The following is a 56,831-nucleotide window of genomic DNA, read 5'->3' on the forward strand; positions in this document are numbered from 1 at the left end:
CCTCGACGGCGGGCGCGGCCACCGCCGCGGCGGCGGCGACCTTGGGGGCGACGGCGACGCGCGCGGCCTCCAGCGCCGGGCCGGTGGCCTCGCGGGCGGCCTCGACGCGGGGTGCCAGCTGTTCCGCCGCCGCCCGGCCCGCCTCGGCCATCGCCGTCCCGATGTGGCTGAAGCCCTCTGTGAGCTCCTCGCCGATGATCTGGCCGTGCGTCTTCTTGCGGAACACGGGATGCACCTCCGGTTGATCGTGTCGGCGGCCATCCTGCCCGCTCGTCGCGGCGGGCACACCCCGAGTGGGAGCGGCGGGCGCAGGACCTGGATAGCGTTCCCCGGTGCAGCTACGCATCTTCACCGAACCCCAGCAGGGCGCCACCTACGACGACCTGCTCGCCGTCGCGCGGCGGACCGAGGAGACCGGGTTCGACGCCTTCTTCCGCTCCGACCACTACCTGGCCATGGGCGGGGACGGCCTGCCCGGCCCGACCGACGCGTGGGTCACCCTCGCCGGGCTGGCCCGGGAGACCAGCCGCATCCGCCTCGGCACGCTCATGACCGCGGCCACCTTCCGGCTGCCCGGACCGCTGGCCATCTCGGTCGCGCAGGTCGACCAGATGAGCGGTGGCCGCGTGGAGCTCGGCATCGGCGCCGGCTGGTTCGAGGCCGAGCACCGCGCCTACGGCATCCCGTTCCCCGAGCTGGGTGAGCGCTTCGACCGCTACGAGGAGCAGCTGGCGGTCATCACCGGCCTGTGGGGCACGCCGGCGGGGGAGACGTTCGCCTTCGACGGGCGGCACTACCAGGTCAGCGACTCGCCGGCGCTGCCCAAGCCGGTGCAGGACGGCGGCGTCCCGATCCTCGTCGGCGGCCGCGGCAAGCGCCGGACGCCGCGGCTGGCGGCCCGGTACGCGGGGGAGTTCAACGTGCCCTTCGCGCCGGTGGAGGACAACGCCCGGCTGTTCGCCGGCGTGCGCGCGGCCTGCGAGGAGGCCGGTCGCGACCCGTCGTCGGTGGTCTACAGCTCCGCCCTGGTGCTCTGCGTGGGGAAGGACGAGGCCGAGCTGGCCCGCCGGGCGGCCGCCATCGGGCGCGACGTCGACGAGCTGCGGGAGCACGGTGCCGCCGGGACGCCGGCCGAGGTGGTCGACGTCCTCGGGCAGTACGCCGAGGCCGGCGCCTCGAGGGTCTATCTGCAGGTGCTCGACCTGGCCGACCTCGACCACCTGGACCTCGTCGCCGCCGAGGTGGCGCCGCAGGCCGGGTGACCGGACCGGGTGCGCCGGGACCTCGACCTCACGTCGAGGTCGAGGTCCCCGGTCGGCCCGAGAATCCCGTCGAGCACCGGAGTAGGCTGAGCCGCGTGACCGGGCGGTTCCTCCTCCACCGGCCGCGCTGACGCCCTCTCCACGGCCAGCGCGGCGACCCCTCCTGTGCGAGGGGTTTTTTGATGTCCGCCCCCGGTACCCGCGACCCAGGAGCCTGCAGTGAGCCAGACGGCCAGCCAGCCGAGCACCGATCCCGCCGTCGACGGGGTCCCTCCGCACCGGTACACCCCGGCGCTGGCGCAGCAGATCGAGCTCGCCTGGCAGGACCGCTGGGAGGGTGAGGGGACGTTCCACACGCCCAACCCCGTGGGCCGGCTGAGCGACGGTTTCGAGCGGGTCGCCGACCGGCCGAAGTTCTTCGTGATGGACATGTTCCCGTACCCCTCGGGCGCCGGCCTGCACGTCGGGCACCCGCTGGGCTACCTGGGCACGGACGTCACCAGCCGGTTCCGCCGCATGGACGGCGACAACGTGCTGCACCCGATGGGTTATGACGCCTTCGGCCTGCCCGCCGAGCAGTACGCCGTCCAGACCGGCCAGCACCCGCGGGTCACCACCGAGGCGAACATCGCCGCGATCCGGGCGCAGCTGCGCCGGCTGGGCGTGGACCACGACGAGCGCCGCACCTTCGCGACCATCGACCCGGGCTACTACAAGTGGACCCAGTGGATCTTCCTGCAGATCTTCGGTTCCTGGTTCGACGAGTCGGCCGGCCGGGCGCGCCGCATCGAGGAGCTGGTCGCCGAGCTGGACGCCGGCACCCGCTCGCCCGCGCCCGGCACCAACCCCTCCGGCCGCCCGTGGGCCGAGCTGGACGACGTCGAGAAGCGCAAGGTCGTCGACGCGCACCGGCTGGCCTACCTGCACGAGGCGCCGGTCAACTGGTGCCCGGGTCTGGGCACGGTGCTGTCCAACGAGGAGGTCACCGCCGACGGGCGCTCCGAGCGAGGCAACTTCCCGGTGTTCCGGCGGCCGCTGACCCAGTGGATGATGCGGATCACCGCCTACGCCGAGCGGCTGCTGACCGACCTGGACCGGCTGGACTGGCCGGACTCGCTGAAGCAGATGCAACGCAACTGGATCGGCCGCTCGACCGGTGCGCGGGTCGGCTTCAGCTGCGGCGACCAGACCATCGAGGTCTTCACCACCCGTCCGGACACGCTGTTCGGCGCCACTTACATGGTGGTGGCGCCGGAGCACCCGCTGGTCGACGCGCTGACCGCCTCCGCCTGGCCCGAGGACACCGACCCCCGCTGGACCGGCGGGGCCGCGACGCCCGCCGAGGCCGTCTCCGCCTACCGGCGGGAGGCCTCCCGCCGGTCGGAGCTGGAGCGCCAGACCGAGGGGCGGGACAAGACCGGTGTCTGGCTGGGCGTCACGGCGGTCAACCCGGTCAACGGCCGGGAGCTGCCGGTGTTCGTCGCCGACTACGTCCTGATGGGCTACGGGACCGGCGCGATCATGGCGGTGCCCGGTGAGGACATCCGGGACTTCGAGTTCGCGGAGAAGTTCGGGCTGCCCGTGATCCGGACCGTGCAGCCGCCGGCGGACTTCCAGGGCGGCGCGTACACCGGGGCGGGCCCGATGATCAACTCGTCGAACGACGAGGTCTCGCTGGACGGTCTGGACAAGGCCGAGGCGATCGCGCGCATCACCGACTGGCTGGTCCGGCACGGGCACGGCGAGGCGACGACCACGTACAAGCTGCGGGACTGGCTGTTCAGCCGGCAGCGCTACTGGGGCGAGCCGTTCCCGATCGTCTACGACGAGAACGACCTGCCGATCGCCGTTCCGCAGTCGATGCTGCCGGTGCTGCTGCCCGAGGTGGACGACTACTCGCCGAAGACGTTCGCCGACGACGACGCCGACTCCGCCCCCGAGCCGCCGCTGTCCCGCGCGACCGACTGGACCACCGTCGAGCTCGACCTGGGCGACGGGCCGCGGAAGTACCGGCGCGAGACCAACACGATGCCCAACTGGGCGGGCTCGTGCTGGTACTACCTGCGGTACCTGGACCCGGGCGACGACGAGCACATGGTCGACCCCGAGCTGGAACGGTACTGGCTGGGCCCGCGCGGGGACGGCGACGTCGGCGGGGTGGACCTGTACGTCGGCGGCGTCGAGCACGCGGTGCTGCACCTGCTGTACGCGCGGTTCTGGCACAAGGTGCTGCACGACCTGGGGTACGTCTCCAGCGAGGAGCCGTTCCGGCGCCTGGTGAACCAGGGCTACATCTCGGCCTACGCCTACACCGACGAGCGCGGCTTCTACGTGCCCGCCGCCGAGGTGGTGGAGGAGGAGGGCCGGTTCTTCCACGAGGGCCGGCCGGTCAACCGCGAGTACGGGAAGATCGGCAAGAGCCTGAAGAACATGGTCACGCCGGACGAGATGATCGGCGCCTTCGGGGCCGACACCTTCCGCGTGTACGAGATGTCGACCGGCCCGCTGGAGCAGTCCCGGCCGTGGGAGACCAAGGCCGTCGTCGGGTCGCAGCGGCTGCTGCAGCGGATCTGGCGCGTGGTGGTGGACGAGGAGACCGGCGCCGTGCGGGCCGCGGAGGACGTCGAGCCCTCCGAGGAGACGCTGCGGGCGCTGCACCGGACGATCGACGGCGTCCGGGACGGCATGGCAACGCTGCGGTTCAACATCGCGATCGCCCGGATCACCGAGCTGACCAACCACCTGACGCAGGCCTACGGCGCGGACTCCCCGGTCCCGCGGTCGGTGGCCGAGCCGCTGGTGCTGCTGGTCGCCCCGCTGGCCCCGCACATCGCCGAGGAGCTGTGGTCGCGGCTGGGCCACGACGCGTCGCTGGCCTGGGCGCCGTTCCCGGTGGCGGACGCGCGCTGGCTGGTCGAGGACACCGTGCAGGTGGCCGTCCAGGTCAACGGCAAGGTGCGTGCCCAGGTCACAGTGCCGGCGGACGCCGACGCCGCCGCGCTGGAGGCCGCCGCCCGCGCCGACGAGAGGATCGCCGGGCACCTGGCGGGGAAGACGGTGCGGCGGGTCGTGGCCGTCCCCGGCCGGCTGGTCAACTTCGTCCTCGGGTGAGCCCGGGGGGCTGGGGGCGCGGAACTCCCCGCGCTCTCAGCCTCCGAGCACGCCGACCGGGGTGAGGACGGCCCGCATCGCCGCCTCGACCGGGTCGACCACCGCCGTGACGGGGACGTCGCGGCCCAGTTCGGTCGTCAGCGACGTGGCACCGGCGTCGACGATGCCGCACGGGATCATGTTGGCGAACGCGGCCATGTCGGGGTCGCAGTTCAGCGCGAACCCGTGCATGGCGACACCCCTGGCCACCCGCACGCCGATCGCGGCGACCTTGCGGTCCGGGCCGCGCTCGTCGGCGCGCACCCACACACCGCTGCGCCCCTCGACCCGTTCGGTGGCCAGTCCGATCCCGGCGCAGACGTCGATGAGGGCGCTCTCCAGCCGCCGCACGTGGGCCACGACGTCGACCGGGTCGGGCAGACGCACGATCGGGTAGCCCACCAGCTGGCCCGGCCCGTGCCAGGTGATCTTGCCGCCGCGGTCCACGTCGATGACCGGGGTGCCGTCGAACGGGCGCTCGTGCGGCAGGGTGCGCTTGCCGGCGGTGTAGACCGGGGGGTGCTCGAGCAGCAGCAGGGTGTCGGGCGCATCGCCCTCCACCACGCGGGCGTGCAGGTCGCGCTGGCGCGCCCACGCCTCCTCGTAGTTGACCAGACCCAGGCGGAGAACCTCGAGCGCGCTCACGGTCTCCACCCTATGCCCGTGGTTCGGGCAGGCGTCGGGGCTCCAGGCGGGTCTCGACCACCGCGCCGTCCGGCCCCCGCTCGACGCGGTAGGCCGCCTTGTCGGGACGGTCGGCGACCGCCTCGACGAGCTCGGTGCCGCGGTACACCAGCCCGACCCCGTCGTCGGTGGCGTGCCCGGCCGGCAACGTCCCCTCGGCCACCAGCCGGTGGTAGAGCGGGCGGCGTTGCTCCTCCGAGTCGTGGTGCACGCCGTTCGACGTGGGGATCAGCCCCAGGCCGTCGGTGACCGGCCGGAGATCGGGCCCGTACGAGTCGGTGGTGCCGCCGACGTGCCAGCACAGCGATCCCGCGGACACCCCGCCGAGGACCACGCCGGCCTCCCACACCTCCCGGAAGACCGCGTCGAGGCCGTGCACCCGCCACACCGCCAGCAGGTTGGCCACACTCCCCCCGCCGACCCAGACGACGTCCTGGTCCAGGAGGTGCGCCCGCAGGTCCGGCACGGTGGGCATGGGGAACAGGCTGAGGTGGCTGACCTCGACCGGGCTGCCGGCGAACGCGCCGTAGACGCCGGCCAGCCGGACCGGGTCGTCGCCGGTGGCGGTGCCGAGATAGCACAGCCTCGGCCGGTCGGGCCGCCCGGCGAGCTCGACCGCCAGGTCGAAGACCGGTCCGGGCGCCCAGTCGTAGGGCCCACGACCACGGGTGCGGAAGCCCATGCTGGTCGCCAGGATGGTCGGTGCGGACGCGGGCACGGGCAGGCAGCTCCTCGCTCGTGGGATCGCCAGGTGTGCCGCACCACGGGCTCGGGAAGAGTCGGCAGCGGCACGGGACGAACCTAGGCCCGCAGGCACCGGGCCACCCGCGCGGTCCGGGGACTGTGGACGGCGGCTCGGCCTGTGGACAACGGCGACGGTGTGCACGGCCGAGCGCCTACGGTGCCCAGCCATGCCGATCCGCGACCCCTCCGACCGTCGTGAGCCCGCAGACGCTCCCGTCGTGCCCGGCTACCGCCTGGAGGAACTGCTGGGCCGCGGCGGATCGGGCGAGGTCTGGCGGGGCGTGCCGCGGTCGGGCGGGCCGCCGGTGGCGGTCAAGGTCCTGGTGGCCGGCGACCCCGAACGGCAGGCACGGGAGGCGGCCCTGCTGGGCGAGCTGGATCACCCGCACCTCGTCCGGCTGGTCGACGTGGTGCACCAACCCCGCCGGGGCGCGCAGCCGCGGGTCGCCCTGGTCCTCGACCTGCTCCCCGGCGGCAGCCTGGCCGCCCTGCTGGCGCGTCGCGGCCGGTTGCGCCCCGGTGAGGTGGTGACCGCCGTCGCGCCGGTGGCCGCCGCGCTCGCCCACGCCCACGAGCACGGGGTGGTGCACGGACACCTGTCGCCCGGCAACATCGTCTTCACGGCCGAGGGCCGGCCGGTGTTGACCGACCTGGGTGTGGCCCGGGTGCTGGGGGAGGCCGCGGCCGGTGAGGTCACACCGGCCTACGTCGACCCGACGGTCGCACGTGGTGGCGCGCCGGGACCGGCGTCGGACGTGTTCGGCGTGGCCGCCGCGGCGTTCCACGCCCTCACCGGTGTCGCCCCCTGGAACGCCGCCACGGCGGCCGACACGCTCCGCGTGGCCGCGAACGGGGTGATCCCCGACCTCGCCGAACTGGCGCCCGACGCACCCGCGGAGCTGCGCGATGTCATCGGCCGGGGGCTGTCAGCGGATCCGCACCTGCGGGGCTCGGCCGCGGCGTTCGCCCTCGACCTGAGGCACGCCTGCCGGCCGGAGCCGGTGTGGCTCCCGGTGGCCGGGGTGCTGGAGGAGGACCTCGCCGGCACCGGCGGCCCGCGTACCGAGCTGACCCACCAGGTGCCCGGTCGACACCGCACGGCCGAGCCGCCGGAGCCCCCGCGCCGGCGCATCCGCCTGCCGACCGGCACGGCGGAGACGGCGGCCCGACGGATCGGCGTCGTCGTCGCAGTGGGGGTCGTCCTCGCCGGGGTGGTGTGGCTCGGCGGACGGTGGGCGCAACCCGACGCCCCACCGGCCCGGGCAGCCGAGCTCGCCGACCGCGCGGCCAGTTCGCCGCGGACGACGGCGCCGCTCCCGGACACCCCACCCGCCGAGGAGTCGCCGCAGGGGGAGGCGGCGCAGGACGACTCGGCGGAGGCCTGGAGGGACCGCCTCACCACGCTGTACGGACGCCGGGCGGCGGCGTTCCGGACGGGATCGGTGGACCTGCTGGACGAGGTGCACCTGCCCGGCACGCCGATGGCGACCGCCGACCGGGAGACCGTGTCGAGCCTGCTCGCCGCCGGCGAGAGCCTGCGCGGCTTCACCCCGGCGGTGCTGCGGGTGACCGTGGTCGACGGCGGCGTCGCGCAGGGGCGGGTGACCCTCCAGGTGGTCGACACCTGGCCGGCCTACGACGTCATGGCCGTGGGGGCACCGGACGGGCCGGCCCGGCGCTCGGTGGACGCACGGGGTGAGGCCGAGGTGCGGATGACGCTGGTGGCCGTCGACGGGGACTGGCGGATCGACTCGGCCGAGCGGATCGGGTGAGTCAGGTGCGACCCAACGCCGCGCGGAACGCCTCGTCGAGGTCCTCGTGCGTCCAGGCGTACCCCGCTCCCGACAGCTTCCGGGGGAGGGCACGTTGACCGGCCAGGACACCGGTGCGGCCGAACTCCCCGAGAGCGAGCGAGAGGGCCACGCGGGGGACGGCGAGCACGGTCGGCCGGCGAACCACGCGGCCCAGGCGGCGGGTGAACTCGGCGTTGGTCACGGGGCCGGGCGCGGTGAGGTTCACCGGTCCGGAAACGTCGGCCGTCAGCAGGAAGCGGATCGCGGCCACCTCGTCGTCCAGGCTGATCCACGGCCAGTACTGCCGCCCCGATCCCATGCGGCCACCCAGCCCGGCACGGAAGACCAGGCCCAGGATCTGCATGAGCGGCGCCCCGCGGCCGACGACGAGCCCCGTCCGCAGTTGCACCACGCGGACACCGGCCTCGGCGGCGGGAGCCGTGGCCGCCTCCCACTCAGTGCAGAGCCGGGCCAGGAAGTCGGTGCCCGGCGGGTCGTCCTCGTCGACGGCGCGGTCGCCCGTGTCGCCGTAGTAGCCGATGCCGGAGGCCGAGAGCAGCACCCGCGGGCGCGACGGGTCGGCGACGGCGGCGTCGGCGAGCGCCTGGCTGACGGTGGTCGTCGCGTCCAGGCGGCTCGACCGCAGGCTGTCCTTGTACCCGGAGGTCCAGGGCCGGGGGCGGATCGGGGTCCCCGCGAGGTTGACCACCGCGTCGACGTCGGCCAGCAGGGCCGGGTCGATCCGCCGGTGCTGAGGGTCCCACCGGTGCTCCTCGGCCGTCCGCGGAGTGCGGCGGACCAGCCGGATGACCTCGTGACCGTCCGCGCGCAGCGCCGGCACCAGGCGGGAGCCGATCAGTCCGGACGAGCCGGTGACCGCGACCTTCATCTGTCTCCTCGGCAGAGCCCCCGGACGGCGGAACGCGATCGGGGCCCCGGCCGTCGCCGGGGCCCCGATCGGAGCGGATCAGGCGAGTCCGACCTCGCCGTGGAACTGGCCGGCCTCCAGCCGCTCCTTCACGGTCGTGAGGAAGCGGGCGGCGTCGGCGCCGTCGACGATCCGGTGGTCGTAGGTGAGGGCCAGGTACACCATCGACCGGACGGCGATGACCTCACCGAGGTCGGCGTCCTGGACGACCACCGGGCGCTTGACCACCGTTCCGGTGCCGAGGATCGCCACCTGCGGCTGGTTGATGATCGGGGTGTCGAACAGCGCCCCGCGGCTGCCGGTGTTCGTCAGCGTGAACGTGCCGCCACCGAGCTCGTCCGGCGTCACCTTGTTGGTCCGGGTCCGCTCCGCCAGGTCGGCGATCTTGCGGGACAGCCCACCGAGGCTGAGGTCGCCGGCGTCCCTGATGACGGGCACCAGCAGGCCGCGCTCGGTGTCCACCGCGATCCCGAGGTTCTCGGCGTCGTGGTAGGTCACCGTCCCGGCCTCGAGGTCGATGGAGGAGTTCACGGCCGGGTGGGCCTTGAGCGCCTCGACCGCCGCCTTCGCGAAGAACGGCAGGAACGAGAGCTTGACGCCCTCGCGGGCCTCGAAGTCCCGCTTGGCCCGGTCCCGCAGGCGCGCGATCGCGGTGACGTCGGCCTCCACGACCGTGGTCAGCTGGGCGCTGACCGCCAGCGACTCCACCATCCGGCGGGCGATGACGCTGCGCAGCCGCGAGAGCTTCTCGGTGCGGCCGCGCAGCGAGGTGTCGGGCATGGCCGCCGGGGAGGGCTTCGTCGTGGCGCGCCCGGCCCCGGCCCCGGTGGCGGCGGGAGCCGGCGTCGAGGCGGCCTGCGCGGCCGCGAGCACGTCCTGCTTGCGGATCCGGCCGCCGACGCCCGTGCCCTTGACCGAGGACAGCTCGACGCCGTTGTCGGCGGCGAGCCGGCGCACCAGCGGAGTGACGTACTGGCCGCCGCCGTCACCGGAAGGCTGCTCGGCCGGAGCACCGGCCGGCGCCTGGGGGGCGGCGGGCGCCTGCGGGGCGGCCGAGGCGGCCGGCGCGGGCGCCGACGTCGGGGACTCGGCCGGCAGGGCGCCACTGGAGCCGTAGTCGGCGCCCGGCGTCTCGCTGGCGGGCTTGGCCGTCTGCGGCTGCTCCGCGCTGGGTGCCGGGGCGGCCGCCGCGGGAGCGGACGCGGTGGGGGCGCTGTCCCCGCCGGCGGCGCCGCTACCGATGACGGCCAGCTGCGCGCCGACCTCCACGGTCTCGTCCTCGCCGACGGTGATCTCCAGCAGGGTCCCGCTGACGGGGGCCGGGATCTCCGTGTCCACCTTGTCGGTGGAGACCTCGAGCAGCGGCTCGTCGGCCGACACGTCGTCTCCGACGGACTTCAGCCACCGCGTGACGGTGCCCTCGGTGACGCTCTCGCCGAGCGCCGGCATGGTCACCGGGGTGCCCTCGCCGCCGCCCTGGCCGCCACCCGCACCGGCGTCCCCGGAGGGGGCGGGCGCCTCGGCGGCCGGCTGGGGCGCCGGCTCCGGCTCGGGCTCGGGCTCGGCCGCGGGCTGCTCCTGGGCCGGCGCGGCGCTGGCCGGCGCCTCGCCGCTCGGAGCGCTGCCGTCGCCGTCCCCGCCGATGACCGCGAGTTCGGCGCCGACCTCGACCGTCTCGTCCTCGGACACGAGGATCCTGGTGAGCACACCGGCGGCCGGCGAGGGGATCTCGGTGTCGACCTTGTCGGTCGAGACCTCGAGGAGGGGCTCGTCGACCTCGACCTGCTCACCCTCCTGCTTGAGCCATCGAGTGACCGTGCCCTCGGTGACGCTCTCGCCCAGGGCGGGCATGGTGACGGACGTCGGCATCGGGGGAGGGCTCCTTCTGGCGCGGGGTGGGTGGGAGGTCGTGCTGGATCAGCCGTGCACGTGCAGGGGCTTGCCGGCCAGCGCCAGGTGCGCCTCGCCGAGGGCCTCGCTCTGGGTCGGGTGCGGGTGGATGAGGCCGGCGACGTCCTCGGCCTCGGCCTCCCAGTTGTAGATGAGCTGGGCCTCGGCGATGAGCTCGCCGACCCGGCTGCCGACCATGTGCACCCCGACGATCGGACCGTCCACGGCCTGCACCAGTTTGACGGCGCCCTGGGTCTTGAGGATCTGGCTCCGCCCGTTGCCGCCGAGGTCGTAGACGAGGGTCTTGACCTCGCCGAACTTCTCCTTGGCCTGGGCCTCGGTGAGGCCGACCGAGGCGACCTCGGGCTCGGAGTAGGTGATCCGTGGGACGCCGGCGTAGTCGATCGGAGCGGGGCTCAGCCCGGCCAGCCGCTCGGCGACGAGGATGCCCTCGGCGAAGCCGACGTGGGCCAGCTGCAGGGTGGGGATGAGGTCACCGACAGCGGAGATCGTCGGCACGTTGGTCCGGCAGTACTCGTCGACGAGGACGTAGCCGCGGTCCATGGCGACGCCGGCCTCCTCGTAGCCCAGCCCCTGGCTGACCGGGCCGCGGCCGACCGCGACGAGCACGAGCTCGGCCTCGAACTCCTTGCCGTTCTCCAGCGAGACCGTGACGCCGTCGTCGGTCGTCTGGACGCCGGCCACGCGGCTGCCCAGGGAGAAGCCGATCTTGCGGCGGCGGAACGCCCGCTCCAGCAGCTTGGAGGAGGCCTCGTCCTCCAGCGGGACGAGGTGGGGGAGCGCCTCGACGATCGTGACGTCCACGCCGAAGGACGTCCAGGCGCTCGCGAACTCGCAGCCGATGACCCCGCCGCCCAGGATGATCGCCGACGTCGGTACGCGGTCCAGGTTGAGCCCGTGGTCGCTGGTGATGACCTTGGTGCCGTCGATCTCGATGCCCGGCAGGGTCCGCGCGTAGGAACCAGTGGCCAGCAGGACGTGCTTGCCCTCGTAGCGCTGCCCGTTCACCTCGACGGCGGTGGCGGAGACCAGCCGGCCCTCGCCCTCGACGTAGTTGATCTTGCGGCTCTTGATCAGGCCCTGCAGGCCCTTGTAGAGCCGCGACACCACGCCGTCCTTGTAGGCGTTGACGCCGTCCATGTCGATGCCGGCCAGCGACGTCTTGACACCGAACTGCTCGCCCTCGCGGGCGCTGTCGGCGACCTCACCGCTGTGCAGCAGGGCCTTGGTCGGGATGCAGCCCCGGTGCAGGCAGGTGCCACCGACCTTGTCGCGCTCGACGAGGACGACGGACATGCCGAGTTCGGCCGCACGCAGCGCCGCGGCGTAGCCACCCGAGCCACCACCGAGGATGACGAGATCGGCGGGGGAGGGGGGTGCGCTCACGAGCTCTCCTCGAATGCAGTGGCCCGTCCCGTTCGCGCGGGAGGGGGAACGTCCGCGTCCATCCTGCCACTCCGGGAACGCGGCGGCCGGGGGTGCCGTTTCCAGCGCGGGTGTCGCGGCGCCACCGCCGCCGACCGGGACGGGAGCGGACATGGCGCTGTGGGGTCGATTCCGACGTCGTCGGTCGGCGGGCGACCGCCCCGGCACCCTCGACCGCGGCGCCGGCCGCGCCGATCTGAGCCACCTGGAGCAGTTCGTCGCCACCCGCCGAGGCGTGGAGGGCTACGTGGAGCCGCGGACCGCGGTGACCGAGACGACGATCGTGCTCGTGGCCGCCGACGGGGAGTGGACCCGCCGGCGGATCGACGGCCCGGACACGGCCCGCCGGCTGTCCCGGGACCTCGGTGTCCCGGTGTACGACGCTCAGATCACCGGCTATCCGCAGCGGATGCGGGACTGGGCGAAGGACCACCGTCCCCCCACCGCCGGCTAGGTGGAGGAACCCGTCCTCCTCACCCTTGGCGGGCTCGGGGCGACCTCGGGACGGGGCCTGACGGCGGCCGCCCCGGCGCCTCACCGGTCGGCGATGAGCGTCTCGATCGTGGCGAGGAGGGTCCGGACGGGCACACCGGTGCCGCCCTTGGGCGTGTAGCCCCACGGCGAGCCGGTGTTGTAGCTGGGCCCGGCGATGTCGATGTGCGCCCACGGCAGGCCGTCGGGCACGAACTCGGCGAGGAAGTGCGCCCCGACGAGCATCCCGCCCATCCGGTCGGCGTTGGCGTTGACGAAGTCGGCCACCGGCGAGTCGAGGCCCTTGCGGAGCTCGGCGGGCATCGGCATCGGCCACATCGACTCGCCGCTGCGCCGGGAGGCGGCGACCACCGTGTCGCGCAGCTCGTCGCTGCCCATCACGCCGGACGTGCGCGAGCCCAGGGCCACCAGCTGCGCGCCGGTCAGGGTCGCGGTCTCGAGCAGGTAGTCGGGAGCGTCCTCCGCGGCACGGGCGATCGCGTCGGCCAGGACGACCCGGCCCTCGGCGTCGGTGTTGGTGATCTCCGCCCTCTTGCCGTTGCGGAAGGTCACGACGTCGGCCGGCCGGTAGGCCGTGCCGCTGGGCAGGTTCTCGGCGATCGGCACCGTGGCGGTGACCTCGACCGGCAGGCCGAGGTCGGCGACCAGGCACACGGTGGCGATCACGGCCGCCGCGCCCGCCATGTCGCTCTTCATGTCCTCCATCTTCAGCGCAGGCTTGATGGACAGGCCGCCGCTGTCGAAGGTGATGCCCTTGCCGACCAGCGCGATCTTCTTGCGCGCCTTCTTGCCGCTGTAGGTCAGCCGCAGCAGCCGCGGCTTGCGCACCGACCCCCCGCCGACGGCCAGGATGCCGCCGTATCGGCCGGCCGCCAGGTCCTCCTCGTCGAGCACCTCGACGGTGAGCCCGGCCTTCTTGCCGGCGGCCGCGCCGCGGTCGGCGAGCTCGGCGGGGAAGAGGTCGTTGGGCGGCGTGTTGACCAGGTCCCGCACCAGGGACACCGCATCGGCCACCGCCCGGGCCCGGGCCAGCGGGGCGCGCGCGTCGCCGTGGTCGGGGACGACGACGGTGAACTCCCGCGGCGGGGCGGGCCGGTCGGCCCGGAGGTCGGACTTGTAGGCCGTGAACTCGTAGGCGCCCAGGAGGCTGCCCTCGCCCACGGCGTGCAGCCGCGGCGCGTCGGGGGGCCCGCCGACCGCGGCCAGCAGGGTGACCACCGAACCCCGGCCGGTCAGCGCGCGGCTGGCCGCCCCGGCGGCCTGGCGGACGGCCTCGTCGGTGTAGCCACCGGCCGCCTGGGGAGCGCCCAGGCCGACGGCCGCGACGACCGGGAAGGGCCCCTGGCCGAGGCTGGCCACGCGGGTGACCTCGTCCTCGCCGCCCCGGGCGCCCAGGTCGACCAGCGCCGGGAGGAGGCGGCCGCCGAGCAGCCGGTCGACGGCCTCCGCGCCGGGCGTGGACAGCAGGCCGTCCGGGCCCTTGCCGATGCCGACGACGACGGCGTCGGCGGAGAGCTTCTCGAGCGGGCGGTCGGTGGCGGTGATCGTCGGCGGCACCGCTCGATCGTAGACAAAGGCCTCCGCTGCCCCCCGCGCCTCGCAAGCTCGCCGCGGGACCCCCGCAGCAGGGCCGCGTTAGCGTGCTCCCGTGGCCCCCTCGACCTCCCCCCTGCACGAGCGGCACGTCGCGGCCGGCGCCAAGCTGGCCGACTTCGGGGGCTGGTCGATGCCGATCGAGTACGCCGGCGGCGGGGTGCTGGCCGAGCACACCGCCGTCCGCACCGGGGTGGGTCTCTTCGACGTCTCCCACCTGGGCACGGTCACGGTTCGGGGTCCGGGCGCCGCCGCGTTCGTCGACTCCTGCCTGACCAACGACCTCGGGCGGATCGGCCCGGGTCAGGCGCAGTACACGATGTGCTGCCTGCCCGACGGGGACCCGCGGGCGGGTGGGGTGGTCGACGACCTCATCGTCTACCTGCACCGCCCCGACGACGTCCTGCTGGTGCCCAACGCGGCCAACGCCGCCGACGTCGTCGCCCGGCTGACCGAGGCGGCGCCCGCCGGGGTGAGCGTGACCGACCGGCACACCGACGTTGCCGTCCTCGCCGTCCAGGGGCCGAAGTCCGCGCAGGTGCTGTCCTTCCTGGGACTGCCCGGCGAGCTCCCGTACATGTCGTTCGTGACCGGCACCGGGGGCGGGCACACGGAGGTCACCGTCTGCCGGACCGGGTACACCGGGGAGCACGGCTACGAACTGCTCGTGCCCGCCGAGCAGGCCGGCGAGCTGTGGGACGTGCTGGTCGACGTCGGGCAGGACGAGGGACTGCGGCTGTGCGGGCTCGGAGCCCGCGACACGCTGCGGACCGAGATGGGCTACCCCCTGCACGGGCACGAGCTGTCCGCCGACATCACGCCCGTGCAGGCCCGCGCCGGCTGGGCGGTGGGCTGGGGCAAGCCGGCGTTCTGGGGCCGGGAGGCGCTGCTGGCGGAGAAGGAGCGCGGGCCCGCGCGGCTGCTGTGGGGCCTCCGGGCCACCGGCCGGGGGATCCCGCGGCCGGGGATGGCAGTGCTCGACGGCTCCGGCACCCGCGTCGGCGAGGTCACCAGCGGCACGTTCTCGCCGTCGTTGCGCACCGGGATCGCGCTGGCGCTGCTCGACACCGCGGCCGGCGCGGCCGAGGGCGCCGAGCTCGCCGTCGACGTGCGCGGGCGGCCGCAGACCGCGGAGGTCGTGCGGCCGCCCTTCGTGCCCTCGCACGTGCGCTGAGCCCTACCGGTTCTTGCGGGTGGGGTCCTTGTCCTCCTTGGTCGGCTCCGGCTTGTCGGGCAGGGAGTCGGCCACCACCGCGTTCCGCTCGCCCATCGGCACGGGCTCGCCGGAGGTGGTGTCCCGCGCGGTCTGGTGCTCGGCCTCGGCGTTGATCTCCGCGCCCAGCAGCACCAGGTAGCAGGTCAGGTACAGCCACAGCATCAGCACGATGACGCCGGCGATGGCGCCGTAGGTCTTGTTGTAGGACCCGAAGTTGTCCACGTAGAACGCGAACCCGATGCTGACCAGCGCCCACACGACGGTGACGACGATCGAGCCGATGCTGACCCACCGCAGTTGCGGGGAGTCGCGGTCGGGCGCCACGCGGTAGACGACCGCGAGCCCGCCGGCGAACACCCCGAGCAGCAGCACCCACCGCACGACCTGCGCCAGGATCGTGCCGACCACCCCGAGCGGGAGTTCCTCCAGCACCGCGGGGACGATGGCGACCAGGGTGATCGTGATCAGCACGAAGACGATCGCGCCCAGCGTCAGCGCCAGCGAGGTGGCCCGCATCTTGATGAAGTTGCGGGTCTCCACCTCGTCGTAGGCGATGTTGACCGCGGTGATCAGGTTGCCGACCCCGCCGGAGGCGCTCCACAGCGCGGCGAGGATCGACACCACCAGCCCGACCGTCAGCGCGCCGCCGCTGTTGCTGGTGATCGAGGTCAGCTGCTCGCTGAGGATCTCCTGCGCGCTCTCGGGCAGCTGCGCCGACACCGACTCGATCTGCTCGCTCACCTGCTCCGGTGAGGCCACCAGGCCGTAGATCGAGATCGTCGCGATCAGCGCGGGGAAGACCGCGAGGAAGCCGAAGAACGCGACGCCGCCGGCGATGATCGGCATGTTGTCGGCCTTGTTCTCGGCCCACGCCCGCTTGACCACCTGTTTCCACCCGCGCAGCGGGATGCGGGTCGGTGTCTCCGCGCCGATCCCCGGCAGCTCGCGCTCCGACGGCGCCCCGGGCGGTGGCCGCTCCGCCCCCGGCGGTGAGCCGTGCTCGTCGGCGCCCTCGGCGGCGGCCTTGGCGGCGGCCCGCCGGGCGGCCTTCTCCTCGACCCGTTCCCGGATGCGGTCGACGGCGCTCTCGTGGTGTCGGGTCCCGGACACGTCAGTCGCCCGGCCAGCTGCCGGTCAGCTTGGTGAACGTCTGCGCGCCGAGCCGGTCGATCGCGGCCTTGGTGGCGGCGAAGATCGCGCCCTGCAGCGCGGCGGCCAGCACGATCTCGCGCATCCGGTACTCGCTCTGCAGCGCGTCGGGCGCGTCGTCCTCGTGCGAGACCCGCTTCCACACCTGCTTGAAGATGGTCCCGGAGACGGCACCGGCGAGGATGCCGGCCAGCAGGCCGATCGGGCGGTAGGCGAGCTTGGCTCCCTTGTTGCTCACTTCGTCCTCCTCGCGGTCCTGCGGGCCTTCTTCGCGCTCTTCGCGGCGGACTTCCGGGTCTTGGCGGCGGTCTTGCGGGCGGCTTTCTGGGCCGCGGCGCGGCGGGCCGCGAGGGCCTTGGCGGCCTTCTTCGTCGCCCGCTTGGCCACGCGGCGGTGCTTGGTCCGCCGGCGCCACACGAGGAGCCCGATGAGGGCCGCCAGGCCGGCGCCGGCGCCGATGGCGGTCGGGGGGCTCTCCCGGTACGTCTCGACCGCGGTGTCCCGGGCGCGGAACGCGCTCTCCCGGGCCCGCGCAGGGACGTCCAGCCGGTGCGACAGCTCGTCGACGGTGCGGCTGAGCTGCGCGCGGGTGGCCTCGATCTCGGCCTTGATGGCGTCGGGGTCGCTCGGCGCGCCGTTGCCGGCCGCGCTGGAGCTGCTGGGGGTGCTCACCGGCGCGCACTCTCCTTCACGGTCGCGATGTCTTCCTTGGTGCTGGCGATGGCCTGCGTGGGCAGCGGTGGGGTGGCCTTGTCGACGTCCTTCTTGCCGATCAGGGCGAGGACACCCGCGACGGCGAACAGCACGACGGCGACGATGAGCGCGGCCAGCCAGCCCGGCAGGGCGAGGGCGAGGGCCAGGACGGCGGCGGCGATGAGCACGGCCGTCCCGAAGAAGGCGAACAGGCCGGCGCCGCCGAAGAGGCCGGCCCCCACGCCCAGCCGCTTGGCCTTCTGGGTGACCTCGGCCTGGGCCAGTCGCGCCTCGTCACGGACCAGGCGGGAGATCTGCTCGGTGAGCTGGCCGATCAGCTGACCGGTCGAGGAGTCCTCGGGGGACTGGGGTGGGGCGGTCGCACGGGTGGCGCCCGCGGTGGGCTGGCTCATCGGTCCTCCGGTCCTGAACTGGACTGTCGAGGACCTGACATGCCCGCTGGGCCGGGTGCGGTAACCAGGCGCAGGTCACACCTGCGGGAACGGGACGAGAGCGGCCACTAGCCTCGGCCGCATGAGCTGGTACTGGCGTCTGGAGGACCCCTCGGGGGCGGAGGTCGACCCGGCGTCGGTCGGGGTCGACGTCCCGCCGTCGGACAACCAGGGCGACGCGGAGTCGTGGCTGGGGGAGCACTGGCGGCTCCTGCTGGAGCGCGGGGTGGCCACCGTGACGCTGTTCGACGGCGACACCGAGGTCTACGGCCCGATGGGCCTGGCCGCCACCTGAGCCCGTACCAGGCCCCCTACCCCCCCGCGAGCGGTGGGGGCAGGGGGTCCTTCGTCAGCCGCGGGCGGTGCGGGACGGATCGCGCTCGACCACGTCGCCGAGCACCTCGTCGATCCGTGCCAGCACGGCCGGCTCGAGCGTCACGCCGGCCGCCCGGACGTTGTCGTGCACCTGCTCGGGCCGGGTGGCACCGATGATCGCCGCGGCGACGTTGGTGTTCTGCAGCACCCAGGCGAGCGCCAGCTGGGCCATCGACAGGCCGACGTCCTCGGCGACCGGCCGCAGCTGCTGCACCCGGGTGAGGACGTCGTCGCGCAGGAACCGCCGGATCGTGCCGCCGGCCTCCTCGTCGGCCGCGCGGCTGTCCGGCGGCGGCTGCTGCCCGGGCAGGTACTTGCCGGTGAGCACGCCCTGCGCCAGCGGTGACCAGACGATCTGGGACACGCCCTCCTTCTCGGAGGTGGGCACGACCTCGTCCTCGATGACCCGCCACAGCATCGAGTACTGCGGCTGGTTGCTGATCAGCTGGATGCCGAGATCGCGGGCGAGGGCGGCGCCGGCGGCGATCTCGTCGGCGCGCCACTCGGAGACGCCGATGTAGAGGGCCTTGCCCGCCCGCACCAGGTCGGCGAAGGCGGTCATCGTCTCCTCCAGCGGCACCGTGGGGTCGTACCGGTGGGCCTGGTAGAGGTCGACGTAGTCGGTCTGCAGCCGGCGGAGCGACGCGTGGCAGCTCTCGATGACGTGCTTGCGGCCCAGGCCGCGGTCGTTGTGGCCGGGGCCGGTCGGCCAGTACACCTTGGTGAAGACCTCCAGCCCCTCGCGGCGCTGGCCGGCCAGCGCGCGGCCGAGCACCGACTCCGCGCGGGTGCCGGCGTACACGTCGGCGGTGTCGAAGGTCGTGATGCCCGCGTCGAGGGCGGCCCGCACGCAGGCGTGCGCGGCGTCCTCCTCGACCTGGCCGCCGTGGGTCAGCCAGTTGCCGTAGGCGATCGCGGAGATGGAGAGGCCGGAACGGCCGAGTCTTCTGGATTCCACGGTGCCGACGCTAGCCGCGGCGGCTCAGACGTCCGCACCCACCGGGACCTCGGCCTTCGGGAACCGCCACCGGCGGACCATCGTGGAGCGGCTGATGCCGTACCAGATCAGGCCCCGCATCCGGTGGTCGTCGTTCGGGAAGCGCTCGAGCACCTTCCGCTTGATCCGCCGGCCCAGCACGACCGAGTCGGCGATGATCACCAGGAAGAACAGGAACCACAGGAAGACGGTGTAGCTCTGCACCGCGGGGTTGGGGATGAAGTACCCGATCAGCACCAGCCCGGCGACGACGAGGAACAAGCTGCCGGCGTTGCGGCGGGCGTCGACGACGTCGCGCACCAGCTTGCGCACCGGGCCGCGGTCGCGGGCGGGCAGGTAGCTGTCGTCGCCCCGGGCCGCACCGGCGCGGGCGGCGCCGCGGCCGGCGGCCTGCTGCTCCCGCATCCGCCGGTAGGCCTCCTTGCGGGTGGTCGGCGGCGGCGGGGGAGGGCCGGGCCGGCGGCCCTGCGCCTCGTGGCGCTTGGGCGTCGGGCGACCCTTGCCGCTCGACTTCACCAACTGGACGGCGTCGTCGGCGGGGGCGGACGCGGCCTCGGCGCGGTCCCGGCGCCCGGGCAGGCGGAGCTTCACACGCCCGAGTCTACGTGTGACCTCGGCCGTTCCCCGTCCATGCGGGGCCGTCGGCCGTACAGTGGAAGAGGACCCGCTCCGGCGGTGTTGGCCTGGAGCAGGACGTGCCGCCCCAGGCACACTCGAACGTGGGAGGACACAAGACATGACGGTGCAGGACACCCAAGCGACCGGCGTCGTCCTGAGCGAGCCCGCTGCCGCCAAGGTGAAGGCGCTGCTCGACCAGGAGGGCCGCGACGACCTCCGTCTGCGCATCGCCGTCCAGCCCGGCGGCTGCTCCGGCCTCCGCTACCAGCTCTTCTTCGACGAGCGGTTCCTCGACGGCGACCAGACCTACGAGTACGGCGGCGTCGAGGTCATCGTCGACCGCATGAGCGGCCCGTACCTCGGCGGGGCGACGATCGACTTCGTCGACACGATCGAGAAGCAGGGCTTCACGATCGACAACCCGAACGCCGGCGGCTCGTGCGCCTGCGGCGACTCGTTCCACTGAGAGAGGACCCCCTGCTCCCCACCACTCGCTGAGCTCGCGGCGGGGCCCTGCAGGGGGCCAACGCGACGGCGCCCCGGCCCCTCCTCGGAGGGACCGGGGCGCCGTCGTGTTCAGAGCCTGACCGGGTAGACCGTCTCGGGGATCTCCGGGCGGATCCGCTCCTCGACGAAGATCCCGTGCCAGACCATGAAGACCAGCACCTCCCACACCTGACGGGCGATGCGCTTGCTGGGCACCTCGGCCTCGCGCAGCCGGTCGAGCAGGGTGGACACGTGGCGGCGGTCGAGCCACTCGTCGGTCTCGCTGTCGGACACGATGTCGCGCGCCCACTGGTGCAGCGGCCCGGCGAGGAAGTCCGCCGTCGGCACGGGGAAGCCGAGCTTGCGCCGGTGCAGGATCGACGGCGGGACGATCTGCTCCATCGCCCGCCGCAGCGCGTACTTGGTGGCGTCGCTGCCGCGGGGGACCCGCTGGTCGAGCGGGATGGTGCTGGCGAGCGCGAAGACCTCGGGGTCGAGGAAGGGCACCCGCAGCTCCAGCGAGTTGGCCATGGTCATCTTGTCGGCCTTGACCAGGATGTCACCCCGCAGCCAGGTGAACAGGTCGACGTACTGCATCGCCGTCACGTCGTCGTAGCCCGCCTCGCGGGTCTGCCGGTAGAGGGCCTCGGTGACCGTCACGTGCGACAGGTCGGTGTCGTGGCCGCGCATCAGCTGGGCCAGCTCCGCACCGGAGAAGTTCCGGGCGTTGCCGTAGTAGCGCTCCTCGAGGGGGATGGACGCCCGGCGGAGGAGGTCCTTGCCGCGCATCCCCTCGGGCAGCCGCTCGGACAGCGCCGCCATCGCCCGCTTCGCGACCCCCGGGAACCGCTGCGCCCAGGCCAGGCTCAGCGGCTCGCGGTAGATCGTGTACCCGCCGAAGAGCTCGTCGGCGCCCTCGCCGGACAGGACCACCTTGACGTGCTTGCGGGCCTCGCGGGCCACGAAGTACAGCGGCACGAGGGCGGGGTCGGCGACCGGGTCGTCGAGGTACCAGACCACCTCGGGGATCGCCGCTGCGAACTGCTCCGCCGTGATCACCACCGGCACGTGCTCGACGCCGAGGGTCTTCGCCGACTCCGCGGCGATGTCCACCTCGGACGTCGACTCCCGTTCGAAGCCGACCGTGAAGGTCATCAGGTCGGGGTTGTAGCGGTGCGCCAGGGCCGCGATGGCGGTCGAGTCGATGCCGCTGGACAGGAAGGAGCCGACCGTGACGTCGGCGCGCATGTGCTTGGCCACCGACTCGTCGAGGGCGGCGGCGATCCGGTCGTAGAGCTCCTGCTCCCGGCCCTGCTGCACCGGCTGGGGCCGGAACGTCGGGTGGAAGTAGCGGCTGGTGTGCAGCTCGCCGTCCACCACGGTGAAGCTGGTGCCGCTCTCGATCCGGCGGATCCCCCGGTGCAGCGTCGCCGGCTCCGGCACGTACTGCAGGGTCAGGTAGTGCTGCAGCGAGGCGGGGTCGACGCCGCCGGCGGCCTTGCTGCCGCCGAGCATCTCCAGGACCGCCTTCTTCTCGGAGCTGAAGACCAGCCCGCCGTCGGCCAGCCGCGCGGTGAACAGCGGCTTGATGCCGAAGGGGTCGCGGGCGCCGAACGCCGTCCTGGTGTGGGTGTCCCAGATGACGAACGCGAACATGCCCCGCAGCCGCCGGACGACGTCCTGACCCCACATGTGGTAGCCGGCGACGATCGTCTCGGTGTCGCCGTGGGTGGTCAGCGGGGCGCCCGCGGCGGCCAGCTCCTCGCGCAGCTCGAGGTAGTTGTAGATCTCGCCGTTGAACAGGATCCGGTAGCGGTCGCGCGCGTAGGGCAGCGGCTGCGGGCTGCCCTCGAGGTCGATGATCGACAGCCGGTTGAAGCCGAGCACCACGCGGGAGTCCGACCACACGGCGGTGTCGTCGGGGCCGCGGTGGTGCAGGCAGTGCAGGGCGTCCTGCACGTCCGAGACGTGGGAGGCGCCGACCCGGTCGGCGTCGGTGGACAGGTAGGCCAGCAAGCCGCACATGAGGCGCAGGTCTCCGGGGGGTCGGCTCGTGTCCCGGCTCGGGGCCGGGACGGGGTCAGACGCGCTCGCCGGCGCGGGTCTTGCGGGTGGCGATGCGCTCGGCGACGAAGGACAGGATCGGGACGGTGCCGGCGAGCAGCACCAGGACGGTGCCCCGCAGCGTCCACCGGGCGCGCAGCGCCAGGTCGCAGGCGGTCAGGAAGAAGATGGCGTAGAGCCAGCCGTGCAGCGTGCCGATGACGGCGACCGGCTCGTCGAGCCCGCCGGCGTACTTCAGCGGCACCGCTACGAGGATGAGCGCGATCAGCAGCACCCCGACGACCCACGCCATGACGCGGTAGCGCAGCAGCGCGGCCGGGACGCCCTGCCCGACACGACGAGCGAGGGCCCGGGGGAGGGTGCTGGCGGGCTCGGTCCGTTCAGCGGCCACGGTCGCTCCGCTGGCCCAGCGCCTTCTCGTTCAGCTCGGCGAGGTAGGCGTTGTACGCGGCCAGCTCGGGGTCACCGGTGGTGTCGATGCGCGGCCGCTGGTAGAGCACCAGCGCGGCGCCCGGCTCGTCCTCGTCCGGGTCGCGGCGCAGCTCCTCGCGGCACATGCGCACGTAGAACCACAGGCCCATGGCCCCGTAGAGGGGCCACTGCAGCGCGTAGCTCCAGTTCACCGCGCCGCCCCCGGCCTCGGCCTTGGTCAGCTGCCAGTAGCCGAGGAAGAACGTGGCGACGAACAGCGCGGCCACCACGAGGTGCATCAGCACCCACTTGGGGGTCAGCAGCCGGGAGAACACGGCCTCGACTGTAACCGGCGCGGCCCGTCGTCCGGGGTCAGCGGTGAGGCGGCTCACGGACGTGGCGAGCGGGGGAGCGGGGCCTCCCGGCGGCGCGCGGGCCGCACCCCGGCGTCCGGACGGCGCGACCCGCCGGGACCGCGTCTCCGGTGGTCGGCCGCCATGCGGGGTCGGCTAGTCTCCCCGCAGACTGTGGTCGGCGCGACGCCGTCTGCCGGACCTCGGCTGACGGCCCGCCGGGAGGACCGTCCGGGACGTCCGGACGGAGGACGAGGAGGCAGCGAGCAGTGGCTCGAGGCAGCAGGCTCGCGCGGGTCGCCGCGCTCGGTCTCCTGGGGGCGGTCGTCCTCACCGGGTGCACGCCGAACAACGAGTTCTGGCGCTGGGGCTGGCCGGACGGCATCACCGACGAGTCCGTCGAGATGCGCAACCTGTGGATCTGGTCGGTCATCGCGGCGCTGATCGTCGGCATCGGCGTGTGGGGCCTGATCCTGTGGTCGGTCGTCCGCCACCGGAAGCGCGGCGACGAGCTCCCCAAGCAGACGGCGTACAACCTGCCGCTGGAGATCGTCTACACGATCATCCCGTTCCTCATCATCGCCGGGCTGTTCTTCTTCACCGTCGTGGTGCAGAACCGGGTCCAGGAGCGCAGTGAGGACCCGGACGTCACCATCGCCGTCAACGCCTTCAAGTGGAACTGGCAGTTCGTGTACCCCCAGACCACGGGGCAGGACGGCGAGCCGGTCAACACGGTCGGTACCAGCGAGGAGATCCCGATCCTCGTGCTGCCGACCGACCAGACGATCCGCTTCGAGCTCGCCTCGGCCGACGTCATCCACTCGTTCTGGGTGCCGGAGTTCCTCTTCAAGCTCGACGTCATCCCGGGCAACGAGAACGGCCGGGACAACGTCTTCGAGGTGACCGTCCGCGAGGAGGGTGCCTTCGTCGGCCGCTGCGCCGAGCTGTGCGGCACCTACCACGCGTACATGAACTTCGAGGTCCGCGCGGTGTCCCCGGAGGACTACGAGGACTACCTCGCCGCCCGCGAGTCCGGCCAGAGCACCTTCGACGCGCTCGAGAGCATCGGCCAGCCCGGTGATCCCCAGTCCACGCAGGCCTGGGACCTCGTCGACGACGCCCAGAGGGCCGGTAGCTGAGATGCGCTCCGACCGCGCACCGCACACCACGCAGCAGGAGGGACGGCCGTGAAGGTCGAAGCGCTCATCTTCAACGGGATCGCCGTCTTCTGCGCGATCGCGGCGATCGTGTACGGGTTCTGGGCCCGCGAGCCGATCGGCACGACCGCCCTGGTCCTGTCCGGTGGGCTGACCGCCCTCATCGGCGGGTTCTTCTGGTTCGTGTCCCGGCGCATCGACGCCCGTCCCGAGGACCGCAAGGACGCCGACATCGCCGACGGCGCCGGCGAGCTGGGCTTCTTCAGCCCGAGCAGCTACTGGCCCTTCGCGGTGGCGCTGTCCGCCGCGCTGATGGGTCTGGCGCTTGCGTTCTTCCACTCGTGGCTGATCCTCATCGCCGTGGCGGCCCTGCTGGTCACCATCGGCGGGCTGCTCTTCGAGTACTACGTGGGGCAGAACGCGCACAGCGGCTGAGCCGCCACCCGCTCGACCCCGAGGGCCCCTCTCCGCCGCGCGCGGGGAGGGGCTCTCGTCGTCCACGGTCCGGTCAGGACCGCTACGGTCGTGGTCGTCGCGGTGCCGGGGCTGCGCCCGGCTGCTGGGGGGAGAGGGCGGCGGTGACCGCTCTGCTGGGGCACCGGCTGCGGCCACGCGCACGCGGCTGAGTACGCCGCCCTCATCGAGGGGCCGCCGGGCCGTCGTGGACGTGTCCGGGCGGTCCAGCCCGGCCGACCGGCGGTGAGGCGAGCTGGAGGCGCTGGAGATCGAGGGCCGGACCGCGCAACTGTGGCCGAGCCACGATCTCGGCCTGGAGAACGCGCTGGAACTCGCCCTGGACGTCCACCGGCGCCTCACCGCGGCGGCGGGCCGAGACGGCCGGGGATGAGCCCGTCGGCGCCCGGCCGGCCGACGTGAGCAGACGCGAGGAGGGCCCCGACGGATCGCTCCGTCGGGGCCCTCCTCGTGCGTGCCGGGTGGATCAGTCGCGCGGCTCCTGCGGCCGTCCGCCGTCCGCCGGGCGACCGGAGGCGGTGAGCTCGCGGGCGCTCTCGGCCGCGGCCTGGCCCTCGGCCTCGCGCCGCTGCTCGAGCTCCACCTGTGCCGGCTCCTCGATGGGGCGGAAGAAGCCGCGGATGGCCCGCCGTGCGCCGCCGACCTGGTTCATCCGCTTGGGCACGGGAGCGCCGCCGTAGGCCAGCGAGCCGTGTCCGTGCTCGTCGACCGGACCGAGTGGCTGGTGCACCTCGATGAACTCGCCGTGCGGCAGGCGCCGGATGACGCCGGTCTCGATGCCGTGCTCGAGCACCTCGCGGTCGTGCTGCTGGAAGCCCAGGCAGAGCCGGTAGGTGATCACGTAGACGATCGGCGGCACGATGACGCAGCCGATGCGACCGACCCACGTCATGGCGTTGAGGCTGATGTCGAACTTGTCGGCGATGACGTCGTTGCCGCCGGAGACCATCAGCACCAGGTAGAACGAGAGCGCCATGGCGCCCAGCGCCGTCCGCACCGGCACGTCGCGCGGACGCTGGAGCAGGTGGTGCGACGCCGTGTCCTTGGTCAGCTTCCGCTCGATCATCGGGTACAGCGCCAGGACGGTGAACATCAGGCCGGCCACCACGACCGTCGGCCAGAACAGCGCCGGGATCGTGTAGTCACCCGGCAGGTTGATGTCCCAGGCCGGGAAGAGGCGGGTCGAGCCGTCGAGGAAGCCGATGTACCAGTCCGGCTGGGAGGCCGCGGAGACCTGCGCCGGGTTGTACGGCCCCCACAGCCAGATGGGGTTGATCTGGACCAGCCCACCGAGGGCGGCGCAGACACCGAACACGATGAAGACCAGGCCGGTCGCCTTGCCCGCGAAGGTGGGGAAGAGCCGGCTGCCGACCACGTTGTGCTCGGTCCGGCCCGCGCCGGGGAACTGGGTGTGCTTCTGCTTGACCAGGATCAGCAGGTGCACGGCGATCAGGGCCAGCAGGATCGCCGGGATCAGCAGGACGTGCACGATGTAGAAGCGGCCGATGATGTTCTCGCCGACGTAGTCGCCGTTGAACACCGCGAAGTGGGCCCAGGTGCCGATGACCGGGACCGACAGCAGGATCGCGCTGATGATCCGCAGCCCCGTGCCGGAGAGCAGGTCGTCGGGCAGCGAGTAGCCGGTGACGCCCATCAGCAGCGCCAGCACCAGCATGACCACACCGATGATCCAGTTCGTCTCACGCGGGCGGCGGAACGCGCCGGTGAAGAAGATGCGGCACAGGTGCACCACGATCGAGGCGACGAACAGCAGCGCCGCCCAGTGGTGGATCTGCCGCATGAGCAGACCGCCGCGGACGTCGAACGACAGGTTCAGCGCCGAGTCGTAGGCGGCCGACATCTCCACGCCCCGCAGCGGCGCGTAGCTGCCCTCGTAGACGACCTCGCGCATGGAGGCGTCGAAGAAGAAGGTCAGGTACGTGCCGGACAGCAGCAGGATGATGAACGAGTAGAGCGCGATCTCGCCGAGCAGGAACGACCAGTGGTCGGGGAAGACCTTGTTCAGCGTGCGGCGCAGCGGACCTGCGACGATCAGCCGGTCGTCGATCTCGAAGGCGGCCTTGCCCAGCCGCGTGGTCGGGACACCCGGCGCCGTGGCGGTGCGAGCCATCAGATGCGCTCCCGGTTCCAGTAGGTGGGGCCCACGGCCTCAATGTAGTCACTGCGCGCCACGAAGTAGCCCTCGTCATCGACCGTGATCGGCAGCTGCGGGAGCGGCCGGGTGGCCGGGCCGAAGATCGGCTTGGCGCCCTGCGTGATGTCGAACTGCGACTGGTGGCAGGGGCACAGGATGCGGCTGGTCTCCTGCTCGTACAGCGACACCGGGCAGCCGGCGTGGGTGCAGATCTTGGAGTATGCGACGTAGTCGCCGTAGCCGAAGTCCGACTGGCCCTGGCGGGGCTGGTCGGCGGCCACCTGCTCCGGGCGCAGCCGGAAGAGCATCGTGGCGGCGTCGGACTCGCGGTTTCCGCCCGGGACGGCCGGGAAGACGGTCTCGATGGAGCCGGGCTGCTGGTCGCCGGGCCGGATCGGGGTGCCGTCGTCACGGACCAGCCGGACGCCCTCGCCCCAGCTCGTGGTGCCCAGCGGGTTGCCCTTGTTCGGGTTCTTGATCAGGCCGCCCAGCGGCATGATCAGCATGAGCCCGAGGCCGCCGCCCATGAACAGCAGCGAGCGGGTGATCAGCTTGCGGCGGGCCAGACCGCTGTTGTGCAGGCCCCCCACGAGGGTTGCGCCGGTGGTGACCCGGTCGAAGTGCGAGCCGTCGTGCTTGTCCTGGACCGCGGTCTCGTGCGGCAGCAGCTTCTTGGTGTACAGCACCAGGCCCACGCCGACGAGGATGAACGCGAGGCCCATGAGGGCGCCGGTGATCGGCGTGAACAGCGCGCTCCAGCCGGTCTCGGAGATCTCCCAGTGCCAGTCGGGCAGGAACCAGCCCGAACCGACGTAGACCACCACGAAGGCGAACGCGGCCAGGCCGGACAGCGCGAAGGTGAAGCCGACCTGGCGGACGGCCCGCCGCTCGACGGGCGACCCGGGCTCCGGGCCCGGGTCGACGTGCAGGATCTCGACGCTGTCGTAGCGCGCACCGAGGCGGTCGAGGTCCTCGCGGGGCATCGCCGCCAGCTGTGCGGGGGTGTAGTCGTCGTCCGGACCGCCGTGCAGCGGGCCGGCGACGTCGGCGCCGCCGGTGGAACCGGGGCGGCTGTCGCGCGCAGTCACGCTTCCTCCTCGCTGATCCAGGCGGTCAGCGGTCGCTGGGCCGAAGTGGTGGCGGGGGAGACGGTCACGCCTTGGTCCCCATCCAGAAGATCCCGAAGAGCAGGACGCCGATGCCGACGACCCAGATGACCAGACCCTCGGCGACCGGGCCCATGCGGCCCACGCCGGCACCGCCCGGGTCGGCCTGGTTGTCGATGGTCTGCACGTAGTTGATGATCGCCCGCTTCTCGTCGGGGGTCAGCTGGTTGTCCCCGAAGACCGGCATGTTCTCGGGGCCGGTGAGCATCGCGGTGTAGATCTCGAGGTCGGTGGAGTCCTCGAGGCTCGGCGCCGCCTTGCCCGAGGAGAGCGCGCCGCCCTGGCCGACGAAGTTGTGGCAGGAGGCGCAGTTCAGCCGGAACAGCTCCCCGCCCAGGGCCAGGTCGCCGTCGCGCAGGTCGCCGGAGGGGAGGGTGGGGCCGCCGCCGTTGGCCTGGACGTAGGCCATCAGCTGGTCGATCTCCTCGTCGGAGAACACGGCCGGCTTGTCGGGGGCATCGGCCTCCTGGCGGACCAGCGGCATGCGGCCGGTGTGCACCTGGAAGTAGACGGCCGCCTCACCCACGCCGATCAGCGAGGGGCCGCGGCCCGGCACGCCCTCGAGGTTGTCGCCGTGGCAGGTGATGCAGCTGCGCTCGTACAGCTCGCGGCCGGCGGCCTCGGCGGCGGACTCGCTCGTCGTGCCCTCGTCCGTGGCGTAGGCGGGGGAGAGGAACGAGTAGAGGCCACCGGTCAGCACGAGTGCGGCCATCAGGCCGGCGACGTTGACGACGCGACGACGGTGCTTGGACCGGCGACGGGCCCGGGCCGCGGCAGCGGGGCTGCCCTCGACCGCCCGGCGGGACCAGCGGCGAGGGCCGCGGGAGGACTCGTCGGCGGACTGGGCGTCGGACTGCGGGTTCGTGGTGGACACCGGTTCCCTAGCGGATCAGGTAGATCGTGGCGAACAGCCCGATCCACACGACGTCGACGAAGTGCCAGTAGTAGGAGACCACGATCGCGGCGGTCGCCTGTGCCGGCGTGAAACGGCCCATGGTGGACCGGATGAGCAGGTAGACGAACGCGATGAGCCCACCGATGACGTGGAGGCCGTGGAAGCCCGTCGTCAGGTAGAAGACCGACCCGTAGGTGGACGACGAGATCGACGTCCCCTCCTCCACCAGCTGGACGTACTCGTAGGCCTGGCCGAGCACGAAGGTCAGGCCCATCACGAAGGTGATCGTGAACCAGCGGCGCAGGCCGTACACGTTGCCCTGCTCCGCGGCGAAGACGCCGAGCTGACAGGTGACCGAGGAGGCCACCAGGATGATCGTGAACGTCAGCGCGTACGGCAGGTTCAACTCCGTCGGCTCCGGCGGCCACCCCTCGGTGGCGCGGGCGCGCGCGGTGAAGTACATGGCGAACAGTCCGGCGAAGAACATCAGCTCGCTGGAGAGCCAGATGATCGTGCCGACGCTGACCATGTTCGGTCGGGTCAGGGAGTGCACCCGGGAGGTGTCGAAGGTGCCGCTCGCGACGGGAGCCGTTGTCACGAGGTCATCATGGCATCGGCCCCGTCAAGGTCACGACCGCGGGTGGCTGGTGTGGCGGCACCGTGACCTGCCCGATACGTCCGTCGCCGGGCACTAGGCTCGCCCCGGTGTGCGGGCCCGGGTCCGGCGCACCGGGAACGACGCCCCGCGAGGAGGACACGTGAGCGACGCCGCACCGGCCACCGTCCTGGTCTACAGCTCCAGGCCGGAGGTGCGCGCCGCCGTCCGGACCGCCGTGGGGCGCCGGCCGGCGGCCGACGTCGGGCCGATCACCTGGATCGAGTGCGCGACCGGTGAGGACGTCGTGGACACCGTGGACGGCGGCGGCGTCGACCTCTGCATCCTCGATGGCGAGGCGCAGCCGACCGGCGGCCTGGCGCTGAGCCGGCAGCTGGAGGAGGAGGTGGCCGACCGGCCGGCGGTCTGCGTGCTGATCGCCCGGCAGCCCGACCGCTGGCTGGCGCACTGGTCCCGGGCCGACGCCACCCTGCCCTTCCCGATCGACCCGCTCACCGCCCCCGTCGTGATCGCCGACGTGCTGCGCGACCGGGTGGGGCGGCGGCCGGTCGTCCGTCCGTGAGCACACGCACGCCGACCGGCGGGCCCACCTGGCCGTCGCTGTTCACCCGGCTCCTGGCCCGCGAGGACCTCTCCGGCGAGGACACCGCCTGGGCGATGCGCGAGATCATGACCGGCGAGGCGACGCCCGCCCAGATCGCCGCCTTCGCCGTGGCCCTGCGCGCCAAGGGGGAGTCGCCGGAGGAGGTCGCCGGGCTGGCCGCCGCGATGCTGGACCGCGCGACGCCGGTGGAGCTCCCGCTCGCCTGCGTCGACATCGTCGGCACCGGCGGCGACGGGGCGCACACGGTCAACATCTCCTCGATGGCGTCGGTCGTGGCGGCGGCGACGGGGGTGCCCGTCGCCAAGCACGGGGGGCGCGCCGCGTCGTCGTCGTCCGGGGCCGCCGACGTGCTGGAGGCACTCGGCGTCGTCATCGACCTGCCGGCGGCCGGGGTCGCCCGCTGCGTGCAGGAGGCCGGGATCGGGTTCTTCTTCGCGCCGGTGTTCCACCCGGGCATGCGCTACGCCGGGCCGGCGCGCAAGGAGATGGGGATCGGCACGGTCTTCAACTTCCTCGGCCCGCTGTGCAACCCCGCCCGGCCGGTGGCCGCGGCCATCGGGTGCGCCGACCCGCGGATGGCGCCGGTGATGGCCGAGGTGCTGGCCCAGCGCGGCATGCGGGCCGTCGTCTTCCGGGGCGACGACGGCCTCGACGAGCTCACCACCTCGACGACGTCGACGGTGTGGATCGTGCGCGACGGCACGGTGGAGCCCGACCGGGTCGACCCGTCGGCCCTGGGGATCGAGGCGCCGCCGCCCGACGCGCTGCGCGGCGGTGACCCCGCCTTCAACGCCGACGTCTTCCGGCGCGTGGTGGAGGGTGAGCGCGGCCCGGTGCGCGACGCGGTGCTGCTCAACGCGGCGGCGGCGCTGGCCGCCTTCGACGAGCGGAACGTCCGGCTGCACGACGCGCTGGCCGCGGGGCTGGAGCGGGCTGCCGGGGCAGTCGACGACGGCCGCGCGGCGGCGCAGCTGACGCGCTGGGTGACGGTCAGCCGGTCGCTGCGCGGCTAGGTGTACCCGGCGCGGGCCTGGGACGGGGCTGTCAGTCGGCGGTGTCGAAGCCGATGGAGAACGCGGCCTCGAGGTCGTGCTGGGAGTAGGCGCGGAAGGCGATGTGGGTGTCGGTCTCCAGGACGCCGGGCACCTTGTTGATCCGCCCCGCGACGACGTCGGCGATGTGCTCGAACTCCCGGACCCGCACCACGGCGATGAGGTCGACGTCGCCGGCGACCGAGTAGACCTCGCTCACGCCCTCGAGGTCGGCGACGGCCTGGGCCACCTCGGGGATCGAGTCGGTGGCCGCGTCGATCATGACGATGGCGGTGATCACGCGGGCGATGCTAGCCGGGCGGCCGGTGCACCGGAGTGCCCGCGCGGGCCGGGGCTGATCCGCTCGGGCCGTGCTCGGGTGCCGAGCGAGCGTCCGTCGGCGAACGGGTCGCGGCCGGTGCGGCCGGCGTCCACGCGGTCGAGGAAGGCGCTGTACCCGCCGGTGCCGGGGGCCGGGCAGGCGAGCGTGCCGGACACCTGGACGAGGCGGGTGCCCGGCTTCTCCATCCAGCGCAGCACGAGCTCGGTCTCGTCCACGGACGCGGCCAGCTCGTCGTCGGGGCCCAGCGGCGTCTCCGCCGTCGCCAGCAGGCCCTCCAGCGTGGCGCGGACGGAACTGCCCTGCGGTGCGCAGCCGGCGGCCACCAGCCGGCCCCGGCGGACGACGGACAGCTGCCAGCCGCCGTCGAAGCCGGGCCGGGCCAGGACCAGCTCGGGCACCGCGGCCAGCGAGGCGAGCCGTTGCCGGCGGCGCACCGCCCGGACGAGCACCGCGACGCGGTCGCGCAGGACGGCGGCGTCCTCGTAGCGCTCCTCGGCGGCCAGCCGGTCGACGCGGGACAGCAGCGGGGCGATCAGGGCGTCCGGGTCGGAGGCGACCGCCGCGCGGAGCACGGCGGCGATCCCGGCGTACTCGTCGACCGACTGGGCACCCGTGCAGGGTGCCCCGCAGCGGCCCATGCCGGCCAGCGCACAGGCGGTGCCGAGCACCCGCAGGGAGATGCGGCCGGTGCACTGGCGCAGGGGCAGCGACTCGTGGATCGCGGCCACCGCCGCGTCGGCCGCGCGCCGGTCGGGGAACGGGCCGAGGAAGACCCCGGCGCCCGGGCGCACCCGCCGGACGACCGACAGCCGCGGGAACGGCTCGTCGGTCAGCCGGACCCAGAGCGCGCGCTCGGGGAAGCGGGAGCGGCGGTTGTAGCGGGGCTTCTGCTCGGCGATCAGCCGCAGCTCCCGGACGGCGGCCTCGAGGTCGTGCGCGCAGGAGATGGTGTCGACGCGCTGGGCGAGGGCGACCATCTCGGTGATCCGGCTGCGCTGCTCCCCGGCGGTGAAGTAGCTGCGGACGCGGCTGCGCAGATCGCTCGACGTCCCGACGTAGAGGGGCTCGTCGCGGGGGCCGCGGAACACGTAGACCCCTGGCCCCGAGGGCACGCCGTCGGCCAGGTGCCGCTTGCGCAGACGGTCGGGGTCGACCTGGCGGGTGAGGCCGGTCAGCTCCTCCAGGCTGGTGATGCCGAGCGGGCCCAGCCGCTCGAAGAGCCCGTGCAGCACGTCGACGGTGGCGCGGGCGTCGGCCAGGGCGCGGTGGCAGGGCTCGGTCGCGGTGCGGAAGAAGGGCGCCAGGGTGGCCAGCTTGCAGTTGGGCACCTCGTCGCGGGTGAGCAGCCGGCGGGCGAGGACCGCGGTGTCGACCGAGGCGAAGGCCGGCCACGGGACGGCGCTCTCCGCGCAGGCGGCCTTGAGGAACCCGAGGTCGAAGGGAGCGTTGTGGGCCACCAGGACCGCGCCGCGCGCGAACTCCAGGAACGCGGGCAGGACCGCCCCGATGCGCGGCGCCGCGGCCACCATCGTGGTGGTGATGCCGGTCAGCACGCTGATGTAGGGCGGGATCGCACAGCCGGGGTCGACCAGCGTCTGGAACTCGCCGAGGACGACGCCGCCGCGCACCTTGACCGCGCCGACCTCGGTGATCGCGCTGTCCTTGGGTGAGCCGCCGGTCGTCTCGAGGTCGACGACGACGAACGTGACCTCCGCCAGCGGGGTGCCGAGCTCGTCGATCGTGGCTTGCTCGTAGCGCGGCAGCCCGGCGGCGGCTCGCGCGGCTGTCCCTGCGGCGATCCCGGCCAGCCGGGCGGGGGAGGAGAGCACGGGGCGGACGGTAGGTCGGGGCAGTGACAGTCCCGGGGACGCTCGCCGGGCGGCGACCGATCGGCCGACGGCGGTGCGGGCGGCCGTGCGGGCGGCAGAACCGACGGTGGCCGGGAACTGTCGGTGCCCGTCCCTAGCGTGCTGCCCATACCGACCGGGGGCCATGGAGGGCCTCCACGACCAAGGCGTCGGTCAGCAGAGGAGTGGGTCATGTTCATCGACTGCGACACCTGCACCGCCCGGGGCGACGGCTGCGCCGACTGCGTCGTGACCGTGCTGCTGGGGGCGCCACCGGGCTGGCAGGGCACCGACCCGACGGTGGTCCCGATGACCGCCCGCCGCGGTCCGGCCGCCGAGGACGTCGTCGTCCCGGCGCCGGGTGTGGTGGTGGAGTTCGACGAGGTCGAGCGCCGGGCCGTCCGCGCGCTGGCCGACGGCGGCCTCGTGCCGCCGCTGCGCCACCAGACCTCCCCGCGCCGGGCGGGGGATCCGCGGCGGCGCACCGGGTGAGGCCGGCCGTGGCGGGCGCCGACGCGGCCGCGGACGAGGGAACGAGGCGCGAACCGGGGGTGTCGGCGTGGCGCGCGTCGAGCGTGTGGGAAGTCCCACAGTCCACGCGGGCCTCGTTTGTCACAACAACACCACGCCCCTACGGTGAGCCGGTCCGGCCGGGAGGTCGTCACCCGCAGTGAGGTGACCTCGGCCGGGTCACCGCCGAATTCCCCGAGGCGCCGCACGGTGCCCAGGGGGAACCGGGGACCCACCGCAGTACTGGGGTGAGTCCTCGCGTGCGCCGGTCCGCCGGGGCACACGCGTCGGTCCGCCGGCGCGCAGAGATAGGGCGCTTCTTCCCAGCCCGAACCCGTCAGCTAACTCGGTAGGCGGTTGCTGAGGAAGAAACGGAGAGCCGCCGCCCGTGGCGACCCCTCACGCTGCCCTGGGGCATGCCCCCGAACCGATCCACCCCCGTCTTGCGGTCGTTCCCCGCCGCCCCACCGCGGCCCGCCGCCTCGGTCGCGGGCTCGTCGTCGGAGCCACCGCGACGCTGGCCCTGACGCTCCTCCCCGCGAACGCGGTCGCCGATCCGGAGCAGGCCGGCAGCGCCGCGCAGGCCGCCGAGCTCGTCGCCCGCACCGGTCAGGAGCTCGAGGCCGTCAGCGAGCAGGTCAACGAGGCCCGCGAGACCCTGGCCCAGCAGCAGGCCGCCGTCGCCGACGCCGACCGGGCCGCCGCCGACGCACAGGCGCAGCTCGACGCCCTCGACGGCCAGATCCGCCAGGTCGCCCGCGCGGCGTTCACCGGCGAGAGCCTCTCGGAGTTCGACCTGCTGATGACCAGCGCGTCGGCCGAGGACTTCGTCTCCCAGCTGGCCACGCTCGACGTCATCGCCGGGCACGCCGGCGACGTGCTCACCGACGTCGCCACGCGGGCCGCGGCCGCCGAGCAGGCGCGGGCCGGCGCCGACGCGGCCCAGGCCGCGGCGCAGCAGGCGCTCGACGAGGTCACCGCGCGGCAGGCCGGGCTCGAGGCCGACATCGCCGACTACCGGGCGCAGTACGACGCCCTGTCGGCGCCCCAGCAGCAGCTGGTGCAGACGGCCCACTCGGGGCAGGCGGTCCCGGCCGCCGCGCCGGCGCCCGCCGCGAGCGGTGCCGCGCAGGCGGCCGTCGACACGGCGCTGGCCCAGGTCGGCGACCCGTACGTGTGGGGCGCCGGCGGCCCGAACTCCTTCGACTGCTCGGGGCTCACCCAGTACGCCTACGCCGCGGCCGGCGTCAGCCTGCCGCACTCGAGCCGCATGCAATCGACGATGGGCCGGTCGGTCTCGCGCGCCGAGCTGCAGCCGGGCGACCTGCTCTTCTACTACAGCCCGGTCAGCCACGTGTCGATGTACATCGGCAACGGGCAGATGGTGCACGCCTCGACCTCCGGCCAGCCGGTCAAGGTCGTGGGCATCGACTCGATGGGCAGCATCACCGCGATGCGCCGCATCCTCTGAGCCCGGCTGAGCGCGGGGAGGACGGGCGGCCCCGTCCCGGGTCCCGCCGTGAGCCTGCGAGGGGTGGGGAGGACGGGCGGCCCCGTCCCGGGTCCCGCCGCGAGCCTGCGAGGGGTGGGGAGGACGGGGTCCTCTTAGGATCGACCAGGTGAGCGCCCGCCGGGCCGCGTTGCTGGTCGCGGGTGCGCTCGGGGCGGCCCTCGTGCTCGTCATCGCCGTCCGGACGCCGTGGTCCCTGCTGCCCGACCCGCCCGGTGGGGCCACCCCGGTCCGCCCCGGCGCCGGGCTGCCGGCGGAGGTGGTCGAGCGGGCGGAGTCCTTCGCCGCGGCCCTCCGGCCGGCGTCCCTGGCCTCGCTGCTGCTCGGCCTCGCCGTCTCCGCCGTCCTGGCGCTGACCCCGCTCGGCGGCCGGCTGGTCCGGGCGGTGGCGCGCCCGCTCGGCGGCGGCTGGGCGTGGCAGGCGCTGCTGGGCACGGCCGCGATCGCGGTGGTGGGTCGGCTGGTCACCCTGCCGCTGTCGGCGTACGGCGAGGTGGTCCGGCACCGGTACGGCCTGTCCACCCGCTCCTGGCTGCTGTGGCTGCGCGACGTCGGCGTCTCCACCGCCATCGACGCGGCGCTCACTGCCGTCGTCCTGCTCGTCGTGGTGTGGCTGGCCCGCCGCGCTCCGCGGACCTGGTGGGCCTGGGCCGCCGGGGCCGCGGCCGCGCTCGTCGTCGCGGGCTCGTTCCTCTACCCGGTGCTCATCGAGCCGGCGTTCAACCGGTTCGAGTCGCTGCCCGCGGGGCAGCTGCGGACCGACCTGCTCGAGCTGGCCGAGGAGAACGGCACCCCGGTCGAGGACGTGCTGGTCGCCGACGCCTCCCGGCGCACCACCGCGCTCAACGCCTACGTCTCCGGTTTCGGGTCGACCCGCCGGGTCGTCCTGTTCGACACGACGCTCGAGCGGCTGCCCCCGGCGGAGATCGAGTCGATCGTCGCGCACGAGCTGGGCCACGTGGCCACCGACGACGTCCTCACCGGCACCCTCATCGGCTCGCTGGGTGCGGCCGCGGCGGTGGCCGCGCTGGGGTGGCTGCTGTCCTGGACGCCGCTGCTGCGCCGGGCCGGTGTGGACGCACCGGGCGACCCGCGGGTGGTGCCGCTGGTCCTGCTGCTGGTGTCGGTCGGCACGCTGGTCGCCACCCCGGTTCGGAACGTGGTGTCGCGGCACGTCGAGGCGCGCGCCGACCTGCACGCGCTCGATCTCACCGGCGACGCGCAGGCGTTCATCACCATGCAGCACCGGCTGGCGGCGGCCAACCTCGCCGACCCCGACCCGCCCGCGGCCTGGCAGTGGTTCTTCGGCTCCCACCCGACCGGGCCGCAGCGGGTCGCGATGGCGCTGGACTGGCAGCGCCTGGAGGACGCCGGGTGAGGACGCTGGTCGTCACCAACGACTTCCCGCCGCGCCAGGGCGGCATCCAGACCTTCGTCGCGGCACTGCTGGCCCGCCGCCCCCCGGAGTCCCTGGTCGTGCTCGCCTCCCGGTCGCCCGGCTGGGAGGCGTACGACGCCGCGCTGCCGTACCCCGTGGTGCGCCGGCCGACCGGCATGTTGTTGCCCACCCGCGCCACGGCCCGCGCGGCAGCCGACCTGGCCCGCCGCTCGGGCTGCGACACCGCCTTCTTCGGCGCGGCCGCACCGCTCGGCCTGCTCGCGCCGGCCCTGCGCGACGCCGGTGTGCGGCACCTGGTCGGGGCCACCCACGGCCACGAGACCGGCTGGGTGGCGCTGCCGGGGGCGCGGCAGCTCATGCGGCGGATCGCCCGGGGCCTCGACGTCCTCACCTACATCAGCGAGTACACCCACGGCCGCCTGGCGCCCGCGCTGGACGGCGCCACCCGCATGGCGCAGCTGTCACCCGGGGTGGACGTCGACCGGTTCACCCCGTTCGCCGACGGGGCGGCGGTGCGCGCGCGGTACGGGCTGGGTGCGGCTCCGGTCGTCGTCTGCGTCTCGCGCCTGGTCCCGCGGAAGGGACAGGACGTGCTGCTGGCCGGCTGGCCGCGGGTGCTGGCCCGCCATCCGGACGCGCGGCTGCTGCTCGTCGGCGGCGGCCCGCTGGAGGCCCGGCTGCGGCGGGCGGTCGCCGACCGGGGGCTGGCGCACTCCGTCGTCCTCACCGGAGGGGTGCCGTCGGAGCAGCTGCCCGAGCACTACGCCGCCGGCGACGTCTTCGCCATGCCGTGCCGCACCCGCCGGGGCGGCCTGGACGTCGAGGGGCTGGGCATGGTCTACCTCGAGGCGGCGGCCTGCGGGCTGCCGGTCGTGGCGGGCACCTCGGGCGGCGCGCCGGAGACGGTGCGGGAGGCCGTCACCGGGCACGTCGTGGCCGACCCGCGATCCCCGGCGGACGTCGCCGCGACGATCACCCGCCTGCTCGACGACCCCACCCGCGCCCGGGCCATGGGGGCCGCCGGCCGGGCGTGGGTGGAGCAGCGGTGGTCGTGGACGACGATCGCCGCGACCTTCACCGCCCTGCTGGACGGCTGACGGCGGAGCCCGGGCTCACCGGGCGTAGAGGGCCTCCACGTCGGCGTCGAACTCCTTCATGACCACCGCCCGCTTGAGCTTCAGGCTGGGCGTGAGCATGCCGTTGGCCTCGGTGAAGTCGGCGCCGAGCACCCGGAACTTCTTGATCGACTCGGCCTGCGACACCGCCTTGTTGGCCTCGGCGACCGCGGCGTCCATCTCGGCCAGGATGTCGGCGTCCTCGGTCAGGTCGGCCGCTGTCGTGCCGGCCGGCTTGCCCTTGCTCTCCAGCCAGGCCGGCAGCGCCTCCTCGTCGAGGGTGATCAGCGCGGCGATGAACGGACGCTGGTCGCCGACGACGATGCACTGGCTGATCAGCCGGTGGGCGCGCAGCCGGTCCTCGAGCACCGCGGGGGCGACGTTCTTGCCGCCGGCGGTCACCAGGATCTCCTTCTTGCGCCCGGTGATCGTGATGAAGCCGTCGCCGTCGATGTCTCCGAGGTCGCCGGAGTGGAACCAGCCGTCGGCGTCGACGGCCTCGTTCGTGGCCTGCTCGTTCTTCCAGTAGCCGCGCATGACGATGCCGCCGCGGATCAGGATCTCGCCGTCGTCGGCGATGGCGGTCTCGACGCCGGGCAGCGGCCGGCCGACGGTGCCGATGCGGAAGGCGGCGTCGTGGTTGACCGACGCGGCGGCGGTCGTCTCGGTGAGCCCGTAGCCCTCGTACACGGTGACGCCGACGCCGCGGAAGAAGTGGCCGAGCCGCTCGCCGAGCGGGGCACCGCCGGAGACCGCTCCGAGGCAGCGACCACCGAGCGCGGCGCGCAGCTTGCCGTAGACCAGCTTGTCGAACAGCACGTGCTGGGCCCGCAGCGCGAGACCGGGGCCGCCGGCGTCCGTGGCGCGGGACCAGTCGATGGCGACCCGGGCGGCCTTGTCGAAGATCTTGCCCTTCCCGGCGGCCTCCGCCTTCGCCTTGGCCTGGTTGAAGACCTTCTCGAACACCCGGGGGACGGCGAGGACGAACGTCGGCTGGAACGCGGCGAGGTCGGCCACGAGGTTGCTGATGTCGGCGGTGTGCCCGAGGACGGTGCGGGTCTTGACCGCGCCGACCTCCAGGACCCGGGCGAGGACGTGGGCCAGCGGGATGAACAGCAGCAGCGAGCCCCGCTCGTTGAGCAACCGGCTGAGCAGGCTCATCCCGTTGCCGATCTCGAACAGGAAGTTGGCGTGCGTGAGCTCGCAGCCCTTGGGCCGCCCGGTCGTGCCGCTGGTGTAGATCAGCGTGGCGAGGCTGGACGAGGTCAACGTCGCCCGGCGGGCGCCGAGCTCGGCGTCGGGGACGTCGGCTCCCGCTGCGGTGAGCGTGCCCACGGCGTCGTCCTCGATGACCCACACGGAGGCCAGGTCCGGCGCCTGGTCGCGCACCGACTCCACCGCGGCGGCGTGCTCGGCGCGCTCGACGACGGCCGCGGTCGCGCCGGAGTCCGAGAGGATCCAGGCGACCTGGTCGGCGCTGGAGGTCTCGTACACCGGGACGACGACCGCGCCGGCCGCCCAGATCGCGAAGTCGAGGACGGTCCACTCGTAGCGGGTCCGGGCCTGCAGGGCCACCCGGTCCCCGGGCCGGACGCCGGAGGCGATCAGCCCCTTGGCCACGCCGGCGACCTGCGCACCGAACTCGCCCCAGGTCACGTCCTCCCACCGGCCGTCGCGCTGGACCCGGAGGCCCACCTCGTCGCGGTGCTCGGCCACGTTGGTGGCGAGCAGGTCGGGGATGGCCTCGTCAGGGCCGACCTCGGTCGTCGCCGGGACGCTGAACTCGCGCACGCCTCGTCCTCTCCTCCCGCCCCGGCCCCGGCCCCGTCGCCTGCGGCCCCGGTCGCGGGACGTCGGCCAAATCTAGCGGCCCGGCGCGTACTCGTGAGTACGAGGCGCCAGGTGTTGCTCCCGTCGGGTGACGGTGGAGCGGATAGCCTGCTGCGCATGGCCGACCAGTCCACCCAGTCGATCACCGTCGAGGCGCCGGCGTCCGACGTCATGGCGGTCATCGCTGACTTCCCGGCCTATCCGCAGTGGGTGGCGGCCGCCAAGCAGGTGGAGGTCCTCGAGAACGGTCCCGACGGCCGCGCCCGTCGCGTGCACTTCGTGCTCGACGCCGGCGCGGTCAAGGACGACTACGTCCTGGACTACACCTGGGACGGCGACCGGCGGGTGTCGTGGAACCTGGTCAAGGGTCAGATGCAGAAGCGGCAGGAGGGCTCCTACACCCTCGCCGAGGCCGCGCCGGGCCGCACCGAGGTCACCTACGCGATCACCATCGACCTGTCCATCCCGATGCTCGGCATGATCAAGCGCAAGGCGGAGAAGGTCATCCTCGACACGGCTCTCAAGGAGCTCAAGAAGCGCGTCGAGGGCTGACCCCGGTGCGCACGCTCCTCCTCACCGGTACCGGTGGGGCCGGTACGTCCACGCTGGCCACGGCGGCGGCGGTGCGCGCCGCGCGCCGTGGCGACCGCGTCCTCCTGCTCACCCGCGCCGGCCGGCCGCTCCCCGGCCTGGCCGACGTCCCGGGGCTCACCGTCGCCCACGCGGAGCCCCTGGGCGCGCTGGAGTCGCTGTGGGAGGTGGCCGCCGGTGAGGTGTCCGCCGTCGTCCCGGGCATCAGCCTGCCCCCGGCCAGCTCCGTGGTGCCCGTGCCCGGCGCCGTCGAGCTCGCCCAGCTGCTCCGGCTGGGCCGTGCGGCGGCCGCCGGCGAGGCGGACACCGTCGTGGTCGACGCCGGCCCGCTCGAGTCCGGCACGGCGCTCGTCGGCCTCCCGGCCGGGCTCCGCTGGTGGCTGGACCAGGCGCTGCCGACCCGGCTGCGCATGCTCGGCGCCGTCCGGACCGCGGCCGTCCGCGCCGGGACGGTCAAGCGGGGACCGGTCGACGTCGCCTTGGACGCGGTGCCCGGGATCGAGCGGCTGATCCGGTCGGTGGACCTGGCCGACCCCGCCACCACGCAGGTCCGGCTCGTGGCCGCTCCGCGTCCGGACGTCGTCCCGGCGCTGCGGACCGCGGTCACCGCGCTGGCGCTGCACGGGCAGCGGCCGGCGGCCGTCCTCGTCCGGGTGCTGCCCTCCGCAGGGGACGGTCCGTGGTGGACCCGGCGGCTGGCCGAGCAGGACGCCGTTCTCGCGTCGCTGGCCGAGCTGGCCCCGGTGCGCTGCGTCGAGGAGTCCCCGACGTCCCCGGGCGACGCGCGGGCGCTGGCCGACCTCCTGCCGCTCGACGACGTCCCCGCCCCGGCCGCGCCGTACCGGCCGGCGACCCAGCGGGTGGACGGTGGCCGGCGGCTGGTGCTGCCGCTGCCCTTCGCCGAGCGCAGGGGGCTGGACCTGACCCGCAGGGGCGACGACCTCGTGGTGACCGTGGCGGGCGCCCGCCGGTCGGTCCGCCTGGACGCCCTGCTGCGCCGTTGCCTGGTCACCTCCGGCCACCTCGCCGACGCCGGCACCGCACGGGCCCGGCTCGAGGTCACCTTCACACCCGATCCGCAGCAGTGGCCGGCCGACCTCCTGGCCGCCGAGGGGAGCAGCACATGACCGACACAGCCGACTGGCTCGAGCAGGCGCGCCGACTGGCGGCCGGCCTCGGCCAGACCCTGGGCCAGGCCCGGGGGCCGGCGGACGGCACCACCGCGCACCCGGCCGACTGCCGCTGGTGCCCGGTCTGCCAGGTCGCGGCGGTGGTCCGCGGCGAGCGTCCCGAGGTGACGGCGGCGCTGGCCGACCTGCTGGATGCGGCGTCGGCCGCGCTGCGGTCCTTCGCCGAGTCGGCGTCCACCCCGGCCGAGCCGCCCGTCGCGGAACCGGAGCAGGGCCAGGGGCCCGCGGAGCCGGTCGTGCAGCGGATCGAGATCGCCTGAGTGGCCGCCACCGGCACCGCCGCCGAGCTGCCCGCGCTCGGCATCGACATCGGCGGCACGAAGGTGGCCGGCGGTCTCGTCGCCCCCGACGGGACGGTCCTGGCGACCGCCCGCCGCGCCACGCCGGGAGCGTCGGTGGTGGAGACCGAGGACGCGATCGTCGCGGTGGTCGAGGAGCTCGCGCTCTGGCACGGGGGGCCGCTGGTCGGCGTCGGGGTGGGCGCGGCGGGCTGGTTCGACCGGACCGGCGACACCGTGCTGTTCAGCCCGCACCTGGCCTGGCGGAACTCGACGCTGCGCAAGGACCTCGCCGACCGGCTGCAGCGCCCGATGTGGGTGGGCAACGACGCCGACGCCGCCGCGTGGGCGGAGTACCGCTACGGCGCGGCTGCGGCCGCCGACCTGGCGCTGATGATCACCCTGGGCACCGGCATCGGCGGGGGCATCGTCATGGGCGGGCGGCTGCAGCGCGGCTCGCACGGCGTGGCGGGGGAGTGGGGCCACATGCGCGTGGTCCCCGACGGGCGGCTGTGCGCCTGCGGCAACCGCGGGTGCTGGGAGCAGTACGCCAGCGGCACCGCCCTCGGTCACACCGCCCGCGAGGTGGCGCGCAACTCGCCGGCGGCCGCGGCGCTGCTGCTGGAACGGGTGGACGGCGACGCCGACCGGCTGACCGGTGAGGACGTCGCCCGGGCCGCGGCCGAGGGCGATCCGCTGGCGCTGGAGCTGCTGGCCGAGGTCGGGTCCTGGCTCGGGCAGGGCATCGCCGACCTCGCCGCTGTCCTCGACCCGGAGGTGGTGGTCATCGGCGGCGGCGTCAGCGTGCTCGGCGAGATGGTGCTCGGCCCGGCCCGCGAGCGGCTGGACCGGGCGCTGCCCGGCCGCGGGTTCCGGCCCGGCCCGCGGGTCGTGGCCGCCCGGCTGGGCGCGCAGGCCGGGCTGGTGGGCGCGGCCGACCTGGTGCGCCGCGCGGTCGCGGAAGGCGACGGCTGATGGAGGGGATCCGTCGGCGTCACGCCGACGGATCCCCTCCATCACGTCAGCTCGCGGGCGAGCTGCTCGAGGAACAGGCCGATGTCGGTGACGATGCCCATCGCCTGGGCGCTGCCGCGGTCGGCGAGCTTGGTGACCGTCGCCGGGTTGATGTCCACGCACACCAGCGGCACCGATGCCGGGAGGATGTTCCCGGTCGCGATCGCGTGCAGCATCGTCGCCACCATGATCGCGAAGCCGACGCCGGGCAGCTGGGCGCGCATGGCCCGCTGACCCTCGATCACGTCGGTGTGGACATCGGGGAGCGGGCCGTCGTCGCGCACCGACCCCACCAGCACGAACGGCTTGCCGGCCCGCACCATCGCGTGCATGACCCCGCCGGTCAGGACGCCGGACTCGACCGCCGCCGCGATCGACCCCGCCCGCCGGATCGTGTTGATCGCCCGGATGTGGTGCTCGTGGCCGTGCGGCACCCCCGAGCCCTTGGCCAGGTCCACGCCGAGGGAGGTGCCGTACAGCGCGGACTCGATGTCGTGGGTGGCCAGCGCGTTGCCGGCGAACAGGACGTCGACGTAGCCGGCGTCGACCAGGCGCACCATCGCCGGCGCCGCCCCGGTGTGGACGACGGCCGGCCCGCCCACCCAGAGCACCTTCCGCCCGGCCGCCTTCACCTCCCGCATCCGCTCGGCGATCTGCCGGACCAGCACCACCTGCGGCTTCTCGCTGGAGGCGGCCGAGGACATGAAGCCGAACGCCTCCTCCTCGCCTCGGGCCACCGAGGGCGGCATCTGCACCTGCACGCCGCGCGCTCCGCAGACCACGGCGTCCCCGGCCCGCACGTCGCTCACCGGCACGGTGCGGACGACGACCCGCCCGCCCTCCTCGCTGACCACCAGCCCGCAGTCCATCTCGGCCCGGTCGACCGGCACCCACTCGCGGTCCAGCCGGACGACGGTGTCCAGGTTGGTCGTCGAGTAGAAGTCCTCGGGGAAGACGCCGTCGGCCGGGGCGGGGCGGGTGGTCGCGGTCCCCGGGTCGACGGCGTTGGCGCCGTGGGTCTGCAACCGCATGACGATGCGGTCGAGCAGTTCGGCGTCGCCGGCGCTGATCCGCACGGTCGCGCGGGACTCGTCCTCGTGCTCCCGGCCGAGGTCGAGGTCCTCGATGCGGTAGTCGCCGCCGTACTCGAGGACGTCGTCGAGCACCCGGGCGAGGATGCCGGTGTCCATCAGGTGCCCGGTCAGCCGGACGGTCGTCGAGTGCGCTGCGGCATCCACCCGTCGCACGCTAGTGAACCGACCCCCTCCTCCCCACCCCTCGCACCCGGGGCGGATCCGGGAGCGGGCCGCTAGACCACGGCGCCGTCGTCGCCGTCGTCCGTGGACCGCTCCCGCATGCGGGACACCAGCAGCGCCACCCCGCCGACGACGGCGGCCACCCCGAGCACCAGTCCCACGTCGGAGGTCAGGCCCAGCACCCGCGGGGCGACGACGAGGACCGCCCCGGCCGCGATGAGCAGGACCGCGTACAGCGAGGCGGGCGCCGGCGCCGGCACCGGCGGGGGCGGCGGCGGCTCGTAGTGCTCGTCCGGGCGGTCGAGGACCTCCGGCTCCGCGGGCGGCGGGGGCCCGGCGGGGGAGGGGTCCTCGTCGACTCCGGGGCGGCCGTTCTCGGCCTCGAACGCGGCCACGATCCGGGCCCACTCGGCGTCCTCGTCGACGTCCAGGCGGGCCGCGCGCGGCGCCCGGGTGCGTTCCTGCACGTGCTCGTCGGCCTGCTGCTCGACCAGCAGGCGGGCCTCCGCGGCGCGGCCGCGGTCGACGAAGAGCCGATCGGCCGGCGGGCTCGGCAGCGAGACGGTCCGCGTGTAGGGCTCCACGTCCGCCGACGGCTCCAGGTACGCGGCGATGCCGGCGTCGCGCAGCACGTCGAGCAGGTGCTCACCGACCCGCGGGTCGACGTCGCGCAGCGGCGCCCAGAGTGCGGCGTCCAGCCCGTTGTCCCGGCGGCCCCGGCCGCGGTGCGGCGTGCTCACGCGCCCTCCTCCAGGGCCGGTACGCGGGCGCGGATCCAGTCGACCGAGTCCGCGAAGATGCGTGGGGCGTCGTTGTCGAGGGTGGCCACGTGGTAGCTGTCCTCGAGGAGCACCTCGGCGGTGTCGGTGCTCGACACACCGGCCAGCAGCACCCGCACCGATGCCGGCTCGACGACGTGGTCGGTGACGCTGCGGAAGACCAGCAGGGGAGCGGTGACCCGGCCGAGGTCGGCACGGGTCGCCGTCCAGAGCCGCCGCAGGCCCAGCACCGCGCGGGTGGGCAGCTTGGGGTAGGCGAGCTCGGTGACGCCGGGCTTCTTGATGTCGTCGGCGATGGCCTTCCAGCTGGGGGTCAGCCGGGCCAGCAGCGGCAGCAGCTTGGCGTCCAGCCGCTCGGTCAGCAGCGACGGGTTGACCAGCACCAGGCCCGCGACGTCGTCCGGTCGCAACTCCGCCAGCCGGATCGCCAGGGTGCCGCCCATCGACAGCCCGGCGACGACCACCCGGTCGCACTCGGCGGTCAGGGCGTCCAGTCCTCCGGTGACGGCGTCCACCCAGTCCTGCTCGGTGGCGAGGTTGCAGTCCTGCCAGCGGGTGCCGTGGCCGGGCAGCAGCGGCGCCCGGACGGCGAAGCCCTCGGCGGCCAGGTGCTCGCCCCAGGGCCGCATGCTGAACGGCGAGCCGGTGAACCCGTGCACCAGCAGCACACCGGTGCCGCTCCCGCCCGGGCCGCCCGGGAAGGCGAACGGCTCGGCCCCGGGTCGCACGCCCGGTGCGGGTGCGTGGTCTGTGGGCACGGGAGGTCCTCCTCGACGTCGGGCGGCGATGCCGACCGGCAGGGCGGCGGGACCGGCGGAAAGGGACCTCACGTTGTCCATCGGCCACCGGGCTCCCTAGTCTGGCAGCCCCCGAGGGAGGCGTGTTGTTCTACTGGTTCCTCAAGTTCGTGGCGATCGGTCCGGTCGTGAAGCTGGTGTTGAGGCCGCAGGTCGAGGGCGTGGACAGCGTCCCCCGGAGTGGCGCGGCGATCCTGGCCAGCAACCACCTGTCCGCGGCCGACTGGGTGTTCATGCCCCTGTGCGTGCGCCGGCGGGTCACCTTTCTCGCCAAGGCGGAGTACTTCACCGGCTCGGGCGTGAAGGGTCTCCTGCAGCGCGCCTTCTTCTCCGGCGCCGGGCAGGTGCCGATCGACCGGTCCAGCGCCTCGGCCGCGGAGAACGCGATCCGCACCGGGCTGCGCATCCTGCAGGACGGCGGGCTGCTGGGCATCTACCCCGAGGGCACCCGCTCGCCCGACGGGCGGCTGTTCCGCGGCAAGACCGGCGTCGCCCGCATGGCGCTGGAGACCGGCGTCCCCGTCGTCCCGGTGGCGATGGTCTACCGGCGGCGCCGGCTGCCGCTCATCGGCACCAGGCTGCCCAAGGTGAGCGTGCGCTTCGGCCAGCCGCTGGACTTCAGCCGCTACGAGGGGCTGGCCGGGGACCGGTTCGTCGAGCGGTCGATCACCGACGAGATCATGTACGAGATCATGACGCTGTCGGCGCAGGAGTACGTCGACGTCTACGGCGCCACGGTCAAGAAGTCGATGGACGCCACGGGCGCCAGCGCCTCCGAGGTCGTCATGCGGATGCAGCCGCCCGTCGACGAGGCCGGGGACCGCGCCCCGGAGTCGCTGGCCGGCTGAGAGAGGACCCCCTCCTCCCCGCCTCTCTCAGGGTCGGGGCGGTGCCCTGGAGGGGGCCGATCACGGCCGCCACTCGTCGCGGTAGTGCGCGTGCGAGCTGTAGGTCTGCGCGATCAGCCGCAGCGCGTGGTCCATCGTGCCGCCGGTCAGCCCCCGGCCCTCGAGGTCGCGGAAGTACTGGACCAGCTGCCGCTTGGCCTCCACGTCCCGGAGCACGTGCTCGACGAGGGCACGGTTGGTCGGCGCCGGGCTGAGCTGCACGAAGCGGGCGGCCTCCTCGTCCTCGTCGAAGCGGGCCAGCAGGAAGGCGACGAGGTCTGGATCTCGCATGCGGGGGTGTCACTCCAGGTGTAGGGGGAGGTCAGGAGGTCCAGCGGCCGGCGCGGCCGACGGCGTCGCGCCAGCGGGTGTGCCGGCCGTCGTCCCGGCGCCCGGGCTCGGGCTCGAACCGGCGGTCGAGGGACCAGGTGCGGGACAGCTCGTCGGTGGTCTCCCAGACCCCGGTACCGAGGCCGGCGAGGAACGCCGCGCCGAGCGCCGTGGTCTCGGTGACCACCGGCCGCCGGACCGGGACGCCGAGCTGGTCGGCCTGCAGTTGCAGCAGCAGGTCGTTGGCGCTGGCGCCGCCGTCGGCCGACAGCTCCGGCACCTCCAGCCCGGCCTCGGTGACCATGACGTCGACGACGTCGCGCACCTCGAAGGCGATCGCCTCCAGCGTGGCCCGGGCGAGGTGTGCGCGCGTGGTGCCGCGGGTGATGCCCACGATCGCGCCGCGTGCGTGCGGGTCCCAGTGCGGCGCGCCCATGCCGGTGAGCGCGGGGACGAAGACCAGGTCGCCGGAGTCGGGGACGGTGCGGGCCAGGCCCTCGATCTCGGCGGCGGAGTCGATGAGGCCGAGCCCGTCGCGCAGCCACTGCACGGCGGCGCCGGTGACGAAGATGGATCCCTCGAGGGCGTAGACCAGCCCGTCGCCGAGGTCCCAGGCCACGGTGGTGAGCAGCCCGGCGCCGGAGCGGACGGGCGAGGTGCCGGTGTTGGTGAGCACGAACGAGCCGGTCCCGTACGTGCACTTGCTCATCCCGGGGGAGTAGCAGGCCTGGCCGAACAGCGCGGCCTGCTGGTCACCGGCGATGCCGGCGACCGGCAGCGCCAGGCCGAGGAACGCGTCGGGGTCGGTGGTGCCCACGACGCCGGAGCTGGGCACCACCTCGGGCAGCGCCGACCGGGGGACGCCGAACAGCGCGCACAGCTCGTCGGACCAGCCGCCGCGCTCCAGGTCGTAGAGCAGCGTGCGGGAGGCGTTGCTGGGGTCGGTGACGTGCGCGGCCCCGCCGGTCAGCCGGGAGACGACGAACGAGTCGACGGTGCCCAGGGCCAGCGCCCCGCCGTGGACCCCCTCCCACAGGCCGGGCTCCTCGCCGGCCAGCCAGGCGTACTTGGTGCCGGTGAAGTAGGGGTCCAACCGCAGCCCGGTCAGCTCGGCGACGCGCGGCTCGTGCCCGGCGTCGCGGAGCCGGTCGCAGATGCCGCTGGTGCGCCGGTCCTGCCAGACGATGGCCGGCCGGGGGGCCCGGCCGGTGCGCCGGTCCCACACCACCGCGGTCTCCCGCTGGTCGGTGATCCCGACGCAGGTCGGCTGCGCGGCGGTGCCGGCGAGCGCCTGCCGGCAGGCCGCGAGGGCCGCCGTCCAGATGTCCTCGGGCTCGTGCTCGACCCATCCCGGGCGGGGGAACAGCTGCGCGAACTCGCGGTACCCGCGGGAGAGGACCTCGCCGTCCTCGCCCACGACCAGGGCCGTCACCCCGGTCGTCCCCGCGTCGATCGCCAGCACCGGCATGGGGGGCAACTTATCCCGACCGGCTGGAAGTGGACCGGGAGCGGAGTCGGCGCAGGTCCGCCGCCTACGGTGGACGGTGTGCGGCGGTTCTTCTACGACACCGAGTTCATCGAGGACGGCTCGACGATCGACCTGGTGAGCATCGGCGTCGTCGACGAGACCGGCCGCGAGTTCTACGCGGTCAGCACCGAGTTCGACCCGGCCCGGGCGATCCCCTGGGTGCGGCGCAACGTGCTCGACCAGCTGCCGCCGCCGGCCGACCGGGCCTGGCGCAGCCGGCAGCGGATCCGCGACGACCTGCTGGCCTTCCTCACCGGCCCGGGCGAGGAGATCGAGCTGTGGGCGTGGTTCGCCGCCTACGACCACGTCGCGCTGTGCCAGCTGTGGGGCGCGATGCCGGCGCTGCCCCGGCCGATCCCGCGCTTCACCCGCGAGCTGCGGCAGCGCTGGGACGACCTGGGGCAGCCCCCGCTCCCGGCCAAGCCCGCCGGTGTGCACGACGCGCTGGTGGACGCCCGCTACAACCTGGCCCGGTGGCAGGCGATGGACGGCGCCCGGCGCTGACCCGGGCAGGCTCCGCGACGGTCAGCCGGGGCGCACGGGGGTCGTCTCCGGCGCGGCCTCGGTCCGCGGCACCGGCACCCCGGCGCGCTGCATCTCGGTCAGCGCGGCGACCAGCTGGGTGAACTCGTCGGCGCTCGGCGGCACGAAGGGCTCGGCCGACGGCACCTGCTGCAGCACCGCCAGGAAGTCCTCGAGCGCCGTCCCCTCGGCGGCGGGGAGGTGCGAGGAGAAGATCCGGGTGGGCCGGATCCGGCGCACCCGGTCGAGGACCTGGCCGAACTCGGCCGGCTCGGTGAGGTGCACCCACGGCGAGTCCGACGTCGCCCAGCCGAGCATGCCGCCCGCGAGCGCCTCCGGCGGCACGTCGGCGGCCGACTGCGTCGGCTCCGGCAGGATCGCGCCGAACGCGTCGACGCTGAACAGCGCGCCCGTGGAGCGGTCGAGCAGCCCGGTGGACGTCGGGTTGTCGAACAGCGGCGGCGCGACGGCGGTGAGCGTGCGGTCCCCGACGTGGATCTCGTCGCCGGGCCGGATGGCGTGCACCCGGTCCATCGGCAGCGGCCACCACGTCGACATCCGCAGGGCCGAGAACCCGTGGGTGACCAGCCTGGCCTGCGGTGCCAGCTCCATGACGCGCCGGAGGCTGCCGGTGTGGTCGGCGTCGTCGTGGGTGAGCCAGATCCACCGCAGCCGCTCCGGGGCGATGAGCGAGCTCAGCGCGTCGACGAAGTCGTCCTCGTCGACGCCGAGGCCGGTGTCGACGAGCACCGGTTCCTCGGCGGTGATGAGGTAGGCGTTGACCGGCAGGACGCCCATCCCGGGGAGCTCCAGGTTGGCGGGCAGCACGTGGACGTCGGCCGAGGCCCGGTAGGGACTGTCCATGGGACACCTCCGGCTGTGGTGCGGAGCGGCGCCGGAGCTGAGCCCGCTCGCCGGCGAAGCTAGGCGCGCCGGGGGCCGCGGGCCAGGGCACTTGTGCTCCAGCCGGGCGCCGCTCCGCGGCCCGGCTCAGGGCCGCAGGTGCGCCCAGTCCCCGGGGTGGGCGCGCAGGTGCTCGGCCACCGTCCGCGCCGGGCGCCCGGTGAGCGCGGGGACGACGTCGGTGACGGCGGCCAGCTCCCCGGCGGCGATCGCGAGGTAGCTGGTCACCCAGCCCTCGATCTCCCAGTCGGGGTGACCGGAGGGCCGGCGGGTCGCCCACGCCTCCTCGACGGTCTGCCGGCGGTAGACCGCGGGCAGGCCGCAGACCTGGGTGAGGACGGCGGCGGCGTCGTCCAGCGACAGCGCCTCGGGGCCGGTCACCTCGAGCGTCTGCCCGTCGAGGGCGGCGGAGTCGTCGAGCAGTGCCGCCGCCGCGACGTCGGCGCAGTCGTCCCGGGACACGAACGCCGCCCGCCCGTCGCCGGCCGGCGCGGCGATCACCGCCCGGCCCTCCTCGAGGGTGGCGAAGAACGGCACGAAGTCGGCGTACATCGCGTGCCGCAGGAAGGTGGCCCGCACGCCGGTGGCAGAGATCGCGTCCTCGGTGACCGCGTGCTGGCGGGCCAGGGTGAAGACGGCGTCGGGTGCGGCGCCGAGGAACGAGGTGTAGACGATCCGCTGGACGCCGGCGTCCGCGGCGGCCCGGACGGCGGTGAGGTGCTGCTGCACGCGGTCCTCGGCCTCGGCCGCGGACACCAGGTACAGGGTGTGCACGCCGGCCAGCGCGGCGGCGAACCCCGGGCCGTCGGCGTACCCGTCCGGCGCGGCCGCGACCGAGACGCCCGGCAGCCGCGGTGCGCGGGCCGGGTCGCGGACGACCAGCCGGAGCGCCACGTCGTCCCGCCCGGCCAGGCGGCGGGCGACCCGGCCGCCGAGGGCGCCGGTGGCCCCGGAGACGGCGATGGTGCGGCTCACGAGTGCGACCGGGCGAGGTGCGGCATCATGGCCCGCACCAACCCCTGAGCAGCGCGAACCCTTCCCGCGGAGGACCCCCATGCGCATCGGCATCCTGACCGGCGGCGGTGACTGCCCGGGCCTCAACGCGGTCATCCGAGCCGTCGTCCGCAAGAGCATCAGCCAGCACGGCGACGAGGTCGTCGGGTTCCGCGACGGCTGGCGCGGGGTCCTCGACGCCGACACCGTGCCGATGGACCTGCGCGCCGTCCGCGGCATCCTGCCGCGCGGCGGCACCGTGCTCGGCACGTCCCGCACCAACCCGTACGCGCTGGAGGGCGGCGTGGACCGGGTGATGGCCACCCTCGAGAAGCTGAGCATCGACGCGCTCATCCCCATCGGCGGGGAGGACACCCTCGGCGTGGCCACGAAGCTGGCCGACGCCGGCGTGCGGGTGGTCGGGGTCCCGAAGACCATCGACAACGACCTGGACGCCACCGACTACACGTTCGGCTTCGACACCGCGCTGGGGGTGGCCACCGAGGCGATCGACCGGCTGCACACCACCGGCGACAGCCACCACCGCACGCTGGTCGTCGAGGTCATGGGCCGGCACGCCGGCTGGATCGCGCTGCACGCCGGGATGGCCGGGGGTGCCACCGTCGTCCTCATCCCCGAGCAGCCCTTCGACGTCGACGCCGTCGTCGGTCACTGCCAGCACCGGTTCGACTCCGGCTACTCGCCGATCGTCGTCGTCTCCGAGGGGGCGGTGGCCAAGGGCGGGGACCTCGTGCTGGCCGCGGGGGAGAAGGACGCCTTCGGGCACGTCCGGCTCGGGGGTATCGGCACCGCGCTGGCCTCGCTGATCGAGCACCGCACCGGCCGCGAGGCGCGGGCGGTCGTGCTGGGCCACATCCAGCGCGGCGGCACGCCGTCCCCCTTCGACCGGGTGCTGGCCACCCGCTTCGGGCTGGCCGCCGTGGACGCGGTCCACGACGGGCAGTCCGGGGTCATGGTCGCCCTGCGCGGCACCGACATCGTCCAGGTGCCGCTGTCGGCGGCGACCGCTCAGCTCAAGCTGGTGCCGGTGGAGCGCTACGCGGAGGTGGAGGTCTTCTTCGGCTGACCGGCGGGGCACCCGTACCCTGTGGAGGCGTGACCCTCACCGACCCCGCGGATGTGGTTCCCGGCCTGGACCGGTGGCGTGAGCTGCCCGCCGCCCAGCAGCCGGAGTGGCCCGACCGGGCCGCACTGGACTCCGTCCTGTCCACCCTCTCCTCGGTCCCGCCGATCGTCGCCCCCTCCGAGGTCGACGAGCTGCGCGGCAGGCTGGCGGAGGTGGCGCAGGGCCGGGCGTTCCTGCTGCAGGGCGGCGACTGCGCGGAGACCTTCGACCTCAACACCGACGCGCACCTGCAGAGCACCACGCGGACGCTGCTGCAGATGGCCGTCGTCCTCACCTACGGCGCCAGCGTGCCGGTGGTGAAGGTCGGGCGGGTCGCCGGTCAGTACGCCAAGCCGCGGTCGTCGAACATCGACGCGCTCGGCCTGCCCTCCTACCGGGGCGACATGGTCAACGCGCTCGAGCCGGTGCTCGAGCAGCGCATCCCGGATCCGCACCGCCTGGTGCGCGCCTACGCCAACTCCGCGGCGGCCATGAACATGATCCGCGCCTACGCGCGCGGCGGGCTGGCCGACCTGCACGCGGTCCACGACTGGAACAAGGACTTCGTCGCCAACTCCCCGGCCGGGGTGCGGTACGAGGTGATCGCGCGGGAGATCGACAGGGCGCTGGCGTTCATGAAGGCGTGCGGCGTGGACGACACCGCGCTGCGCGGCGTCGAGCTCTACAACAGCCACGAGGCGCTCATCCTCGACTACGAGCGGGCGCTGCTGCGGGTGCACGGCGGCCGGCCCTACGCCTCGTCGGCGCACTTCGTCTGGATCGGCGAGCGGACCCGCCAGCTCGACGGTGCGCACGTGGAGTTCATGTCGCGGATCGCCAACCCGATCGGCGTCAAGATCGGCCCGACGACGACGCCGGAGCAGGCCACCGAGCTGGTCGAGCGGCTGGATCCCGAGGGCATCCCCGGCCGGCTGACCATGATCAGCCGGATGGGCAACGGCAAGATCCGCGACGTCCTCCCGGCGATCGTCGAGAAGGTCACCGCCAGCGGGCACTCGGTCGTGTGGCAGTGCGACCCGATGCACGGCAACACGCACGAGTCCTCCACCGGCTACAAGACCCGGCACTTCGACCGCATCGTCGACGAGGTGCTCGGCTTCTTCGACGTCCACCGGGCGCTGGGCACCTGGCCGGGCGGCATCCATGTCGAGCTCACCGGCGAGGACGTCACCGAGTGCCTCGGCGGCGCGATGGAGATCAGCGACGAGGACCTCAACAGCCGGTACGAGACGGCCTGCGACCCGCGACTGAACACCGGCCAGTCGCTGGAGCTGGCCTTCCTCGTCGCCGAGATGCTGCGTGGCTGAAGCGCTCGTCGACCTCCGCTCCGACACCGTCACGAGGCCGTCGCCCGGCATGCGCCGGGCGATGGCCGACGCCGAGGTCGGGGACGACGTCTACGGCGAGGACCCGACGATCCGGGCGCTGGAGGAGCGAGTCGCCGGCCTGCTGGGCCACGAGGCGGCGCTGTTCGTGCCCTCGGGGACCATGGGCAACCAGATCGGCATGCGCCTGGTCTGCGAGCCGGGCCAGGAGGTGCTCTGCGACGCCGACGCGCACGTGGTCACCTACGAGATGGGTGCCGCGGCCGCGGTGTTCGGCATCTCGACGCGCACAGTGGTCTCTGGTGGTGGGGGGCAGGAGGGCGGGACAGCGGCCAGCGGCCGGCTGGACGCCGACGCGCTGATCGCCCAGGTGCGCCCGCGCGACGACTGGCACCTGACCGCCACCGCCGCGATCGCCGTGGAGAACACCCACAACCGCGGCGGCGGCCTGGTGCAGCCGCTGGCGCAGCTCGAGCGGCTGTGGGCGTGGTCGCGGGAGGCCGACGTGGCCGTCCACCTGGACGGGGCCCGGCTGTTCAACGCCTCCGTCGCCGCCGGGATCGACCTGGCGACCTACGGACGGCTCGCCGACACCGCGTCGGTCTGCCTGTCCAAGGGACTGGGCGCGCCGGTCGGGTCGGTGCTGGTCGCCGCGGCGGAGCGGATCGCGGCCGGCCGGCTGTGGCGCAAGCGCCTCGGCGGGGGGATGCGGCAGGCCGGCGTCCTCGCCGCGGCCGGGCTGTACGCGCTGGACCACCACGTGGCCCGGCTGGCCGGGGACCACGAGCACGCGCGCCTGCTGGCCAAGCGGCTCGGGGTCGACCCGGCGTCGGTCGAGACGAACATGGTCGTGCTGGACGACGTCCCGGCGCCGCTGGTCGCCGAGGCGGCGAAGGCGCAGGGCGTGCTCGTGTCCCAGGTGAGCCCGCGGCGGGTCCGGCTGGTCACGCACCTGGACGTGGACCGGGCGGCGGTCGACCGCGCCGCCGACGTGCTCGCGGGCATCCTGGACCGCTGAACCGGGGCCGGGCCGCCCCTCGTGGGACGGCCCGGCGCCTCGGTCACCAGGTGCTGTACAACAGGTCGTCGTTCGGCGTCTTCCCCGTGTCCGTGACCACCACCCCGTCAGAGGCGGCGTTCAGGACCGCCGTGGCCACAGCCGACGGGACAGCCGTCGGCGCGCCCTGCAGATACAGCGCCGCCACCCCGGCGACGTGGGGCGTGGCCATCGACGTCCCGCTGATCGTGCTGGTCGCCTTGTTGTTCGTGTGCCAGGCACTGGTGATCCCCACGCCGGGTGCGAAGAGGTCGACGCACGCGCCGTTGTTGCTGAAGGAGGCGGCGGCGTCGTTCCGGTCGGTCGCCCCGACGGTCAGGGCGGTGTCGACACGGGCCGGGGAGACGCTGCAGGCGTCCTGCGGGACGCCGGCCGCGTCGCCGTTGCCCGCGGCCACTGCGACGGTGACGCCGCTGGCGATGACCCGCGCCACCGCCTCGTCGAGTTCGGTGCTGGCCGGGCCGCTGAGGCTCATGTTCACGACGGCGGCCCCGGGGGCGGGGTGTCCGATGATCCAGTCCAGGCCGGCGATGACACCGGCGACGCTGCCGTTGCCGCGGCAGTCGAGCACTCGCACGGCGACCAGCGACACGCCCTTGGCCACGCCGTAGGTGGACCCGCCGATGGTGCCGGCGACGTGGGTCCCGTGGCCGTTGCAGTCCTGCGCAGTCCCACCCCAGGCGTCGTATCCCGCTCTCGCCCGTCCACCGAACTGCGAGTGTGCGGTGCGGATGCCCGTGTCGACGACGAACGCGGTGACCGCGGAACTGGTGGCCGAGTAGGTGTAGGAGCCGCTGAGGGGGAGTTTGCGCTGGTCGATGCGGTCGAGGCCCCAGGGTGCGCGGGCTTGGGTCGCGGTGGCCTGCACCGGCTGGTCGGCCACGACCTCGACCATGCCAGGGAGGTCGGCCAGACGGCGGGCGGCGGCGGGCGCCAGCGTGACGGCGAACCCGTGCAGCGCCTCGGTGTACACGTGGTCGATCCGCCCACCCAGTCCCCGTGCGCGCTCGGCGGCGGCCGCGGGGAGCGTCCCGGGGTCCACGGTGACGATGTAGGAGCTGAGTGGCGAGCCGGGTGTGGCGTCACCAGGGGCGGCGGACGCCGGAGCGGCCGCGGCCCCCAGACCAGCGACGGCCAGCGCCGCGAGGGCGGAGGCCAGGGTTCGGCGCGAGGGCACAGGACTCTCCTGGGTTCGGTCATCGGGGCCCCGGGGCCGGGGCTCCGACAGCGAACACGGCGGGAGAGATCACATCCAGTCACCACGCAGACGCGTTACGTGTGTGACGCCCGGGGAGCAGCGTCGGTCCCGGACACGTCGACGGGCCCGCCCCCGGAGGGTGCGGGCCCGTTGCGCGTGCGACTACTCGGCGTGGTCGCCGGGCGTCGGGTGCTCGATCTGGCCGGCCAGATAGAGCGCCTCACCGAGGGTGTCGAGCAGGTGCAGCTGGGTCTCGAGGTAGTCGATGTGGTGCTCCTCGTCGGCGAGGATCTCCTCGAAGAGGTTCTTGCTGACGCGGTCACCCACCGACTCGCAGTAGGGGATGGCCTCGCGCAGCCGAGCCAGCACCTCGACCTCGACCGCCATGTCGGACTCGAACTGCTCGCGCACGGTCTGCCCGATCCGCAGGGGCAGCAGCTTCTGGTAGTTCGGCAGGCCCTCGAGGAAGAGGATGCGGTCGGTCAGCCGCTCCGCGTGGGTCATCTCCTCGATGGACTCGTCACGGGTGTGCTTGGCGAGCTTGTTGTAGCCCCAGTTCGCCTGCATCTTCGCGTGCAGGAAGTACTGGTTGATGGCGGTGAGCTCGCTGGTCAGCTGCTCGTTGAGGTACTCGATGACCCGTGCGTCACCCTGCATGGCGCTCCTCCTGTCTCGGCTGGGACGGAGGCTAGCGGGGATCGCCGGCAGCCGAGGAACTCAGGTCGGCCTTGCCATGCACAGCCTGTCCTCAGGCAGCGGGCTCGCGGAGCTCCAGGCCGTGCAGCGGGTCGGCGGCGCGCAGCCGGTCGCAGATGCGGTCCAGGCAGCTGCCGCAGCCGGTGCCGGCGCCGCTGACCTCACCGACCTCCTCCTCGGTGCGCGCTCCGTCGGCGATCACACCGGCCAGCTGGTTCTCGCTGACGGCGAAGCAGAGGCAGACGTACACGCGCGGCGCTCCTGAGGCCAGGGGAAGGAAAGGCACGCCTAACTTAGCTGAGCCTCAGCGGTGTGCCAAGGGTCACCGGACGGTTCTGTACCGGGACTTCTGACGTACGCCCTCGCCTTCGCCGGTGATCACCACCCGTCGGCGGCGTCGGTCGCCGATCCGGCGCCGCGACGGGAGGTGATCACACCGCCAGGCCGGCAGCGATCCGTGCGACCAGCCGGTGCAGATCGGCGGTCACGAACAGCACGCGCCGGCCGACCGCGGTCGGGGGTCGACCCGTCGCGCTCAGGCGGCCGCGGCCAGCCCGGCGTCGCGCAGCGACGTCAGCAGCGCGATGTCGCCCGCGTGCCCGGCCCACGCGACGCCGTCCCGCTCGCTGGGCGTCTCCACGACGAGGGGGACGCCGGCCGTCGAGGGGTGGGCCAGCAGCTCGGCGAACGGGCCGGTGCCGTAGGCGCCGCCGCCGATGGTCCCGGCCCCGATGGTCGTGTGCCGGTCCCGCTTGGAGCCGCACTCGTCGAGGGAGTCGTTGGCGTGCACCAGGCCGAGCCGGCCGGGACCGACGCTCGCCTCGAGCGCGTCGAGGGTGGCCGTCATGCCGCCGGGGACGGAGAGGTCGTGGCCGGCCGCCCAGGCGTGGCA

At 74.0% G+C, this 56,831-nt stretch carries 58 protein-coding genes and 1 riboswitch (1 of these 59 running past the window's edge); of the genes, 24 read left to right on the forward strand and 34 right to left on the reverse strand.

The genetic code is table 11. From position 1 onward, the window contains the following. Positions 1-226: hypothetical protein (locus MY520_RS15625; protein WP_436693272.1), on the reverse strand; the 226-nt coding region annotated here is incomplete at its 3' end. 106 nt (positions 227-332) lie between these two features. Here MY520_RS15625 and MY520_RS15630 point away from each other — a divergent pair. After that, on the forward strand, positions 333-1,262 hold the full coding sequence (locus tag MY520_RS15630) for an LLM class F420-dependent oxidoreductase (RefSeq protein ID WP_436693273.1): 930 nt from the start codon (positions 333-335) through the stop codon (positions 1,260-1,262). Between the two features lie 219 nt (positions 1,263-1,481). Further along, complete coding sequence (gene leuS / locus MY520_RS15635; protein ID WP_436693275.1) at positions 1,482-4,373, forward strand: leucine--tRNA ligase; 2,892 nt, start codon at positions 1,482-1,484, stop codon at positions 4,371-4,373. Positions 4,374-4,409: 36 nt separating this feature from the next. Here the strand turns inward: leuS and lipB are convergent, their stop codons facing one another. Continuing rightward, on the reverse strand, positions 4,410-5,057 hold the full coding sequence (lipB, locus tag MY520_RS15640; RefSeq protein WP_436693277.1) for a lipoyl(octanoyl) transferase LipB: 648 nt from the start codon (positions 5,055-5,057) through the stop codon (positions 4,410-4,412). A gap of 10 nt (positions 5,058-5,067) precedes the next feature. Beyond that, complete coding sequence (locus MY520_RS15645; protein ID WP_436693279.1) at positions 5,068-5,814, reverse strand: Type 1 glutamine amidotransferase-like domain-containing protein; 747 nt, start codon at positions 5,812-5,814, stop codon at positions 5,068-5,070. Between the two features lie 244 nt (positions 5,815-6,058). Between MY520_RS15645 and MY520_RS15650 the strand changes: the two genes are divergently transcribed. Further along, on the forward strand, positions 6,059-7,612 hold the full coding sequence (locus MY520_RS15650) for a serine/threonine-protein kinase (protein ID WP_436693281.1): 1,554 nt from the start codon (positions 6,059-6,061) through the stop codon (positions 7,610-7,612). 1 nt (position 7,613) lies between these two features. Here the strand turns inward: MY520_RS15650 and MY520_RS15655 are convergent, their stop codons facing one another. The 3 genes from MY520_RS15655 to lpdA form a co-directional block, all read right to left on the reverse strand. Continuing rightward, positions 7,614-8,522, reverse strand: a complete 909-nt coding sequence (locus MY520_RS15655; RefSeq protein WP_436693283.1) for a TIGR01777 family oxidoreductase — start codon at positions 8,520-8,522, stop codon at positions 7,614-7,616. 78 nt (positions 8,523-8,600) lie between these two features. Further along, entirely contained in the window at positions 8,601-10,430 is a 1,830-nt protein-coding gene (gene sucB / locus MY520_RS15660) for a 2-oxoglutarate dehydrogenase, E2 component, dihydrolipoamide succinyltransferase (protein ID WP_436693285.1), read from the reverse strand. Between the two features lie 48 nt (positions 10,431-10,478). After that, a complete protein-coding gene (gene lpdA, locus MY520_RS15665; protein ID WP_436693287.1) occupies positions 10,479-11,858 on the reverse strand; it encodes a dihydrolipoyl dehydrogenase in 1,380 nt (459 codons plus the stop codon). Between the two features lie 151 nt (positions 11,859-12,009). Between lpdA and MY520_RS15670 the strand changes: the two genes are divergently transcribed. Then, the gene (locus tag MY520_RS15670) at positions 12,010-12,351 is read left to right on the forward strand and encodes an oxidoreductase (RefSeq protein ID WP_436693289.1); all 342 of its coding nucleotides are present in this window, start codon (positions 12,010-12,012) and stop codon (positions 12,349-12,351) included. A gap of 80 nt (positions 12,352-12,431) precedes the next feature. Here MY520_RS15670 and MY520_RS15675 read toward each other — a convergent pair whose 3' ends face one another. Further along, the gene (locus MY520_RS15675; protein ID WP_436693291.1) at positions 12,432-13,946 is read right to left on the reverse strand and encodes a leucyl aminopeptidase; all 1,515 of its coding nucleotides are present in this window, start codon (positions 13,944-13,946) and stop codon (positions 12,432-12,434) included. Positions 13,947-14,037: 91 nt separating this feature from the next. On the opposite strand from MY520_RS15675, the gene gcvT reads away from it, so the two are divergent. Next, positions 14,038-15,156, forward strand: a complete 1,119-nt coding sequence (gene gcvT / locus MY520_RS15680) for a glycine cleavage system aminomethyltransferase GcvT (protein ID WP_436693293.1) — start codon at positions 14,038-14,040, stop codon at positions 15,154-15,156. A gap of 3 nt (positions 15,157-15,159) precedes the next feature. Here the strand turns inward: gcvT and MY520_RS15685 are convergent, their stop codons facing one another. From MY520_RS15685 to MY520_RS15700, 4 genes are read right to left on the reverse strand one after another with little or no spacing between them, the layout of a single operon-like run. After that, on the reverse strand, positions 15,160-16,308 hold the full coding sequence (locus MY520_RS15685) for a YihY/virulence factor BrkB family protein (protein ID WP_436693295.1): 1,149 nt from the start codon (positions 16,306-16,308) through the stop codon (positions 15,160-15,162). Position 16,309: 1 nt separating this feature from the next. Continuing rightward, positions 16,310-16,585 carry a DUF4235 domain-containing protein gene (locus MY520_RS15690; protein WP_436693297.1) on the reverse strand — a complete coding sequence of 92 codons (276 nt, stop codon included), beginning with the start codon at positions 16,583-16,585 and terminating at the stop codon, positions 16,310-16,312. After that, positions 16,582-17,019 carry a DUF3618 domain-containing protein gene (locus MY520_RS15695; protein ID WP_436693299.1) on the reverse strand — a complete coding sequence of 146 codons (438 nt, stop codon included), beginning with the start codon at positions 17,017-17,019 and terminating at the stop codon, positions 16,582-16,584. Before MY520_RS15695 ends, MY520_RS15690 begins: the two co-directional genes overlap by 4 nt. Then, the gene (locus MY520_RS15700; RefSeq protein ID WP_436693301.1) at positions 17,016-17,453 is read right to left on the reverse strand and encodes a phage holin family protein; all 438 of its coding nucleotides are present in this window, start codon (positions 17,451-17,453) and stop codon (positions 17,016-17,018) included. The genes MY520_RS15695 and MY520_RS15700 overlap by 4 nt, the downstream gene beginning before the upstream one ends. Positions 17,454-17,574: 121 nt before the next feature. Here MY520_RS15700 and MY520_RS15705 point away from each other — a divergent pair, with 121 nt between their 5' ends. After that, entirely contained in the window at positions 17,575-17,787 is a 213-nt protein-coding gene (locus MY520_RS15705; RefSeq protein WP_436693303.1) for a hypothetical protein, read from the forward strand. Positions 17,788-17,841: 54 nt separating this feature from the next. Here the strand turns inward: MY520_RS15705 and MY520_RS15710 are convergent, their stop codons facing one another. Further along, entirely contained in the window at positions 17,842-18,825 is a 984-nt protein-coding gene (locus MY520_RS15710; RefSeq protein ID WP_436693305.1) for an aldo/keto reductase family protein, read from the reverse strand. 24 nt (positions 18,826-18,849) lie between these two features. Further along, positions 18,850-19,455, reverse strand: coding sequence for a DUF3043 domain-containing protein (locus MY520_RS15715; RefSeq protein WP_436693307.1), 606 nt, complete (start codon positions 19,453-19,455; stop codon positions 18,850-18,852). Positions 19,456-19,600: 145 nt separating this feature from the next. Between MY520_RS15715 and MY520_RS15720 the strand changes: the two genes are divergently transcribed. Further along, positions 19,601-19,948, forward strand: coding sequence for a HesB/IscA family protein (locus MY520_RS15720; RefSeq protein WP_436693309.1), 348 nt, complete (start codon positions 19,601-19,603; stop codon positions 19,946-19,948). 110 nt (positions 19,949-20,058) lie between these two features. On the opposite strand, the gene asnB is transcribed toward MY520_RS15720, so the two are convergent. The 3 genes from asnB to MY520_RS15735 are packed head-to-tail and all read right to left on the reverse strand — an operon-like array spanning position 20,059 to position 22,778. After that, positions 20,059-21,993 carry an asparagine synthase (glutamine-hydrolyzing) gene (gene asnB, locus MY520_RS15725; RefSeq protein ID WP_436693311.1) on the reverse strand — a complete coding sequence of 645 codons (1,935 nt, stop codon included), beginning with the start codon at positions 21,991-21,993 and terminating at the stop codon, positions 20,059-20,061. Between the two features lie 55 nt (positions 21,994-22,048). Continuing rightward, on the reverse strand, positions 22,049-22,423 hold the full coding sequence (locus MY520_RS15730) for a DUF3817 domain-containing protein (RefSeq protein ID WP_436693313.1): 375 nt from the start codon (positions 22,421-22,423) through the stop codon (positions 22,049-22,051). Then, the gene (locus MY520_RS15735; RefSeq protein ID WP_436693315.1) at positions 22,413-22,778 is read right to left on the reverse strand and encodes a metalloprotease; all 366 of its coding nucleotides are present in this window, start codon (positions 22,776-22,778) and stop codon (positions 22,413-22,415) included. The genes MY520_RS15730 and MY520_RS15735 overlap by 11 nt, the downstream gene beginning before the upstream one ends. A gap of 287 nt (positions 22,779-23,065) precedes the next feature. On the opposite strand from MY520_RS15735, the gene ctaC reads away from it, so the two are divergent. Together ctaC and MY520_RS15745 are read left to right on the forward strand one after the other, a co-directional pair. Beyond that, a complete protein-coding gene (gene ctaC / locus MY520_RS15740; RefSeq protein ID WP_436693317.1) occupies positions 23,066-23,935 on the forward strand; it encodes an aa3-type cytochrome oxidase subunit II in 870 nt (289 codons plus the stop codon). Between the two features lie 48 nt (positions 23,936-23,983). Next, positions 23,984-24,388, forward strand: coding sequence for a cytochrome c oxidase subunit 4 (locus tag MY520_RS15745; protein WP_436693319.1), 405 nt, complete (start codon positions 23,984-23,986; stop codon positions 24,386-24,388). Between the two features lie 505 nt (positions 24,389-24,893). On the opposite strand, the gene qcrB is transcribed toward MY520_RS15745, so the two are convergent. From qcrB to ctaE, 4 genes are all read right to left on the reverse strand, one after another. After that, positions 24,894-26,558, reverse strand: a complete 1,665-nt coding sequence (qcrB, locus tag MY520_RS15750; protein ID WP_436693321.1) for a cytochrome bc1 complex cytochrome b subunit — start codon at positions 26,556-26,558, stop codon at positions 24,894-24,896. Beyond that, entirely contained in the window at positions 26,558-27,670 is a 1,113-nt protein-coding gene (gene qcrA / locus MY520_RS15755) for a cytochrome bc1 complex Rieske iron-sulfur subunit (RefSeq protein ID WP_436693323.1), read from the reverse strand. Before qcrA ends, qcrB begins: the two co-directional genes overlap by 1 nt. A 64-nt stretch (positions 27,671-27,734) precedes the next feature. Next, a complete protein-coding gene (gene qcrC, locus MY520_RS15760) occupies positions 27,735-28,622 on the reverse strand; it encodes a cytochrome bc1 complex diheme cytochrome c subunit (protein ID WP_436693325.1) in 888 nt (295 codons plus the stop codon). Between the two features lie 7 nt (positions 28,623-28,629). Then, positions 28,630-29,241 carry an aa3-type cytochrome oxidase subunit III gene (gene ctaE, locus MY520_RS15765; protein WP_436693327.1) on the reverse strand — a complete coding sequence of 204 codons (612 nt, stop codon included), beginning with the start codon at positions 29,239-29,241 and terminating at the stop codon, positions 28,630-28,632. A gap of 160 nt (positions 29,242-29,401) precedes the next feature. Here ctaE and MY520_RS15770 point away from each other — a divergent pair, with 160 nt between their 5' ends. Both MY520_RS15770 and trpD read left to right on the forward strand, forming a co-directional pair. Beyond that, positions 29,402-29,821, forward strand: coding sequence for a hypothetical protein (locus MY520_RS15770; RefSeq protein ID WP_436693329.1), 420 nt, complete (start codon positions 29,402-29,404; stop codon positions 29,819-29,821). Further along, positions 29,818-30,876: an anthranilate phosphoribosyltransferase gene (gene trpD, locus MY520_RS15775; protein WP_436693331.1), complete on the forward strand. Its 1,059-nt coding sequence runs from the start codon at positions 29,818-29,820 to the stop codon at positions 30,874-30,876. Before MY520_RS15770 ends, trpD begins: the two co-directional genes overlap by 4 nt. 31 nt (positions 30,877-30,907) lie before the next feature. On the opposite strand, the gene MY520_RS15780 is transcribed toward trpD, so the two are convergent. After that, entirely contained in the window at positions 30,908-31,195 is a 288-nt protein-coding gene (locus MY520_RS15780; protein ID WP_436693333.1) for an Lrp/AsnC family transcriptional regulator, read from the reverse strand. Then, positions 31,192-33,066, reverse strand: a complete 1,875-nt coding sequence (locus tag MY520_RS15785; RefSeq protein WP_436693335.1) for a DEDD exonuclease domain-containing protein — start codon at positions 33,064-33,066, stop codon at positions 31,192-31,194. The genes MY520_RS15780 and MY520_RS15785 overlap by 4 nt, the downstream gene beginning before the upstream one ends. Positions 33,067-33,276: 210 nt before the next feature. Between MY520_RS15785 and MY520_RS15790 the strand changes: the two genes are divergently transcribed. The 4 genes from MY520_RS15790 (at position 33,277) to MY520_RS15805 (ending at position 37,600) form a co-directional block, all read left to right on the forward strand. After that, a complete protein-coding gene (locus MY520_RS15790; protein ID WP_436693337.1) occupies positions 33,277-33,576 on the forward strand; it encodes a hypothetical protein in 300 nt (99 codons plus the stop codon). Positions 33,577-33,768: 192 nt separating this feature from the next. After that, a riboswitch (cyclic di-AMP (ydaO/yuaA leader) is annotated at positions 33,769-33,966 on the forward strand. A gap of 16 nt (positions 33,967-33,982) precedes the next feature. After that, positions 33,983-35,065: a C40 family peptidase gene (locus MY520_RS15795; RefSeq protein ID WP_436693339.1), complete on the forward strand. Its 1,083-nt coding sequence runs from the start codon at positions 33,983-33,985 to the stop codon at positions 35,063-35,065. A gap of 148 nt (positions 35,066-35,213) precedes the next feature. Continuing rightward, complete coding sequence (locus MY520_RS15800) at positions 35,214-36,482, forward strand: M48 family metalloprotease (protein ID WP_436693341.1); 1,269 nt, start codon at positions 35,214-35,216, stop codon at positions 36,480-36,482. Further along, positions 36,479-37,600 carry a glycosyltransferase family 4 protein gene (locus tag MY520_RS15805; RefSeq protein WP_436693343.1) on the forward strand — a complete coding sequence of 374 codons (1,122 nt, stop codon included), beginning with the start codon at positions 36,479-36,481 and terminating at the stop codon, positions 37,598-37,600. The genes MY520_RS15800 and MY520_RS15805 overlap by 4 nt, the downstream gene beginning before the upstream one ends. A gap of 15 nt (positions 37,601-37,615) precedes the next feature. Here the strand turns inward: MY520_RS15805 and MY520_RS15810 are convergent, their stop codons facing one another. Beyond that, positions 37,616-39,409, reverse strand: a complete 1,794-nt coding sequence (locus MY520_RS15810; protein WP_436693345.1) for an AMP-dependent synthetase/ligase — start codon at positions 39,407-39,409, stop codon at positions 37,616-37,618. A 156-nt stretch (positions 39,410-39,565) separates the two neighbouring features. Between MY520_RS15810 and MY520_RS15815 the strand changes: the two genes are divergently transcribed. The 4 genes from MY520_RS15815 to MY520_RS15830 are packed head-to-tail and all read left to right on the forward strand — an operon-like array spanning position 39,566 to position 42,482. Then, a complete protein-coding gene (locus MY520_RS15815) occupies positions 39,566-40,000 on the forward strand; it encodes an SRPBCC family protein (RefSeq protein ID WP_436693347.1) in 435 nt (144 codons plus the stop codon). A 5-nt stretch (positions 40,001-40,005) separates the two neighbouring features. Beyond that, positions 40,006-41,166 carry an ArsA family ATPase gene (locus tag MY520_RS15820; RefSeq protein ID WP_436693349.1) on the forward strand — a complete coding sequence of 387 codons (1,161 nt, stop codon included), beginning with the start codon at positions 40,006-40,008 and terminating at the stop codon, positions 41,164-41,166. Beyond that, positions 41,163-41,489: a hypothetical protein gene (locus MY520_RS15825; protein WP_436693351.1), complete on the forward strand. Its 327-nt coding sequence runs from the start codon at positions 41,163-41,165 to the stop codon at positions 41,487-41,489. The genes MY520_RS15820 and MY520_RS15825 overlap by 4 nt, the downstream gene beginning before the upstream one ends. After that, positions 41,490-42,482 carry an ROK family protein gene (locus MY520_RS15830; protein WP_436693353.1) on the forward strand — a complete coding sequence of 331 codons (993 nt, stop codon included), beginning with the start codon at positions 41,490-41,492 and terminating at the stop codon, positions 42,480-42,482. It begins immediately after the preceding gene. 41 nt (positions 42,483-42,523) lie between these two features. On the opposite strand, the gene MY520_RS15835 is transcribed toward MY520_RS15830, so the two are convergent. The 3 genes from MY520_RS15835 to MY520_RS15845 all read right to left on the reverse strand — a co-directional run bounded on the left by MY520_RS15835 (position 42,524) and on the right by MY520_RS15845 (position 45,314). Continuing rightward, a complete protein-coding gene (locus MY520_RS15835) occupies positions 42,524-43,759 on the reverse strand; it encodes a TIGR00300 family protein (RefSeq protein ID WP_436693355.1) in 1,236 nt (411 codons plus the stop codon). 71 nt (positions 43,760-43,830) lie between these two features. Beyond that, entirely contained in the window at positions 43,831-44,517 is a 687-nt protein-coding gene (locus tag MY520_RS15840; protein WP_436693357.1) for a hypothetical protein, read from the reverse strand. Continuing rightward, positions 44,514-45,314 carry an alpha/beta hydrolase gene (locus MY520_RS15845; protein WP_436693359.1) on the reverse strand — a complete coding sequence of 267 codons (801 nt, stop codon included), beginning with the start codon at positions 45,312-45,314 and terminating at the stop codon, positions 44,514-44,516. Before MY520_RS15845 ends, MY520_RS15840 begins: the two co-directional genes overlap by 4 nt. Before the next feature lie 122 nt (positions 45,315-45,436). Between MY520_RS15845 and MY520_RS15850 the strand changes: the two genes are divergently transcribed. Continuing rightward, the gene (locus MY520_RS15850) at positions 45,437-46,201 is read left to right on the forward strand and encodes a lysophospholipid acyltransferase family protein (protein WP_436693361.1); all 765 of its coding nucleotides are present in this window, start codon (positions 45,437-45,439) and stop codon (positions 46,199-46,201) included. Between the two features lie 60 nt (positions 46,202-46,261). Here MY520_RS15850 and MY520_RS15855 read toward each other — a convergent pair whose 3' ends face one another. Both MY520_RS15855 and glpK read right to left on the reverse strand, forming a co-directional pair. Further along, complete coding sequence (locus tag MY520_RS15855; RefSeq protein WP_436693363.1) at positions 46,262-46,531, reverse strand: DUF6221 family protein; 270 nt, start codon at positions 46,529-46,531, stop codon at positions 46,262-46,264. Between the two features lie 31 nt (positions 46,532-46,562). After that, a complete protein-coding gene (glpK, locus tag MY520_RS15860) occupies positions 46,563-48,038 on the reverse strand; it encodes a glycerol kinase GlpK (protein WP_436693365.1) in 1,476 nt (491 codons plus the stop codon). Positions 48,039-48,116: 78 nt separating this feature from the next. Between glpK and MY520_RS15865 the strand changes: the two genes are divergently transcribed. Then, the gene (locus tag MY520_RS15865) at positions 48,117-48,602 is read left to right on the forward strand and encodes a polyadenylate-specific 3'-exoribonuclease AS (protein WP_436693367.1); all 486 of its coding nucleotides are present in this window, start codon (positions 48,117-48,119) and stop codon (positions 48,600-48,602) included. A 21-nt stretch (positions 48,603-48,623) separates the two neighbouring features. Here the strand turns inward: MY520_RS15865 and MY520_RS15870 are convergent, their stop codons facing one another. Together MY520_RS15870 and MY520_RS15875 are read right to left on the reverse strand one after the other, a co-directional pair. Then, positions 48,624-49,484: an MBL fold metallo-hydrolase gene (locus tag MY520_RS15870; RefSeq protein WP_436693369.1), complete on the reverse strand. Its 861-nt coding sequence runs from the start codon at positions 49,482-49,484 to the stop codon at positions 48,624-48,626. A 126-nt stretch (positions 49,485-49,610) separates the two neighbouring features. Continuing rightward, on the reverse strand, positions 49,611-50,498 hold the full coding sequence (locus MY520_RS15875) for an NmrA family NAD(P)-binding protein (protein ID WP_436693371.1): 888 nt from the start codon (positions 50,496-50,498) through the stop codon (positions 49,611-49,613). Positions 50,499-50,577: 79 nt separating this feature from the next. Between MY520_RS15875 and MY520_RS15880 the strand changes: the two genes are divergently transcribed. The 3 genes from MY520_RS15880 to MY520_RS15890 are packed head-to-tail and all read left to right on the forward strand — an operon-like array spanning position 50,578 to position 54,006. Next, positions 50,578-51,603, forward strand: a complete 1,026-nt coding sequence (locus tag MY520_RS15880) for a 6-phosphofructokinase (RefSeq protein ID WP_436693373.1) — start codon at positions 50,578-50,580, stop codon at positions 51,601-51,603. A 29-nt stretch (positions 51,604-51,632) separates the two neighbouring features. Beyond that, positions 51,633-52,970 carry a class II 3-deoxy-7-phosphoheptulonate synthase gene (locus tag MY520_RS15885; RefSeq protein WP_436693375.1) on the forward strand — a complete coding sequence of 446 codons (1,338 nt, stop codon included), beginning with the start codon at positions 51,633-51,635 and terminating at the stop codon, positions 52,968-52,970. Beyond that, entirely contained in the window at positions 52,963-54,006 is a 1,044-nt protein-coding gene (locus tag MY520_RS15890; protein WP_436693377.1) for a threonine aldolase family protein, read from the forward strand. Before MY520_RS15885 ends, MY520_RS15890 begins: the two co-directional genes overlap by 8 nt. A gap of 43 nt (positions 54,007-54,049) precedes the next feature. Here MY520_RS15890 and MY520_RS15895 read toward each other — a convergent pair whose 3' ends face one another. From MY520_RS15895 to MY520_RS15910, 4 genes are all read right to left on the reverse strand, one after another. After that, on the reverse strand, positions 54,050-55,222 hold the full coding sequence (locus MY520_RS15895; RefSeq protein ID WP_436693379.1) for a S8 family peptidase: 1,173 nt from the start codon (positions 55,220-55,222) through the stop codon (positions 54,050-54,052). A gap of 183 nt (positions 55,223-55,405) precedes the next feature. Beyond that, positions 55,406-55,900 carry a bacterioferritin gene (gene bfr / locus MY520_RS15900; RefSeq protein WP_436693381.1) on the reverse strand — a complete coding sequence of 165 codons (495 nt, stop codon included), beginning with the start codon at positions 55,898-55,900 and terminating at the stop codon, positions 55,406-55,408. A gap of 91 nt (positions 55,901-55,991) precedes the next feature. Next, the gene (locus MY520_RS15905; RefSeq protein WP_436693383.1) at positions 55,992-56,189 is read right to left on the reverse strand and encodes a (2Fe-2S)-binding protein; all 198 of its coding nucleotides are present in this window, start codon (positions 56,187-56,189) and stop codon (positions 55,992-55,994) included. 285 nt (positions 56,190-56,474) lie between these two features. Continuing rightward, positions 56,475-56,831, reverse strand: the end of a protein-coding gene (locus MY520_RS15910; protein ID WP_436693385.1) for a deoxyribonuclease IV. The gene runs 540 nt beyond the window's last position; 357 of the gene's 897 nt are visible here — the last part of the coding sequence; the start codon falls outside the window, past its right edge; the stop codon is at positions 56,475-56,477.

Origin of the sequence: Geodermatophilus sp. CPCC 205506, from assembly GCF_051383635.1 — a bacterium.
GTDB lineage: Bacteria > Actinomycetota > Actinomycetes > Mycobacteriales > Geodermatophilaceae > Geodermatophilus.

What these genes read in the sequence shown, in the direction of transcription:
- MY520_RS15655 (WP_436693283.1), bottom strand. Translation starts at nt 8,522, where the DNA reads ATGAAGGTCGCGGTCACCGGCTCGTCCGGACTGATCGGCTCCCGCCTG.
- sucB (WP_436693285.1), bottom strand. Translation starts at nt 10,430, where the DNA reads ATGCCGACGTCCGTCACCATGCCCGCCCTGGGCGAGAGCGTCACCGAG.
- MY520_RS15670 (WP_436693289.1), top strand. Translation starts at nt 12,010, where the DNA reads ATGGCGCTGTGGGGTCGATTCCGACGTCGTCGGTCGGCGGGCGACCGC.
- MY520_RS15700 (WP_436693301.1), bottom strand. Translation starts at nt 17,453, where the DNA reads ATGAGCCAGCCCACCGCGGGCGCCACCCGTGCGACCGCCCCACCCCAG.
- MY520_RS15705 (WP_436693303.1), top strand. Translation starts at nt 17,575, where the DNA reads ATGAGCTGGTACTGGCGTCTGGAGGACCCCTCGGGGGCGGAGGTCGAC.
- MY520_RS15720 (WP_436693309.1), top strand. Translation starts at nt 19,601, where the DNA reads ATGACGGTGCAGGACACCCAAGCGACCGGCGTCGTCCTGAGCGAGCCC.
- asnB (WP_436693311.1), bottom strand. Translation starts at nt 21,993, where the DNA reads ATGTGCGGCTTGCTGGCCTACCTGTCCACCGACGCCGACCGGGTCGGC.
- qcrB (WP_436693321.1), bottom strand. Translation starts at nt 26,558, where the DNA reads ATGGCTCGCACCGCCACGGCGCCGGGTGTCCCGACCACGCGGCTGGGC.
- MY520_RS15790 (WP_436693337.1), top strand. Translation starts at nt 33,277, where the DNA reads ATGTTCATCGACTGCGACACCTGCACCGCCCGGGGCGACGGCTGCGCC.
- MY520_RS15815 (WP_436693347.1), top strand. Translation starts at nt 39,566, where the DNA reads ATGGCCGACCAGTCCACCCAGTCGATCACCGTCGAGGCGCCGGCGTCC.
- MY520_RS15825 (WP_436693351.1), top strand. Translation starts at nt 41,163, where the DNA reads ATGACCGACACAGCCGACTGGCTCGAGCAGGCGCGCCGACTGGCGGCC.
- MY520_RS15855 (WP_436693363.1), bottom strand. Translation starts at nt 46,531, where the DNA reads ATGCGAGATCCAGACCTCGTCGCCTTCCTGCTGGCCCGCTTCGACGAG.
- glpK (WP_436693365.1), bottom strand. Translation starts at nt 48,038, where the DNA reads ATGCCGGTGCTGGCGATCGACGCGGGGACGACCGGGGTGACGGCCCTG.
- MY520_RS15870 (WP_436693369.1), bottom strand. Translation starts at nt 49,484, where the DNA reads ATGGACAGTCCCTACCGGGCCTCGGCCGACGTCCACGTGCTGCCCGCC.
- MY520_RS15880 (WP_436693373.1), top strand. Translation starts at nt 50,578, where the DNA reads ATGCGCATCGGCATCCTGACCGGCGGCGGTGACTGCCCGGGCCTCAAC.
- bfr (WP_436693381.1), bottom strand. Translation starts at nt 55,900, where the DNA reads ATGCAGGGTGACGCACGGGTCATCGAGTACCTCAACGAGCAGCTGACC.